This is a genomic window from Chryseobacterium sp., assembly GCF_019236175.1.
GTDB lineage: Bacteria > Bacteroidota > Bacteroidia > Flavobacteriales > Weeksellaceae > Chryseobacterium.
In genome coordinates this window covers 461,371-505,565 of the sequence record NZ_JAFAJM010000019.1, presented here as the reverse complement: position 1 = coordinate 505,565, position 44,195 = coordinate 461,371, and the positions used below count along the sequence as shown (strand labels likewise).

Annotated in this window: 33 protein-coding genes; 14 read left to right on the top strand and 19 right to left on the bottom strand. The window is 37.9% G+C overall.

Annotation, left to right across the window (positions count from 1 at the left end):
• The first annotated feature begins 387 nt into the window (after nt 1-387).
• Complete coding sequence (locus JO178_RS18440; protein WP_291938917.1) at nt 388-3,288, top strand: SusC/RagA family TonB-linked outer membrane protein; 2,901 nt, start codon at nt 388-390, stop codon at nt 3,286-3,288.
• Between the two features lie 15 nt (nt 3,289-3,303).
• A complete protein-coding gene (locus JO178_RS18435; RefSeq protein WP_291938915.1) occupies nt 3,304-5,199 on the top strand; it encodes a SusD/RagB family nutrient-binding outer membrane lipoprotein in 1,896 nt (631 codons plus the stop codon).
• Nucleotides 5,200-5,256: 57 nt separating this feature from the next.
• On the opposite strand, the gene JO178_RS18430 is transcribed toward JO178_RS18435, so the two are convergent.
• The 10 genes from JO178_RS18430 to JO178_RS18385 form a co-directional block, all read right to left on the bottom strand.
• Entirely contained in the window at nt 5,257-5,712 is a 456-nt protein-coding gene (locus tag JO178_RS18430; RefSeq protein ID WP_291938913.1) for a hypothetical protein, read from the bottom strand.
• A gap of 80 nt (nt 5,713-5,792) precedes the next feature.
• Nucleotides 5,793-6,332 (bottom strand): hypothetical protein, encoded by a 540-nt coding sequence (locus tag JO178_RS18425; RefSeq protein ID WP_291938911.1) that lies wholly within the window; start codon nt 6,330-6,332, stop codon nt 5,793-5,795.
• Nucleotides 6,329-9,079 (bottom strand): hypothetical protein, encoded by a 2,751-nt coding sequence (locus JO178_RS18420; protein WP_291938909.1) that lies wholly within the window; start codon nt 9,077-9,079, stop codon nt 6,329-6,331. The genes JO178_RS18425 and JO178_RS18420 overlap by 4 nt, the downstream gene beginning before the upstream one ends.
• Nucleotides 9,072-9,872 (bottom strand): DUF3324 domain-containing protein, encoded by an 801-nt coding sequence (locus JO178_RS18415; RefSeq protein ID WP_291938907.1) that lies wholly within the window; start codon nt 9,870-9,872, stop codon nt 9,072-9,074. Before JO178_RS18415 ends, JO178_RS18420 begins: the two co-directional genes overlap by 8 nt.
• A gap of 97 nt (nt 9,873-9,969) precedes the next feature.
• Nucleotides 9,970-10,548, bottom strand: a complete 579-nt coding sequence (locus JO178_RS18410) for a hypothetical protein (RefSeq protein WP_291938905.1) — start codon at nt 10,546-10,548, stop codon at nt 9,970-9,972.
• Between the two features lie 188 nt (nt 10,549-10,736).
• On the bottom strand, nt 10,737-13,082 hold the full coding sequence (locus tag JO178_RS18405) for a phosphocholine-specific phospholipase C (protein WP_291938903.1): 2,346 nt from the start codon (nt 13,080-13,082) through the stop codon (nt 10,737-10,739).
• 82 nt (nt 13,083-13,164) lie between these two features.
• A complete protein-coding gene (locus JO178_RS18400; protein WP_291938901.1) occupies nt 13,165-14,697 on the bottom strand; it encodes a SusD/RagB family nutrient-binding outer membrane lipoprotein in 1,533 nt (510 codons plus the stop codon).
• Nucleotides 14,698-14,715: 18 nt separating this feature from the next.
• Nucleotides 14,716-17,856, bottom strand: coding sequence for a SusC/RagA family TonB-linked outer membrane protein (locus JO178_RS18395; protein WP_291938899.1), 3,141 nt, complete (start codon nt 17,854-17,856; stop codon nt 14,716-14,718).
• 260 nt (nt 17,857-18,116) lie between these two features.
• A complete protein-coding gene (locus JO178_RS18390) occupies nt 18,117-19,628 on the bottom strand; it encodes a hypothetical protein (protein ID WP_291938897.1) in 1,512 nt (503 codons plus the stop codon).
• A 219-nt stretch (nt 19,629-19,847) separates the two neighbouring features.
• Entirely contained in the window at nt 19,848-20,636 is a 789-nt protein-coding gene (locus JO178_RS18385) for an SDR family oxidoreductase (RefSeq protein ID WP_291938895.1), read from the bottom strand.
• Between the two features lie 394 nt (nt 20,637-21,030).
• Here JO178_RS18385 and JO178_RS18380 point away from each other — a divergent pair, with 394 nt between their 5' ends.
• The 3 genes from JO178_RS18380 to JO178_RS18370 all read left to right on the top strand — a co-directional run bounded on the left by JO178_RS18380 (nt 21,031) and on the right by JO178_RS18370 (nt 27,427).
• Nucleotides 21,031-23,919: a TonB-dependent receptor gene (locus tag JO178_RS18380; RefSeq protein WP_291938893.1), complete on the top strand. Its 2,889-nt coding sequence runs from the start codon at nt 21,031-21,033 to the stop codon at nt 23,917-23,919.
• Nucleotides 23,920-23,945: 26 nt separating this feature from the next.
• The gene (locus tag JO178_RS18375; RefSeq protein WP_291938891.1) at nt 23,946-25,454 is read left to right on the top strand and encodes a RagB/SusD family nutrient uptake outer membrane protein; all 1,509 of its coding nucleotides are present in this window, start codon (nt 23,946-23,948) and stop codon (nt 25,452-25,454) included.
• Between the two features lie 140 nt (nt 25,455-25,594).
• Nucleotides 25,595-27,427 carry an alkaline phosphatase gene (locus tag JO178_RS18370; protein WP_291938889.1) on the top strand — a complete coding sequence of 611 codons (1,833 nt, stop codon included), beginning with the start codon at nt 25,595-25,597 and terminating at the stop codon, nt 27,425-27,427.
• Between the two features lie 82 nt (nt 27,428-27,509).
• Here JO178_RS18370 and JO178_RS18365 read toward each other — a convergent pair whose 3' ends face one another.
• The 6 genes from JO178_RS18365 to JO178_RS18340 form a co-directional block, all read right to left on the bottom strand.
• Nucleotides 27,510-28,505 carry a phosphatidylinositol-specific phospholipase C gene (locus JO178_RS18365; RefSeq protein WP_291938888.1) on the bottom strand — a complete coding sequence of 332 codons (996 nt, stop codon included), beginning with the start codon at nt 28,503-28,505 and terminating at the stop codon, nt 27,510-27,512.
• A gap of 116 nt (nt 28,506-28,621) precedes the next feature.
• Nucleotides 28,622-29,305, bottom strand: coding sequence for a hypothetical protein (locus tag JO178_RS18360; RefSeq protein ID WP_291938886.1), 684 nt, complete (start codon nt 29,303-29,305; stop codon nt 28,622-28,624).
• A gap of 12 nt (nt 29,306-29,317) precedes the next feature.
• Complete coding sequence (locus JO178_RS18355) at nt 29,318-29,806, bottom strand: hypothetical protein (RefSeq protein WP_291938883.1); 489 nt, start codon at nt 29,804-29,806, stop codon at nt 29,318-29,320.
• 74 nt (nt 29,807-29,880) lie between these two features.
• A complete protein-coding gene (locus JO178_RS18350) occupies nt 29,881-31,101 on the bottom strand; it encodes a 3-phosphoshikimate 1-carboxyvinyltransferase (RefSeq protein WP_291938881.1) in 1,221 nt (406 codons plus the stop codon).
• 168 nt (nt 31,102-31,269) lie between these two features.
• Nucleotides 31,270-31,596, bottom strand: coding sequence for a nucleotide pyrophosphohydrolase (locus JO178_RS18345; RefSeq protein WP_291938879.1), 327 nt, complete (start codon nt 31,594-31,596; stop codon nt 31,270-31,272).
• On the bottom strand, nt 31,596-33,002 hold the full coding sequence (locus JO178_RS18340) for a hypothetical protein (RefSeq protein ID WP_291938877.1): 1,407 nt from the start codon (nt 33,000-33,002) through the stop codon (nt 31,596-31,598). Before JO178_RS18340 ends, JO178_RS18345 begins: the two co-directional genes overlap by 1 nt.
• A gap of 184 nt (nt 33,003-33,186) precedes the next feature.
• On the opposite strand from JO178_RS18340, the gene JO178_RS18335 reads away from it, so the two are divergent.
• The 8 genes from JO178_RS18335 (at nt 33,187) to guaB (ending at nt 40,453) form a co-directional block, all read left to right on the top strand.
• Nucleotides 33,187-33,438, top strand: a complete 252-nt coding sequence (locus JO178_RS18335) for a type B 50S ribosomal protein L31 (protein WP_027375398.1) — start codon at nt 33,187-33,189, stop codon at nt 33,436-33,438.
• A 378-nt stretch (nt 33,439-33,816) separates the two neighbouring features.
• A complete protein-coding gene (locus JO178_RS18330) occupies nt 33,817-34,977 on the top strand; it encodes a putative sugar nucleotidyl transferase (protein ID WP_291938871.1) in 1,161 nt (386 codons plus the stop codon).
• A gap of 98 nt (nt 34,978-35,075) precedes the next feature.
• Nucleotides 35,076-35,585: a sigma-70 family RNA polymerase sigma factor gene (locus tag JO178_RS18325; protein WP_291938869.1), complete on the top strand. Its 510-nt coding sequence runs from the start codon at nt 35,076-35,078 to the stop codon at nt 35,583-35,585.
• Nucleotides 35,560-36,225, top strand: a complete 666-nt coding sequence (locus JO178_RS18320) for a hypothetical protein (protein WP_291938867.1) — start codon at nt 35,560-35,562, stop codon at nt 36,223-36,225. Before JO178_RS18325 ends, JO178_RS18320 begins: the two co-directional genes overlap by 26 nt.
• 56 nt (nt 36,226-36,281) lie before the next feature.
• Complete coding sequence (locus JO178_RS18315) at nt 36,282-37,562, top strand: DUF4252 domain-containing protein (protein ID WP_291938865.1); 1,281 nt, start codon at nt 36,282-36,284, stop codon at nt 37,560-37,562.
• A gap of 10 nt (nt 37,563-37,572) precedes the next feature.
• The gene (locus tag JO178_RS18310; protein WP_291938863.1) at nt 37,573-38,070 is read left to right on the top strand and encodes a DUF4252 domain-containing protein; all 498 of its coding nucleotides are present in this window, start codon (nt 37,573-37,575) and stop codon (nt 38,068-38,070) included.
• A 29-nt stretch (nt 38,071-38,099) separates the two neighbouring features.
• Nucleotides 38,100-38,804 carry a hypothetical protein gene (locus tag JO178_RS18305; protein WP_291938861.1) on the top strand — a complete coding sequence of 235 codons (705 nt, stop codon included), beginning with the start codon at nt 38,100-38,102 and terminating at the stop codon, nt 38,802-38,804.
• Between the two features lie 188 nt (nt 38,805-38,992).
• Entirely contained in the window at nt 38,993-40,453 is a 1,461-nt protein-coding gene (gene guaB / locus JO178_RS18300; protein ID WP_291938859.1) for an IMP dehydrogenase, read from the top strand.
• A 90-nt stretch (nt 40,454-40,543) separates the two neighbouring features.
• On the opposite strand, the gene JO178_RS18295 is transcribed toward guaB, so the two are convergent.
• The 3 genes from JO178_RS18295 to JO178_RS18285 form a co-directional block, all read right to left on the bottom strand.
• Nucleotides 40,544-40,738: a KTSC domain-containing protein gene (locus JO178_RS18295; RefSeq protein WP_291938857.1), complete on the bottom strand. Its 195-nt coding sequence runs from the start codon at nt 40,736-40,738 to the stop codon at nt 40,544-40,546.
• 94 nt (nt 40,739-40,832) lie between these two features.
• Nucleotides 40,833-40,925, bottom strand: a complete 93-nt coding sequence (locus JO178_RS18290) for a T9SS type A sorting domain-containing protein (RefSeq protein WP_291938923.1) — start codon at nt 40,923-40,925, stop codon at nt 40,833-40,835.
• A gap of 18 nt (nt 40,926-40,943) precedes the next feature.
• Nucleotides 40,944-42,029, bottom strand: a complete 1,086-nt coding sequence (locus JO178_RS18285; RefSeq protein WP_291938855.1) for a DUF4407 domain-containing protein — start codon at nt 42,027-42,029, stop codon at nt 40,944-40,946.
• Nucleotides 42,030-42,239: 210 nt separating this feature from the next.
• On the opposite strand from JO178_RS18285, the gene JO178_RS18280 reads away from it, so the two are divergent.
• Nucleotides 42,240-44,159, top strand: a complete 1,920-nt coding sequence (locus JO178_RS18280) for a zinc-dependent metalloprotease (protein WP_291938852.1) — start codon at nt 42,240-42,242, stop codon at nt 44,157-44,159.
• Nucleotides 44,160-44,195: the final 36 nt, after the last annotated feature.

Below are 44,195 nucleotides of genomic sequence, written 5' to 3'. Positions count from 1 at the left end.
CGCGGGAGAGTAGGCCGCCGCCAGTTTTTATTTTATTTTTAAAAATCCTTTATCTTTATGATAAAGGATTTTTTTTTGCTTTATACTTGCCGTATGCCGTACGATGCCATCTATGATTTGAAAGGCCTAAAGCCCGTCCCTATTGATGGTAGTATCATTTTCATCTTTATTCTTAACCCAAACTTCGGAACTCATAAATCGTATCCGGATACGTATTTTGACATTCACAGATTTCTATTTTTTGTGATATAAATTTAAATTTATTTGAGTTTTCTTCGTTAACTATCAAGCTATCAATATAATTGTTAATATTTATTTTTAATTTTTACAAGTATATTATTAAATACTGTTAAAATATTATATTTGTGTTAAATCAGAATGTATAATATGAACAGAACAATAATTAAGATTGGATTACTCCCATCTTTATTTTTCTGTCTTAACGGGATGTATGCACAAACTAAGGATTCTCTTAAGACATCGAAAATTGATGAAGTTGTTGTAACAGCTTACGGGGTAAAAAAAGAAAAGAAATCGCTGGGATACTCTTTCCAGGATGTAAAGGGGCAGACACTTGTTGACGCCAAAGAGACAAATGTAACAAATGCTTTGGCAGGTAAAGTGGCCGGGCTCCAGGTTATTAAAGCCGGTTTTGGGCCTGGATCTTCATCAAAGATCAACCTGAGAGGGTTTAATTCTTTTAAAGGCGATAATCAGCCCTTAATTGTTGTGGATGGAGTTCCACTAAGTAATAGCCTTGGGTCTAAACCTAAGCAGAATGACGGTGTCTTTAATAATGATTTCTGGAATCCGGATCTGGATATGGGGAACGGACTAAGTGATCTTAATTCAGAGGATATTGAGTCTGTTTCAGTTCTTAAAGGAGGGGCAGCTTCTGCACTTTACGGATCAAGGGGAGGAAATGGTGTTATCTTGATTACAACGAAGAGCGGAAAGAAAAAAGGAGGAGTAGGAATTTCTTATTCTACGAGTTTAGGCTTTGAGACTATTTTTATGAAACCTGATATGCAGAAAAGTTTCTCTCAGGGAAGTAACGGATTGGTCAATCCGGCGAACAGTGATAATACGACTTCCTGGGGGCCTGCATTTACCGAATCCATGCAAAGGTATGATAACCTTAAAAATTTTTTTAAGACAGGACTTAACTCTCAGCATAACCTGAGCTTTCAGGGAAATCTGGGTGAAGGTACAAGTCTGTATACTTCTGCGGGATATCTCCATGATAACAGCCAGATTCCAAATTCCAAATATGAGCGGTTCAATTTTATGGGAAAAATGAATTCTACTTTTGGGGCAAACAAAAGATGGACGACAGAAATAAAAGCTCAATATATCAGTACAAAAGCTAATAACAGACCTTCCGGAGGTCAGGGAGACGGAAATTACTATCCTGCAATTCTGTTAATGCCACAAAATATAAATATTACAGATTATCGTGAGGGTCAAACTGAAAACAATGTAATATCCCGCTGGATAACTCCTAATGGCATTAACCCTTACTGGTCTGCTTACAATAGTCTTAATGCCGATAAAAAAGACCGTATTATATTAAACGCTTATCTGAAATACCAGTTCAACAACTGGTTAAGTTCAGATGTGAGATTAGGAACAGATTTCTATGCTTTGAATGCAGATGCGAGAGTGTGGACAGGGTCTTCGCGCAGAAATTCATACTCAACCAGTAATGAGAAATTTTATGAAAATAACTATATAGCCAGCATTACAGCCAAAAAGGATAATTTATTCGGGAAATGGGGCGGATCTGTTTCGGTATATGGACAAATGATGGAAACAAGGACCAAGGCCCTTTATTTTACTACTCAGAATCTTATCATTCCCAATGCATTTAACGTAAAGAATACAAGCGATAATGCTTCAGCAGCTAACTTTGAGGTGGATCTCTGGAAGAAGATCAATTCAGTATTTGCAGCAGCAGAAATAAATTATGACGGATATTGGTTTATTAATGCCACTACGAGAAAAGACTGGTCGTCTACATTAAGTATTGAAAACAGATCCTATATTTATAATTCCATCAGTTCTTCTTTGGTATTAACTGATATGCTGAATAAACTCAATGGCTTTAATTCAAAAGTCCTTACGTTTGCCAAATTACGTGCTGCTTATGCAGTAACCGGTAATGGTTTAGAGCCTTATGAACTATATAATAATTATGCATTATCTACTGATCCTAACGGACATATTACACTGAGCAGACAAAAGATTCTATATAATGCCAATCTGCAGGCTGAGAAATTAAAAACATTTGAAGTAGGGGCAGATCTTAAATTTTTTAACAGAGTTTCGCTGGATGTAAGCTATTTCAATAACAATGCAACCAATCAGCTGATTAATTTACCAATGAATCCGCTTTCAGGGTATGAAAACATGAAAATTAGCTCCGGAGGGCTTCATAACAGCGGATTCGAATTTGTATTGAATACAGATATTCTGAAAAAGGAAAATTTTACATGGAATGTGAATGCCAACTTCTCGTTACTAAAAAGTAATATTGATGAAATTAACGATAATGTTTCCAAGTATCCTATCGGAGGTTTTGATAATGTAACATTTTATACGGAAGTAGGAAGACCTTACGGGGCAATTTACGGAACAAAGTTTCTGAGAGTTGAAGACCCGAACAGCCCTTATTTCGGAAAACTTATTGTAGGACAAAACGGCTTGCCTCAGGCTACTCTCGATCAGCAGTATTTAGGCGATCAGACTCCGAGATCCCTATTCGGATTTACAAGTAGTTTTGTGTATAAAAATATTGGACTTTCTTTCCTGATTGACGGTAGAATCGGAGGGAAATTTTTCTCAGCCACCCAACTGGCATTACAAAGAGCAGGACTTGCTGCAGACACAGCTCCGGGAGGAAGACGAGATAATTTTGTTCTTGATGCGGTAGTACAGCAAAACGGAGGATATGCATCCAATACCAAAGAAATCACTCAACAGGATTACTGGGCAGCGGTAACAACCGGAAACCTTGGAATTACTGAGCAGAATGTTTATGATGCCACGAATATCAGATTGAGAAATATCCAGCTATCTTACAGCTTCCCTAAAAGTCTTTTTCAAAAAATGGCTTTACAGAGCGCTAAAGTGTCATTCACAGCAAATAATGTATGGATGATTTACAGCAAGGCAAAAGGTATCGATCCGGAATCTGTATTTGCTATTAATTCGAACGCTGTAGGGTTTGAGAATATGGCATTTCCAACCACGAGATCTTATTTATTCACTATTACATTAGGCTTTTAACACTCAAATAACATCATGAAAAAATATATTTTATCTTGCATTGCCCTGGTTACATTATGTACGGCATGCAAGGATTTTGAAGATATTAATAACAACCCCTATGCTGTTGATATTAATAAATCTGAACCGGAATATTTTCTGAATAATTCTATTCTGGGTGCACAGCAGGATCCGAATATTGCAGAGCGTGTATTTGTTCTTTATTGGAAAACTGCAGGAAGACAGCACTTATCTACGGGGATTGCCGGTGGCTCATATGATGATTCCTGGACTTCTGAATACTGGAAATACATATCAGAATGGCTGAATAATGCTAATGCAGCTATTCAGGTAGCAAATGAAAAAAAATCCCTTGGACAAAACAAGCCTTATTACGATAATCTTATTCAGATGTCCAGAATATGGAGAGCTTATTTAATGAGTGAGTTTTCTGATAATTTCGGACCTCAGCCTATTTATGCATTCCAGGGAAGCAACCCAGCCTTTAACTCTGAAAAGGAGGTTTATTATTTTATTTTAGAAGAATTAAAGGATGCAACAGCCAAGATGAATATCAATCAACCGGCACCAACCAATGCCAATGCCTATGATATGGTCTATGGATTTAACTGGAGCAGCTGGGTTAAATACGCCAATTCCATGAGAATGAGAATTGCCATGAGAATTGCAGAAGTGGATCCGGCAAAAGCAAAAACTGAATTTGAAGCGGCAGCTAACTCAAATATGTATATCAGCAACAGCTCAGAGAATTTTACGGTTGCCGAAAAAGACGGTTGGAGCCCTTTGTCCGGAGTAATGTCCAGAGAATGGAATGCTCAGATCTTATCTGCAACTTTGAATAATATGTATATAGGCCTGGGAGGAATCAATTCTACAGATCAATTACCTTCATCTCAACATACAGCCGTAAAAGCTTCAGATTATATCGGGATAAAATATGATCAGCAGTTTACCACTATGACGAATGACCCAAGTGCCGGATACTGGCTGGATGGACTTCCGAACAAAATAGATCCGAGAGCCTATAAAACGTTCTATATTCCCGGAGATCTGACAAGTCCTGTATATTCACTTTACCCTACGTATACCAATCAGGCAACCACCAATCACGGAGACCTTACATTTGCAGATAATTCTAAAATTACCATCAATACCGTAAACACATGGAATGCATATACAATTGGTAATTGGGGCGTAAAAGGCCAGAGAAACGGATTGAGAAATGTAATCGGATGTATGCCGGCTTTGGGTAAACAATACCGGGAAAGTAAAAACTCAAGAATATTCTTTGCAAGCTGGGAAACGTATTTCCTGATGGCTGAAGCTGCCTTAAAAGGGTGGTCTGTTCCTATGAATGATGAAGCCGCTTATTATAAAGGAATTCAGGATAGCTTTACTTATAACGGCGTATCACAATTCTATGGGCAGTATACGGCTTCCACAGATTATAACCGTGACGGAACTTCTGTTTCTTATAGCCATGTGGCAGAGCCGGGAGCCAGCCATATCATGAAATACAAAGATCCGGCAACCGGAAATCTGGTTTCTGTGGATATTAACTATCCTGTGAACACGATTTATAAGAATGGTTCAGTTAAAAATGATAAATTAACGAAAATTATTACTCAGAAGTATCTGGCCAATACCCCATGGCTTCCGCTGGAAGCATGGAATGATCAGAGAAGACTGGGATTACCATTCTTTGAAAATCCTGCAATAGAAACTCCTTTGGTGAATCTTCCTAATGTAACATCAGGAAATTATATGACCAATTCTATCCAGAACTTTCCTCAGCGTCTGAGATATCCGAGTACATTCAGAAATACTGATCAAACGGGATATGATAAAGCGGTGCAGTTATTAGGCGGTACTGATGCAGTATTAACCCCGCTTTGGTGGGCTAAACATTAATAAGAAAATTTTATAAGAGCAATAATCCCTTTTCAGTCTTTGAAAGGGGATCTTGTTTTATACACCTGACACAGTAAATACAACCCTGCTCTGGTAAGCGGTTGCAGGAATAGTAACAGATACTCCTGTCAGTTCAAGCTGTATATTGATTCCGGTATAGGCAGCAAGGGCTAAAACAGCCTGGATTCTGAAAAGCTCTATGTCAGTCTGGGTAAGGGTAAGATAGGTTAACCCTCCGGTAATTGAACATAAAGCGCAGACAGTAGTTCCGTTATTGGTTCTTTTTGCTGCTAGGCCCAGTGCATTATTCCAGGTGGGATTGGGCTCGTAATGTACAGATACTTTCGCATTTCCTAATAAAAGAGGAACGCTTACTGCGAGGATAATCTGATTGGTAGCGCTTTCATAAGTTCCTGCATAATTAGTGCCTGCTTCTGTAATACTAGGAATACTCACGGTCCAGTTGGTTCCGGAAGTCGTCAGGGTTTGTCCCTGAGAATAATTACTGAACATTATCAAAAGGAAAATGTATAACAACTTTATAAAAGATCTTTTGGAAAAAAATATGGATTTGATTTTCATTTCTTTGCAGTTTATTCAGTAATGGTATAGGTGATGATAACAGGAGTATTGGTTATTGTAGATAAATTTGCATAGTTACTGATGGCAAGACTGATTGTCAACCGGTGTCCGTTAGTATTGCCGTTTCCTGTAAAAGCGCCTCCGATGCCGGTAATAATATTCACGGCAGTAGTAGAAAGTGTAACCTGAGCGGTAGGGGTTCCCAAAGTTCCTCCACCGGCTCCTGAAGCCGCTGCAGCCTGTAATAAAATATTCACTCCGGGAATCGTCTGGTTGACGGATGCCGTGATTCTTCTGGTAAGTCCCGCCGGAGCAATGGCTGAGCTATAATTGATCCATTTTGTTGTATTGGCAGCCGGAGCAGTTAATGGTAATCCGGCTTCAGTGGGAGCTGTAAAATTCATGGAAATCGTTCCGGCAGGTTCTATGTCCATTAAAGTGACCACAGGTAATGTTACCGCTACAGATCTGTTACCGGTAGTCTGTGAAAAGAATAGCGGCGAAATTACGCAGAAAATCATCGTAGATCGTATGGTGGCCATTACTTTCATTTTTTCTTTTTTATTTCGTTATATCCTACTTGCAGGGCTTCCTGCTGATATTTTATTTCACTTTGCTGCTTTACAATGTGAATGTTTATGGAATGGGTTTCTCCCGGTTTTAATGTAAACTGAAAACTGTCAATGGCTACTTTATAGTGTTTATCCAGTCCATTTCTATAGAGTTTCACTTTCCAGTCTCCGGGGCGTAAATAAGTAAAATCAAAAGGCTCACCGATAACGGCTATTTTTCTGTATGTCTGATCCGTTCCTGATGCTTCAATAATTACGCTTTGCTTCCCCTTTTTTTCTATTTTAGGTTGAAAATGAACAAAACCATACTGGTTTTTTTCTTCATTTTCAGAAAGTTCTATTGTCCCGCGGATTGAAGCAGCAGTAGTTAACCCAAAATTATACGTATTTTCTTTATTGACAAGCTGTAAGGGTACAGGAAGTGCAATGTTTGTGATATCATTAATATCCGTTGTGGAGCGATCCATTTCAAGAAAATAACTGCCCGGACTAATGTTTTTAAAGATATAATTCCCGTCTTTGTCTGTCACTGATAAATAATTACCCAGCATTAAGCGTACTCCATCTGTTTTTTTTACCCCCAGATTACGAATATTTCCGCGTAAAGAAGTATATTCTGCAATTTTCTGTACAGGAACGTTGGGACGCCAGGTGTAACGCAATGAAAATATAAAATCTTTATCCCCAAGTTCTCCCCTTTGAAGAGAATATCTTCCGGAAAGATCGAGGTCATTTCCTGGAAATAACCGTTGATGAAACAAAATTTCAAATAAATTACGATCTTTAAAATACTCTTCAGGCATATAATTATTCTGGTAAAAAATATTCAGGCTTGTTTTATCTGAAATTCTACTGAAGATCCTTGCACCGTAATAGATCTGCTGTTGATTCTGCAATTGATATCTGGAGGTAACTGCATAGCTCCCAAAGATATTAAAAGAAGTTCTGAACTTTTCAAATGACAGATTCGCGGAATAAAAGTTTGAATGTCCGTTGAATCCTGTAAGGTAATTATCTGTTTTTCCGAACTGACCTTCAATATTAACCTGAAACATTCCAAACTGTTGGTCAATACTTACTTTGAAGTAACGCTCATAGTAGTCGAACTGTTTCGGTTCAAGACGATCCTGATATTTCTGATATCCGTTATTGAATATAATGGAACCATTGGGTAAATACCTGTATTGTATCCCGTATTGCAGATAGTTTCTATATGGAGCTGCCAGTAATAAAGTGTCTCTCTGGAAATTTTTGGCATCATGCATATAATAGGCAAAGACATTTAGTTTTTTAGAAATTCTGTACTGGATATTCCCGTTAAAGGTACTGGTATTGGTAAAATATCCTGCAAACTGAGGACTGGCTCTCATATACATTACATTTCCGTTGAATCTTTCAAAGCTGGCCTGTGCCTGTGCCATATAAGCCGTCCCTTCTAATTTTTCCGTTTTGCTGTAGGCCAGTTCTCCGGAAACACTGATATTTTTTGAAAGCTGGAATTTTCCTGCAGCATAAGGAAGCTGAGTATCAGAATCCAGTTTTAAATTGCCATAGTTGTGATCTCCAGGTCTTGGTACTTTATAAAGGTATCCGGCAGTGATTTCGGATTCTTTACGAATTTTAAAGATGGAAGAAATATTGAACTCATCTTTAATATCCCTGAAAAATCTCGGATGATTATAGAAACCGCCCAGACTGAACTTTCCAAAATCATACCTGATTTCTGCGCCACGCCCGTATCGGGCAAATTCTGTTAAATAAGAGGCAGAATATGTTTTATCACCAAGATGAACAAACAGCCTGTCCCGTCTGTAGTTGATAAAATATTCTTCATATTGGGTAAATGAATTGAACTCAATAGGGTTTTTAGTGACGGCATGGAATTCAATATTGTTTTTATTTTCTTTATCTAATGTTCCTTTTCCATACAATTCTCCCTGAAAACCATCATTATATTTCCCCATATTCTGCATGCCGATAAATGACAAAGATGCGGCAATAGGAAGCCGGTGATAAATATCATTATCTGTAGGCTTTACAGAGATGACCTGAACACTGGCATAAGCCATCTGATTCTCTTTGGGATTTTCTCTGGAATATACCGAAAGATTAAGGTTCTGAAATTCATTCTGGGCCAGCTGTGGGTTAGTCGCTTTGAGAATGCTGATTACTTTGGCTTCATTAGGAGCTAATATAAGAGATGCATCATGATCTACCACAGCATTTTTACTTTCCAGAACAAGATGCTCCGTTACGTTTCCATTATTTTTTAAAAGGAAAGAAGCCTGAATTGTTTCTCCTGCTCTGGCAAATTCCGGAGAGTCCAGCGTAGTAATACTGAGTTTTCGGCTCCCTACAATACCAATTCGTGATGTTTGGGTAAAGCTGATGCCTTCAGCATCTGTTCCTTTTAATGTTACGAAATAAGAGCCCTGAAGAGCTTCCGCGGAAATACGCAACGGAACTAAATACAATGTTTTTTCATGGGCAGCAATCTGCAGCTGTCCTTTTGCTAGAATAGGGATAATATGCGGGCTTGAAGCCGAAGCTGAAATGTCGTAGGTTTTATTTTTATCAGAATTATTTTCTAATGCGAAAGAGATAGAAGTAGACATTCCCGGCATTAAACTATCTTTTTTGCTAGCCGGTCTGTTAGGCTGCTGTTGAGAAAAAATTAATGTCGGGAATAATAGGAGGGTAATATATAAAGTCCAAGTTTTAATCATTCTTTACTTCTAGTTCCACATTGAGTGCAAAAGCATTTTCATCTTCATCCGTGGCGATGATGACAGCCTTGTATTTGTCCGGCGGTACTTTGCTGAGATCAATATGGAATGTTTTGGAATTGTTCGGCAGCAGACCCATCGCCAGACTTGAATAATTACCAATCTTTTCACCGGTTTTACGGCTATAGATTTCGATAGATGCTGTCGGTTTGCAATAAAGGTTTCCGTTATTGGCAATCGCAATTTTGGCAACTTGTCTTCCTTCTTCTTTTTCTATTTTTACACTTTCAAATTTAAGGTCCGGCTTGGCTTTTTCGGTTTCATAATCTGTAATGACCTGAATAGCATACCGGATGACAGAAGTAATATTTACACCCGCTTTAGTGTCGGAAGGTTTGATATCATCTACAGGTTCAACGATGATAATACTCCAGTAGCTGCCGGGATCTATCGCTTTGTTAGGAACTGTAATTTCATAGAATACTTCGGTTTTCTCCTTACCTTTCAGTGTAATCAGATTCGTATTGAGCTTAATCCAGTCTCCATTAGACCGGCTATTGGTATGTAATGCCGTATAATTGATGGAGCCATTCGAATGGTAGCTGAAATCCTGTAAGAATAATTTTACATTTTGTGGTGCAGAGCCCGTGTTTTCAATCGCAATTTTTCCTTTATAGACTTTTCCGTTTTCTACTTTGTAGGAATGCGTAAGACCATTGAGTACCACAATACCGGCATGTAAAAAACTGAATTGCAAAATGATGGTGATCAAAAGAAGAATACGCTTTATCATGATTATGTAAAGTTGGGCATTAATTTATTGATAATACGAAATCGGGAAGAAGCTGAAAACAACTTCTCCTTATCATGAATTCTGGTTTAGAATTTATCTAGTTGTCTGAAAGAGTGTAAGTAACAGTTGCTACAGTAGTTGCCGTAGCCTGTAAATCAGCATAAGCCGCTACACCTCCAGGGCCGCTTCCGGCAGCAAGTGCATAGGTAAGATTGTGTCCGTTATTGGCACCGTTTCCTGTATAAGCACTTCCAATACCTGAAATAATCGTTTGATCAGCTGCACTTAAAGTAATCTGGGCTGCAGGAGTACCCAGTGTTCCCGCTCCTGAACCTGATGCTGCAGCAGCAGTTACATGAAGGTCTACACCAGGAATAAGAGCATTTAGTTTTACAGTTACATTACGGGTCGGATCTGCTACAGATTTAATAGAAGAATAATTCATCCAAAGTGTATTATTGGCAGCACTGGCCGTAAGTGGATTACCTGCTTCTGTAGGCGCTGTAAAGCCTAAAGTAATGTTTTTTGTAGCAGAAGGCTCAATGTCAACCAGGGCAACTTCAGGAATTGAAATCGTTACTGTATGATTATCCGTATTGGTATCTTGTGCACTAAGATTCGTGGATACGGCAGCCACGAAGATAGACATTGCAACGGTTAAGTTTAATTTTTTCATGATATAAATAATTAGTTAAGTGAAGTTAATAAAATTCAACATATTATGAAATAAATATGACTTAAATTTTATATTATTAAATACCATATTTAGATATTTAAATATGATTGAAAAATAACAAAAAAAACATAACAAAAAAATCCTGCACAGGATTGTACAGGATTTTTTGATTATTTATTGGAGAGTTATTAGGCCCAATGGGGGTCAGAAATCGAAATTTTTCCGGTTTCCATTCTTCCTGCAAAATGCCATATATTATTTTCCGATACTACTTTTAGATCATACCAGCCTTTGTTTTTACTAAGATCTATTAGTATTTTTTCTTCCGGCTTTTGTGTAGTAATTATTTTCTTATTCTTTGCATATAAATCTTCCAAATCAATGGTGATATTTTTCTTTTTATCATTTTTAATACTAAGTTCCACCTGATTTTTTACCGGATTATTAACTAAGGAAACTCCCATTTCAGGGGCCGAGCTCCCTTTAAACTTTCTGAAAAATCCATTAGGTCCGAAAATTTCAAAATCATACTCCCCGGAATGTACGGTATGTGACAATTCCTGTTTTGCGTACAAAGCATAAGAAAAATGATAATTATTGCTGTTGAATTGAGTTCTGTCATACAACAGTAGCGGAACACCATTATCTTTTAAATTCGTCATTCTGATTCCTCCTTCTTCCAGATTGACATGGAAATGATAAGGGAGGGGAAGGGATGGTTTAATTCCTCTTTCCTGAATTTCAAGAAGATGAGGATTCAGTTCATTTTCAGCGTACCATTTCAGATTGGGAACAGGTTTATTTCTGGCAGCATTAATGGTTTTTGCAAAATCTTTCTGATTCAGATAATCCATCTGTGGTGCCTTCACATTCGAAGTATTGAAAGCTGAAGTAAGATCTCCGCATACCGCTCTTCTCCAGTCACTGATATTGTCGGTATGTACATTCTTACTGAACTTTTTCATAATAAATTTCTCCAGAAACTGCAGAACGGAAGTATGGTCTGAAACTTCGGAATTAACAAAACCTCCCTTTGTCCATGGAGAAGCAATAATCATGGGAACTCTGTATCCTAAGCCAACTGTTCCTTCGATTCTTTCATGATCCTGTAATGAAGGCTGCTTCATATATTCCTGGGATTTATCCACATATTCCACACCTTCTTTTCCGTTCATATCCACAGGCTGACTGGGGTTTACGGGAGGAGCAAAAGGAAGTACATGATCGAAATATCCGTCGTTTTCATCATAATTGATGATAAAGATGGTTTTTTTCCAGATCTCCGGATCCTGAGTCAGAATATTTAAAACTTCTGAAATATACCATGCCCCATACCACGGTGATCCCGGATGATCTGAGAAATGTTCCGGAGCTACAAGCCAGGAAACCAGTGGAAGTTTTTTTTCTTCCACATCTTTTCTGAACTGGAACAAAACATCACTTTTAGGAACAACCAGACGTTCTCCGGTTTCATCTTTCCCGATTTCAAGATTCCAGTAATCAGGATCGTTGGAGTTGGTGGTAAATGCTTTTTCGTGAAGATTTTTCTCCTTTTGTGAAAGTTTTGAATAATTATCAGGATGATATTTTACCTGATCCTCCTGTAATTCTGTGATGATGGCTTCCAGTCTGGATTTCTGGTTGGGATTTTTTTCAATTTCCTTTTTCAGATGGCTGATCAGAGTAGGAATATGCTGATAATATCCTTTTGAAAATTTCACATTAAAATTAGAAAACCATTCAATGGGATTATCCGTAAAATTGCTCAGCCATGCTTCCTGTTCACCGGACATTCCTTTCGGAAGGCTGATTTCATTCTGGTAAATTTTCCAGGAGACGTTTTGTTCTTCTAAAATTTCCGGAAAGCTTTTCCATTTTGCCTGTCTGGCTTTATCATAATCAATATTGTCATTGTAGACATTGGCTTTTACTTTACCGTTTTGCTGCTCTCTGAGAGTTCCTGACCAATGGAACAGGCGGTTGGGAGTTGTCCCTGTGAGTGAAGAACAGAAATACTGATCGAAAATGGTAAATGCATCTGCAAGCTGATAATAAAACGGAAGGTCTTCACGGTTATAATAGCCTAAGGTAAGGGGGATATTTTTATAATCTTTATTTCCTGAAGCTTTTGCCTGAAGCCACTGATCGTATTTTCTTTTATTTAAAGCTTTTTGCTGATCAGACCATGAATGAGGAAGGGAGCTCATCCATGTGGATTTTGTATTTTTCAGATCCAGTCTGGCGGGGGAAGCATATTTTCCGTTATCGCTTTTCTGGAAGAAAACAGACTGACCGTCCTGTTTTATAAATGCTCTTTGATCTAAAAAACCTCTTACTCCTTTAAGAGCACCAAAAGCATGATCGAAAGAGCGGTTTTCCTGCATCAGGATAACGATATGTTCTGCATCATAAAAAGTAGATAGTGCAGCCGGTTCAATAGCTAAGGCTTTTAAAATAGAAGGATGGAGAACACTTGAAGTTCCCAGTCCTGCCAATAAAAGACTTGATTTTTCTAAAAATTCTCTTCTGTTCATATTCAGTCGTAATAATAAAGAAACCGCAGGTTCATCTGATTTTCCTGCGATTTCTTTGATGGATATAAAAATACTTAAATTCTTACTGAAGCCACCATGGCTTTGAATTAATATTGTCGTTTCCTCCGTATTGAGCCGTAAGAGCGGATTTTAAGTTGGTACTGTTATAATTGTACTCAGATTGCGGATATCTGAATCTGAAAGGGGCGGGAACTCCGGCTTTCAAAGGATAATTGGGATATCCGGTTCTCAGATAATCATAATAAGAAGTCCATTGTGCCTGATGAAACATAGTCATATATTTCTGAGTAATGATTCTTTCCAGCTGATCCTGTAGCGGTGCTGCATCATTGTATACTACCAATGGTGTGGTCAGGTACTGATTGACATCAAATCCGGCAAAATACTGACCCGGATTTTTCACATAGGTCTGGTAAAAGCTAAAGCTTGCTTTGATGGCATTGTCGTAATGTGTTTTTGCAGACCCGGAGATCCATCCTCTTGCCGCAGCTTCTGCCAGAATAAACTCCAATTCCGAATAGCTGAGAACAGAAGAAGGTTCATTCGTAGGATCCTTATAAAAACGGTCGTTGACTTTAGAGATATTCTTTGCGGTGATTAAAGCGGCGTTATCAGAATACGGAGAAGTAGGATTTCCGCCGTTGTAGGCTGTGAAGTCTGTTAGGGCTTTTCCGGCTTCTTTAGCTCCGGTTGTTTGTGCTGCAAAGGTAAATAAGCGAGGATCCTTTCTGTCTTTAAACATATTGATAAAATAATCTGCCATGTATAAACTTGATCCGTATCCACTGTTGTTGAACATGGAATATCTGCTGTCTGCGGCATCTGCAAATTTAAGTTCTCCGTTATCGGCAATAGAAGTCATTAAGGGCTGGCTTGCTGCAATAGTGGCAAATTCCGTTGCGATATTGTATCCCCCTAAACTGGTCTTTTTAGACATGGTGATCAGGATTTTCAGACGGAAAGAGTTGATCAGTTTTTTCCATTTGTTAGTATCTCCATTGTAGATGATATCTCCTTCAATTTTATCATTGGAATTAATCAGGCTGCTTGCGTCTTTCAGTTCAGATAAAATTCCGGCCATTACAGCTTCCTGAGTATCGTATTTAGGCTGGGTAATTCCGGATTCTCCTTTTACGGCCTCAGTGTAAGGAATACTTCCTACTTTTAAACTTAGATTAAAGAAATAATAGGCTCTGTAGAATTTACCGATAGCCATATAGTTTTTATTATTCCTTTTTTCAGCCTCCTGCATCATCTTTCCTGTATTCATAAGTCCTTTGGTGAACACTTCAAAAGAAGCATCGTTCCATTTCATATACTGATATGCATTTTCACCATCTGTACCGATCATCATGCGGGAAGCATACATATTGTCACCTCTATTATCATTATCGATCTGAAAAGCATCTTTTGAAACATAGGTCAGAAGAAACTTAGGATCAATACTTGCCTGGTCATTGGGGTTTTCATTGATCTTATCGAGGTTGGATTCGCATGAGCTCAGGGTCATTATTCCGACCATCAGAAGAGAGGTTACCGTTAGCCGTTTTGTTGTTTTACCATATAGCGGTTTAGTGATGATATTATTTTTCATTGTCATGTCAACTTTAAATTAAAACTTAAGATTAAATCCGATTCCGAACCATCTGCTTGAAGGATCCTGAATATCATTATCCGTTTTTCTCTGGAAATCAGGATCAGAATAAAGATTTTTAGATTTTTTCCACATGGCCAGATTATAGGCAGAAATATTGGCTGTGAAACCTTTGATCATACCTCTCGGATTCAGGAGTGATGAAAAGTCGTATTCCAGGACTACAGATCTTAGCTTGATGAAGGTTCTGTCAAAAACATTGGCAAATTCTTCACTTTCAGCCTGTGTTACCCTTGCCTGATACGGATAGTTCTGCGCCCAGTCCTGGAAGCTGATGGCTTTGGTATGGGGGGTGTAAAGGCCTGTTGTCGGGTTATAGTTCACTCCATCCGGTACAAAATAATAGGTTCCCGGATTGGCATATTCAAGATCTCTGTAGGCTACGGAGTTCGGATGCTTACCTCCCCACCACATTTTTTCAACGACCTGCGATCTCATAACGCCACCGATGCTTCCATCAATTCCGATATTCAGGGAAATCTTTTTGTATTTGAAATTGTTATTGAAACCAAACGTCCAGTCCGGATTGAAATGGCCTAAATTACTAGGGGTATTGGCTCTTGTGGGCATTCCTGATTTGGCATCCAGAATTACTTTACCGTCCGGAGACTTTTGCCAGGTATAGTCATAATAGCTGTCCATTCTTTCTCCCAGCTGAATATTTTTGTAGTTAGGCATGTTGTTATAGATGGAAGTCAGCTTTTGTTCATAGGTACTCCAGTTGATTAGAGATTTCCAGGTAAAATCGGCAGTTTTTACAGGAACCAGCCCTAATGATATCTCCACACCTTTGGTCGTGTACTCATTTCCGTTGACGTACTGGGATGTAAATCCTGAAGATTGAGCACTTGGGAATTCAAGGATGTTGTTGTAATCCAGGGTTCTGAAATAGGTAACATCCAGGGTTAGTCTGTTTTTAAATAATCCTGCACTTAATCCTAATTCGTATGATCTGGTTTGTTCAGGTTTCAGTGAGTTTTCAACATTAAGAATAGTTGGGTAGTAATAGGTAGGGTTTCCGTTAAACGTTATTCCCTTGTTATTCAGATAATAGTTTCTGATGGAATAGGGCTTAAAGTCGTAAGCTACCTGTGCCCATGATGCAGAAAGCTTTAAAAGACTGATCGCTTCCGGCATTTTCACAAGATTGGAAATCACGGCACTTATGGAAGCAGACGGATAGAAATAAGACCTGTTGGCTTTAGGAAGAGTGGAGGACCAGTCGTTACGTCCTGAAATGTTAATAAAGAATGCGTTGTACAACCCGATATCAATGGTGGAGTAAGCACTGTAAATTAATTTTTCCTGCAGGTAATTATAATACTTTATAGCGCCTATCGAGTTGTCAAGACGGTAGACTTCAGGAACTTTAAGCCCGTCGGTAGAGGCATTGTTGATATTGTTTTTATAGTAGAATGCAGAACCTCCGGCATTGATCGTAAAATCGAAATTTTCAGAGATTTTTTTCTTGTAGGTAGCCAGTACGTCATAGTTGAGGTTCCAGGTTTTGGAATCATTCAGGATATATCCGCCGCTTCTCGGAGCGCTGTAGTTGAAATAAGAATAAGGGCTGAATATTTCCTGTTTATTGTGGTTTTCAACTATCGAGATCTTTCCTTTTACTGAGAAATCTTTTGTGGCTTTGTATTCTAAACCGGTCTGGGCATTGATGATATCCGTCCGGTTCTGGTTTTTATAATACTCGGCTCCGAACCACGGATTGTTGTACCATGCATAATTCCAGTTGGCTTGCTGCCTTCCTTCTTGTCCCGGAACCCACATGTGATTTTTAAGATCTTTTCCATTCACATCACCCCCCATCCAGATCAGGATGGTATACATGTGCCCGCTTGGGTTGTAGTCGTAATTCGGAATATTGGGAGTAAAGGTCTGATTGAAATTAAACTTGGTATCAAAAATAAATTTTTCACCCAGATGATTCTCGGAAGAGAAGTTAACTCCATAACGCTGCATATAAGAATTCGGAACCCTGTCATCGTAATTCATAAAGTTTCCGGATAGCCTGTAAACATCTTTATTGTTTTTATAACTGATGGAAAAATTATTATTGTTGATAACCGCCGGTTTTAAGAACGTACTTAAATTATCATGGTATTTCCAGTCGATAGGTACCCTTTCATATCTTGATTTATCGTTGTATGGTGTTCCGGTTACAGCTCCATACCACGGAACAACCTGTCCGGTTACCTTATCTCTGATCGGGCTGTTCCATTGGGCAATCTGTAAGCCGGGCGTGAACTTCGGCCCCCAGATCATGTCTCCGTCATTTACCCCTCCGTCGGCGCCGTCCCAGAATTCATATTTTCCGTGCGAGCCGTTTCCGTATTCGGTCTGGGTCTTCGGAAGATTGGTAAAACCTCCGGTGATCATTGTATTTTGTGAAAACTCTACGGAAAATCCTTTTTTCTTAGCTGTTTTTGTAGTGATTAAAACAGCGCCGTATCTTCCTCTGGAACCATATAATGCAGAAGCGGTTGCTCCTTTCAGAACGTTGATGTTTTCAATATTATTAGGATCAAGATTCTGGAAAACTTCCTTTTCCACAATCACTCCGTCAATAACAAAAACCAGATTGGAGTTTCCTCTTAAAGTAAACTCCGGAGCCTGCTGCATTCCGGTAGGATTGGAAACATTCAGACCGGCTACCTGTCCGGAAAATAAATTTCCGATGCTGGGTGTAGTAATCGTTTCAAATTGTTTGGTTCCCACTTCCTGAGTAGAGTACCCGATTTTTTCCTTCTTTTTTGCGATTCCTAAAGCGGTAATGACGACTCCTTCAAGCTGTTTTTCATTTACTTTTTTCAAAGTAACGGTATACTGCTTTTTTGAAGAGACTTCTACTGTGTACAAAGAAAAATCAGGAGCATAAAATTCCAGAATGTCTTTGGGATTTGCCGAAATGGTGAAATTCCCATTCTGGTCGGTTGTGGCGGTCTTACCGGTATTTTTGTCGGTAATACTTACTCCGGAAACACTTGTTCCGTTTTCGGATTTTACATTTCCGGAAATGTTAATTTCTTGAGCTGTAAAGTAAAGAGGAAGCAGAGAAATTGCAAAAGTAGCTAAAGTCTTCTTCATTTTTTTTTGCAGGCAAATATACCCTGACACTGTTACCGGAGTTTTAAAATCATGTTAAAATAAAAATATCATTTTAATAGTTTTTAACATGAATAATTAATAGAATGGTAAAATAAAAAACAGGAATTGTATGAAGTCTTTTGCTTTTTTATACTATGTTTATAAAAATATGAAGTGACTGTTTTTGAAAGGATACAAAAGTATATTTTGTTGATCATCAGGTGTTTTTATTCTCTAAAGAGCTTCTTCGGCCCCTCTTCTTAGAACCTGCTCAGGATTCCCCAGTGGATTTTGATATCATTGAATTTAAAAGGATTTCCGAATTCGTTACCATTGGAAATCTGGAAACTCATCAGCCCGATGGGGATGAAGAAATTAAATCCGAGCCCGACACTGTAGAGTTTGGGTTTGACGCCGAGAGATTTATTATTGAGTTGCCCGTATTGTCCGAAGAGGTCAAAAAATGCCTGGCTTCCGATTAAGTACCGGTATTCAAGTCCTCCATAATAAAAATAGTCTGCTGCGAGAGAGTTTTCATTAAAACCCCGCATGGAATTCCAGCCTCCGAACCGGAACAATTCATTGATTGAGAACTCCATTTTGGAATCCATCATCCGGCCTTCTCCTTTGATGTTTAGAAAATGATTCCCTCCGATATGATAATTATGTTCCCCATAGAAGTAAAACTGGTTTTGGGTCGCTTTAATATCATCTTTAGTATAGGTTGTTGTCAAAAAGTCATATCCTGCACTGATCTTCGTTTTATAAAGGAAGAGATCGATATCAGTGGGTTCCGTCATTTCATACCAGATTCCGATTCCCCGTTTGTTGTAGTCTTTTCCCTGGGTATACAGGGTATCAATAATACTCGAAGTTTCCAAAGTAGCGCGAATACCTATTTTATTCCTGTTGTTCACATGATAGTAAAAGGCAGGAAGGAATTTAACATTGGCAAATGTAGAATCCTGTCTGTAAATATTTACTTTGGTATTCATTCCGATGTTGGATTTAAACAGATAAGGAATGTCCACCTGTAAATCAAAAGTCTGGCCTTTGTCAGGGTTTCTTTGCCAATATAAGCTGATCGCCTCAAATCCGTTGAACATATTCCTGAAATTAACATTCATTGTCCCGTTTAAAGTAAACTTATTGGTTTTATCATTTCCAAAACCTATTACCCCATCGAATGTATTGGTCTTTTTCTTTTCAAGGAAAAGGTAAATATGGGTAGAATCTTTGGTGAAAAGAGTCTGAGGCTGACGTTCCAGCGTGACAAAAGGATGGCTCTGAAAACTCTTGTTGATCGAGACCAGATTTTTATCGTCATAAGTCTTTCCTTTAAAATCCTTTTCTAGATTTTTAATAAACCTTTTAGGAACTCTCTCGTAGCCTTTTACCACAAAACCGTCAATCGTTCTTTTATCATTCTTATTAATGTCCAGCTCGATAATGGGAAAACCTTCCTTTTGTCCTTTATATCTGGATTTAATTCGGCTGAAAGAATAGCCGTCATCAATATATTTTTTATTGATACTTTTTTTTGTGGAGTCTAAATTTTTCGTGAAAAAATCTTTCTGAATTTTTAATTTTTCAACAATAGCATCTGAAAGGTCTACATAAGTTTCATTATAATTTTTTCCTTTATCGTAGAAAATCTCAGTACTGTCGCCTTTTACTTTTACCTCTTTCAGCTGTGTGAAAAAATAATTATTCTGAGCCAGAGAATCCAGGAACTTTACAGCAGAAGCTGAATCTTTTACCTTTTTCTTCACTTTTGTTTCCGTATCAATAAGCCAATAGTGTTTCTTTTGCGCCTGGGTGAAAACGCAAAAAAATACAAAAAATATTTTCAGAAACAGCTTCAATGGTACGTTGACTAAATCATTAAGAAGTATGTTGAGGTTTTATAACCTGGACTGAATAAGCAGGACGTTCTTCATTTTCATACTTTTAATGCGCTACAAAATAAATAATTTTTAAAATAACTGAAACTAGTCCAGTTTATTATATCTCTTCATTAAATTCTCATAAACTCCCTGAGGAAGAATCCACTTCAGAGGAACTCCGATTTTCTGCCCGAATTTACCAAAATAATAATGAGCCTTCCACTTATTCTTTGTCAAAAGCTTCTCAATATATTCTGCTACTTCTGCCGGCTCGGTTCCTTCATTCACATGAGCATTCATCAACGCATACACTTTGTTGAAAATGGCTTTATAAGGTTCTGAAACAGGGGCTATCACTCTGTTGTCGGCAATATTGGTCTTAATGTCACCTAAATGAAGAGAGCATACTTCAATATTCCATGGATAGACTTCATACCTCATCGCTTCGGTTACTTTATCCAGCGCAGATTTTGAGGCGGAATAAAAACCACGGAAAGGAAGTCCCATTTCACTTCCGATACTGGAAACATTAATGATTTTTCCAAATTGATGCTGTCGCATAACAGGAAGAACGGCCGTCATCATCTGAACAGGTCCTGCGAGATTCAGGCTGAAAAGTTTAAGGATATCTTCTTTCGTAGAATCTTCTACAGCTCCTACCATTCCCATTCCTGCATTATTGATCAGGACATCGATCCTGGTTTCGGTTTTTAAAACTTCTGCAATGGCATTCTGAACTGCCGTATTATCGGTAACATCTGTGGGAATAGATTGAAAATACTGACTTTCTGTATGTTTTCTGCTCAGGCCATATACTTTATGCCCTTTTTTACCGAAATATTCGGCTAAAGCAAAACCAATTCCCGAAGATGTTCCTGTAATGATAATAGTCATTGAGTCTGATGATTTTATTGTTCTTTTATTTCTTTTAAACAGTCTGATGCGTTTTTTATTCAGTTTATTTAAAGAAAACTCTATTTTCAGCAAATGTAAAAAAAGAAAAGGGAAGTCTGTTATTTATTATTTCTGAATTGCAGCCCCTGCTTTTTATGCCGTCATTATTGTCCCGGATGGGATAAACTTAAAATAAACTTAATCTCAATGAGGTATTGGATATGAATAAAATTCATAATTTATTTGTTTATTGTATTGAAAAACAGTTGATTGTGTTTTGTTTGTAGTATTTTTTTTTGATTTTAGCCAAAATTTCTTAATAAAAACATAAGAAAATCTTAATGTCGTTCAGGTTGGGGCTGTTCTAATTTTGCATCTAATTAAAAAGGATGTCATGAATGTATTTAAAGTCCCTGTTTCAGTTTCTTATTTAACGGGAAGGGTGCTGCTTATCGGTGCAATATCGGTTTCGCCGATGTTCCTGTCACAAAAAAAAGACAGCTTAAAAGAAAAAACCATTGACGAGGTTGTCGTTGTTGGGTACGGAACACAGAAAAAAAGTAAAGTGTCCGGTGCTGTTACTGAAGCTTCATTGGATAAACTTACTTCCAGATCTTTGTCAGGAATAGGAGAGGTTCTTCAGGGAAAAGCTCCCGGAGTGACGGTAGTGAACGAAGGCGGAGATCCTAACGGTACTCCCAAGGTTAATATCCGCGGACTTGGAGGAATCAATGGAGAGACACCTCTCTATGTGGTAGATGGGGTTGTTTTTAATGGTACACCATCCATTAACCCTAATGATATTCAGGATATCTCTGTTCTTAAAGATGCATCAGCAGCAATTTACGGAGCAAGATCTTCGGGAGGAGTTATTCTTATTACGACTAAAAAAGGGAAAAAAGGAAACCTTACCGTAGACTTTGATACTAAATACGGAATCAATCAGGCATGGAGACTGAAAGAGTCTTTAAATGCAGCAGAATTTCAGGATGTAATGTATCAGGCTTATGCCAACGCCGGAAATCTGAAGGATTTACCCCTGGCTTTCAATGCTGAAAAATATCCGGACGGAAGAGTAACCAGAACAGACTGGATGAAAGACATCTTTCGTACAGGAACTATTCAGGAATATAACCTTAATTTAAGCGGTGGCGGAGAAAAATCCAAATTCTATGTGGGAATGAACCACAGGGTTCTGGAAGGAATTTTATTAAATACACAGTCTAAACGATATAATTTCAGAGTTAATTCAGAGCATAAAGTAAAAGACTGGCTGACCATCGGAGAAAATATGTATTATAATTATTCTGACGGAAATACGGCAGATACTAAAAATGGATATACCGGAGCCTTAGTTGCTGCCATGTACTATCCGCCCAATGTACCGGTATATACTCCATCAGGAGCTTTTTCAGGATTGCCGATTGATGTGGCCGGAGGTTATGGAGATATGATTAATCCGGTAGCCTACCTTAAAAGAATCAATATCAGAAATCCTACCCATGAAATTTTGATCAATCCTTATGCGGAGATTACACTGGCAAAAGATTTAAAATTCCGTTCTAACTTTTCACAGACATTTAAAATAGGAGACAGCAAAAATTTTACCTCAAGAGTACTGGAAGTAGGAAAAATTTTTGATACGAATAATTTAGAATACCAGTCTAACAATTCTTCAACAGCACTTGCAGAACAACTCCTTACCTATAAATTTTCAGCGGCAAAACATAACTTTGATTTCTTAGCTGGTTTTACTTTCCAGAAAAGTATTGATGAAGGCTTTATTGCAAAAGCATTTGATTTCAGAAGTGAGGCACAGGTTTTCCAATACCTTCAGAACGCAGCCGATACCAATAAAGAAGTTTCCAGCTACAGGTTCAAACAGGCTTTGGTCTCTTATCTGGCAAGGGTCAACTATGATTATGCAGGTAAATATATTGTAAGTTTATTAGGCAGGCGTGATGGCTCTTCACTGGTTGCAAAACAGAACCGTTTCGCCAACTACTATGCCGTTTCAGGTGCATGGGTAGTTTCAAAGGAAAACTTTATGAGAGATATTTCCTGGCTTTCAGGTTTAAAGCTTAGAGGAAGCTATGGTATTCTTGGGAATCTCGGAGGTATTTCTCCTCAGGCGGTTAATCCGTTGATGACCAGAGATAATAATGTGATTTTTGGACAGGATCCTTCGCAAAATATTGCGTATTATGCTACAACACGTCCGAATCCGGACCTAAAGTGGGGAAAATCTGAACAAACCAATTTTGGGGTGGATGCTTCTTTCCTGCATAACAGCCTTTCCCTGCAATTTGATTATTTCGTTAAAAATTCAAAAGATCAGATCTTTAATGTAAGCTTACCAAGTACAGCAACCTATAATAATCAGTATGTAAATGCCGGATTATTCCAGGATAAAGGATATGAACTTGGACTTAATTATAACGGTAAAGGTTCGGGTGATTTTACTTATTCTGTGGGAGTTTCGCTTAGTCAACTAAAAAATACGGTGAAGAAGCTTGCCGATATTGATGAAATTTTTATCAATGATAATGGCGTGAGAGGGGTATTGAAACCTACCCGTGTGAAAATAGGTGATCCGTTGTATTCTTTTTACGGGTACAAAACCGGAGGAATTTTCCAGTCACAGGATGAAATTAATAATTATAAAGACGCCAACGGAAATCTTATCCAGCCGAATGCTAAACCGGGAGACATTAAATTCCTGAAAAAAGACGGAAATACCGGAATTCTTAATAATAATGATTTTGTAAATCTGGGAAGTCCGTATCCTAAGTTTTCTTATGGATTCTCTTATAACATGACATGGAAGAATTTTGATCTGAATCTCTTTATTCAGGGTGTATACGGAAATAAAATCTTTAACGGGATGAAGTTTATTTCACTAAATCCGGGTGGAACAGGACAGAACTATAATATGGACAGGGATATTCTGAATGCATGGACCCCTCAGAATACGAATACAGATATTCCAAGACTGGTACATGGAGATCCGGCCGGAAACTATTCCAAAGTCTCTGACTTCTATGTGGAAGACGGATCTTATGTAAGACTGAAAAACCTTACCATCGGGTATTCTTTACCAAGAGAGCTGTATAAAAAACTTGATGTCAATAAGGTCAGAATTTATGTGACTACCAATAATCTGTTTACCATTACTAAATATACAGGCTTTGACCCTGAGGTCGGAATGAACTCTTACGGAGTGGATACCGGAAGATATCCGCAGGCACGCGCATTCATTTTCGGACTGGAAGTCGGGTTATAATTTTTAACAATAAAAAAGTAAAAAAAATGAAAATTTTTAATAAAATATTTTTAGCATCAGGAATAGCGGTAATGCTTTTATCCTGTACGGGAGAACTTGATGTTCAGCCGGAAGGAACCCCTACCGAAGCAAGTTTCTGGAAAACGGAAAATGATCTTATCACAGGGGCCAATGCCATGTACAAGCCATTGTCCGACAGTGAGTTTTATGGAAGAGGGTTTTTCTGGTTTATCAATGCCAGTGATGATATGGTGACCGGAAGAACCAAAAATGAAGCCGATAACGCTAAAAACTTCAGCAGCAATTATATTGCCTCAGGAGATCTGGAAACTCAGTGGAACAAAAGATATAATGTGATCGGGGTGGCCAATCGCGTCATCCGTAATATTGATAATATTCAGGCTTCAGCAGCAGTTAAAAATAAATACCTGGGAGAAGCATTATTTATGAGCAGCAGAATGTATTTTGAACTTGCTTATAACTATGGAAACGAAAAAGCAGGGATTCCTATCATTGATCGTACAAAAGAACCGGACCCGAACCCGATTCCAAGAGCTGCCAATGTCACCGTGAATTATAATTATATCGTTACTGACCTGAAAAGAGCCGCAGACCTATTGCCAAGCCAGGCAGAACTTCCTGCAAAAGATTATGGAAGACCACACAAAGCTGCCGCATGGGCACTTCTGGCTAAAGTATATCTTTTTATGAAAGATTATCAGCAGGCTGCTTTCTGGGCTAATGAAGTAATGACTAAAGGAAACAGGCAACTTCTGAATAACTATGCAGATGTTTTCAAAGCCGAAAATAACTATTCTTCAGAGTACATCTGGTCAATACCAAGTACTCCCAAGTTTAATGCGGTGGGAAGTATTCTTCCGGGGGTAATGCTGGAAAATAAAGGATGGGGAGAATACAACGGCTGGGGATATTTCCAACCCACTAAAGAACTGTTTGATGAATATGAGACAGGAGATAAGAGAAAAGAGGTTACTATTCTGCAAATAGGGGATAAGTTTACTTTTAACGGAACCGAAAGAACTTATGCTTCTGTAAATACCAGAACAGGGTACCAGTTCAATAAATATATGGATGCTTTTAAATATCCGTTAAACAGCGGGCACGTAAGTGCTAACGGAGATTATCCGTGTACAGATCTTGCCGTTCCGATTATGCGTTACGCTGAGGTGATTCTTATCAGAGCAGAAGCCTTACTGATGTCTGGCGGAAATGCGGATGTGGAAATCAATATGATCAGAAAGCGTGCAGGTCTGGCTCCGAAATTTGGATGTACACTGGCTGATCTTAAACATGAAAGACGTTGCGAACTGGCAGGTGAATGGGCAGACAGACACAGGGATCTTGTACGTTGGGGAGATGCTAAAAATGTGTATTCGAAACCTCTTCACGGCAGAGACAACCAGGAAGTCTGGGCAGCAAGGAACTTTAATCCGGCAATACATAATGTTTGGGCCGTTCCACAGGTTGAGATTGTAAACAGCCATGGCATTATCAAGCAAAATGAAGGTTGGTAAAAAATGTTAATCTAATATATGATTCACTATATCATCACAGAATTACTGTGGTGATATAGTTTTTTGAAACGCTTATAATACTTTTTGACATGCAGAAAGATGCATATATGTCGTTTCATTTCACCTATAAACAATACAATATGAGAATGAAACTATCAAAAATTTTAGCTGTATTGGCTTTAGCCGTTTTTTCTGAAAACCAGGCACAGAATTATTTAAACTATAGTGTTGGGAACGCCCATTCACATAATGATTATATGCAGGAAGTTCCTTTCTGGGAGGCTTATTATGCTCAGTTTGGTTCTATTGAAGCAGACGTCTTCCTGGTAAAAGGCAAATTATGGGTGGCTCATACAGAAAAAGAATTGTCTGCTGACCGAACTTTGGAAAATCTGTATCTGGACAATATTTCGAAACAGATAAAGCTAAATAAAGGACATATTTATGCAGATGCCCATAAAAAACTGCAATTACTGATCGATATTAAGCAGGATTATAAAACCAGTTTAAATGCATTAGTCAGTACATTGAAAAAATATCCTGAAATAACAGGAAATGCAGGAATTAAAATAGTGATCACCGGAGGAAGGCCACAACCGAATGATTTTAAAAATTATCCTAATTATCTTTATTTCGACGGAGATCTTGAAAAAAATTACACCCCGGATCAGCTGAGCAGAATCGGAATGTTCAGTACGGATTTACCGGGACTGGTAAAATGGAACGGGAAAGGAATTCCAAGGGATGAAGAAACCGATAAGATTAAGAAAGCAGTGGACAAAGCTCATGCTCAACAGAAGCCGGTGCGTTTTTATGGAGCCCCCGATTTTCCCAATGCATGGGTAAATCTTATGGATATGGGAGTCGACTATATTAACACCGATCATATTCCGGATCTTAAAAAATTTATGAATACGATCCCCAGGAATTTTTATAAAAATACGAAAGAGTATGCTACCTATACGCCTACCTATAAAACAGACGGGACGGCTAAAAAAGTAAAAAATGTTATCCTGCTGATTCCGGACGGAACTTCCTTACCGCAATATTATGCTGCGTTTACAGCCAATAAAGGAACACTGAATGTTTTCAACATGAAGTCTACCGGGCTATCAAAGACCAATTCATCCAATGCCTATATTACGGATTCTGCTCCGGGTTCAACAGCTTTTGCAACAGGAGTAAAAACCAAAAATACATTTGTGGGAGTTGATGCTATGGGAAAAGCAATTGCTCAGATTCCGGATATTATCGCTGAAAAAGGAATGGTTTCTGGTCTGATTTCTACGGGAGATGTTACCGACGCTACACCTGCAGACTTTTATGCCCATTCGGATAACAGAAACAGTTCAGAGCCTATTCTGAAAGATTTTGCCGCTTCTAAAACAAAGATTTTAATCGGAGGACCTACTGCAGGATTGTCTCAGGAAAATCTACAGAAGTTTAAAGAAGCAAAAGTAGAGGTATTCAATGATTTAAAGTCAGTAGGGAAAATAAATAACCGAACGCTGGTGATTGATCCGCTGGCTTCACAGAGAATAACAAATGGCAGAGGAAACTGGCTTGCTGATGCCTTTGATCTGACATTAAATGATCTGAAAAATAATAAAAAAGGTTTTTTTATGATGATAGAAGCCTCACAGACAGATGGTGGCGGTCACAGCAATAATATGGAACAGCTGGTAACCGAGCTGCTGGATTTTGATTATGTTGTCGGAAAAGCAATGAAGTTTGCCGATGAAAATAAGGAAACGCTGGTCATCGTGGTAGGGGATCATGAAACCGGTGGTCTAACCCTTCTGGACGGCAGTCTGAAAGATGGCTGGGTGTTCGGAAACTTCAGTACAAATGATCATACTTCAATTCCGTCCAGTGTATTTGCTTACGGTCCCAATTCCAAAGAATTTACAGGATTGTTTGAAAACACGGAAATTTTTAATAAAATATTATCCGCATACGGAATCCAAAAGTAATATCCCGGGTTTATATGTTAAAAATAAAGAAGGCAGCCTCATCAGTGAGGCTGCCTTTTTGAATATCTAACAATTAATTAATTTAGAAATTTGTCTTCACAATCAACTCAGATAATTCTGCATTCACAAAGTCAATAGGCATTACCCCGTAAGAACCTTTTGTATTGGCCTGGAAAAATGTTTTCAACTTAGGGTTAATAGCATTGGATACGGTAGGAATGCTTGGAATACCAAATATTCCGGGTTTGTAACCGCTGGTGAAATTAACAAAAAACCTGTTATTACCATCATTTTTAGCTTCATTGAGAAGTGTAGAAATACCATTCCATTTATCATCATTGTTGGTTACCTTATAATAATCCTGAACTTTCATAGGAGCCCCGTTATTATTGATTTCAAATGTCGTATTATCTGCCCACGAAGTAGCATTGATCCCTTTAGCCGTTTCAGCAGAGAATCTCCTTAATAACTGGATTTTTCCCCTTATATTTCCTAATGTAGGAATATTGGTTCCAAGGTTCCATCTTGAAGGTTTTTTCTGAACATAAGAGTCAAAGGTTTTCTCAAAGCTTCTGGTGGTATTGGATGCATCATATTCTTCTTTTACAGACATGATAATCGTTTCAGAGGGGTGGCTTTCAAGAAATGAATAACAGGCATTAAGAACGTCATCAAAATTTAAATTCTGATAAATAGCACCGTGATGGATGGTAAATGAATTGTCAATATGTCTGCAACGAATATCCAGAAAACGGACTCCTGCATTCAGTTGTTCTGCAATGCTGAGGTCTTGTGTTTTCGCTGTACCTGATACAACAGGGGCATCTACACGTGCTCCCGAATCATGAGTTCCCGGAATAGAAATCCTGGCAATCGAAATATTATCCTGAAGACCAGACATCCAGCTGTTCATCTCAATAGGAAGCGCGGCAGCTCTGTAACTGTTTTTTTGCAGGGAATTTATTCCCGTATCATTTAAGTCCCTTTCAGTCATACTTTCCGAGCAGGAGAAAACTAAGCTTGCGGCAGCAATACCTAGGGTAATGGTTGTGAAACGTCTCACGTGATTCTTGAACATAGTTTTATTATATTTTTATGTATTCTAAAAATAAGAATATGTCAAGATATGAGGAGTTAATTTAACTTTAAGAGATAATTAACTTGTATTAAATAAAGAAAAATCGAAATTATTGATTAAAAAATAAAGTTGTCATGAGAACCCGGAATCTTAAACTTCTGAGCTCCGATTTTGAAAGTATTCATTTTGATAAGAGTCTTCGGCTTATAGATAAATTCTTTATGCGTATTTTCCGGAATCTTTGAATTTTCATCACAGGAAGAATATGCTTTATCAATAATAACTTTCCCTGTTGAAAAATTGATTTCACTTAAAAAATTAAAATCACAGGTATCTTCAAACTGATCATGAGAACCTATTAAATAAAAATCTCCGTTCTGAAACCTGAATGTATGTTTATAAACCTGTGTATGCCGCGAATTCGTATTGAAAGTCTGGGTAAACGTCAGAGAATTATTTTTGATGGAGATTTCCGGCGGACCATTGTCTTCAGGGTAAAAGCCGGTGCCGCTTGAAAAAAGCAGAATCCTGTTTTCTTTCCAGATGCTAAGACCCCCTGTGTGAGCTTTTAAAATATAAAAAACTCTTTGATAATCTTTACCTTCGGGCAGGCTTTCGTCTGCTGAAACGGATTGGTCTGTGTCAAATATCATAACCACTTCATCCTTTCCGTCTCTGTCCAGATCTCCACGTGCTTCGGCAATTTTTTGATACCCTTTCGGTACTGAAAAGATTTGCAGGTTCTGGGCATGGGAAAATATGACGAACAGAACACCAGCAAATGAAAGGCAGCTTTTCATCTTGATCTGAAATTATAATCCCGTATCCTCCTTTTCTATCAGGTCTGATTCTTGCAGATGACACATGCAGCCTTTGATGCTTTTATAGATACCGTTAATATTCGTTTCCTTACCATTGGCTCCGGTAACCGTAATGCCTGTGGCGTACGAAGAGTCCTCTGCATAATAAGTCCTGAATAACTGATACTGATAGCCATTATTGCTAAAGGTCAGGTAATTCAGCTCCATTCCGGCGTTTTGTTTCCCGCCTCCTCTCATATAAGATCTGTATTTGAATTTTTTCCAGCTGTCTTTGTTTTTTTCGGCAGGATAGGCCATCTCCACATGATCTTTATTTCCGAACCGGTATTGGATATAACCGTCATTTTTATCTTTTACCAATGCCATTTTCTTCCCGGTTTTAGTTTCAAAAGAATATAAGATTTCTTCATTAGGGAGAAGGTATTGCGCCCAAACGGATAACGGAAGCACTAGGGCCAGTAAGGCTAAGTATTTTTTCATAGAATGTGATGGTATTGAATTAGGCCATCCGAAAATATACTTTTATTTCAAATGGCCTCATTTAAATTATTAAATTATTGGATGGTCACGCTGGCAAGATCTTCCCAGAACATAGGGTAAGATTTTTCCACAACGTCTTCGTCTTCAATATTGAGTTCTTTGATCAGGCAAAACGGAGCAAAGCTCATAGCCATTCTGTGATCCTGATAAGTTGTAATGGAAATAGATTCCTCCGGATCTCCAAAACGGATGGAGCTAATGGTCAGATCGGTTATTTCCGTTTCCGTTCCCAGTTTTTTCAGTTCATTATATAAAGCCAGCAGCCGGTCGGTCTCTTTTACTCTTAAAGTTCCCAGTCCTGAAATATCAAAAGGAATTTTTAAAGCTGCAGCTGTTACACACAGCGTTTGTGCAATATCCGGGCAGTTGTTCATATCCAGTACAATCTTTTCCGGAAAACTAAAATCCGGCTGAGGTTGTAAAGTGATTGTATGCTCCTCTTCAGAGAAGATAGTTGTAATCCCGAAGAACTTTTCATAAATAGTTGCAATCGCGGCATCTCCTTGGGTAGACGCTTTGTAAAAACTTTTCAGGTGAATGGTTTTTCTCCCCAATGCACAGATCGAGTAGAAATAAGAAGCCGAGCTCCAGTCACTTTCCACTTCATAGCTTATAGTACCCTGCTTAGGGTGAAAAGGTTCTACCTGAATGGTATTGCCTTCAAAGCTGCTTGTAATTCCAAACTTAGTTAAAATATCCAGGGTCATCTCAATATATGATCTCGACGTTACTTCTCCGACAAGATTCACCTTCAGACCATTTTCAAGCTTCCCTGCAATAAGAAGAAGCGAGGTAATAAACTGGCTGGAAATATTGGAAGGAACACTGACCTCAGATTGAGTGATTTTTCTTCCCGTAATCTTTAAAGGCGGAAAACCTTCATTTTGTAAATATTCAATCTCAACACCCAGATCACGTAATGCATTGACCAGATTTTTGATTGGTCTTTCCGTCATTCTCTTGGATCCCGTAAGAACTGTAGTTTTCCCTTCCATGATCGAATAATAGGAAGTAAGAAAACGCATCGCAGTTCCCGCATGATGAATATCTACTACATCAGCATCTTTTTCAGACAATGCTTTTTTCAGCAGTTGCGTATCCTGGGAATTAGAAAGATTCCCGATTTTTATATTCTTAAATAGACTTTCCAAAATCAATAAACGATTCGAAATACTTTTCGAACCGCTGATCTGAACCGTTTTGTTTCCTGTTAATGTAGATTTTTCTAGCTTCATTGTTTTAAGATTTCAGATTTCAGGCATCAGATTTCAGACGGTTACGGTCTGCAAGCTTCGGCCTTTTTTCTGCTTCAGTTTTTATTTTTCATATGAGTTTGAGATTCCGAAATCAGGTTAGGAATCAATAAACCCTGATTTCCGGAATCCGGAATCTGAGGTCTTACATTACTTCAGTTTCTCATTATTCTGATGGCGATCTTTATCGCGGTCAGTTTTGATTTTCATTTTTTTATCAAAAGCTTCCTGCAGATTCACTCCGGTCTGATTGGCCAGACATAAGGTTACAAATAATACGTCGGCCAGTTCTTCGCCAAGATCTTTGCTTCTATCGCTTTCTTTCTCACTCTGTTCACCATATCTTCTGGCGATAATTCTGGCGACTTCGCCTACTTCTTCCGTAAGCATCGCCATATTGGTCAGTTCATTAAAATAACGTACACCGATGGTTTTGATCCATTCATCGACCTGTTGTTGCAGATGAGTAATTTCCATTATTGATAAGCCCCAAGTGTTGGATTAGTCGTTCTTGATACATTCACGATATCAAAAGGAACGGTGCCTGCTACAGTCACATTCCCTTTTCCTCTTGCCGGCGATGTGGTTTTTACCCTTAAATTCATTTTAGCCATAAAGTAATTGACAAACTGAGGATCTTCATTCCTGATACTTTGTACAACATTGATATGATTAAAAGGGAACCCTGCCTCCGATGTAGTAGAATATTTTATCAGACAGTTCTGAATTAAGAATTCAAACTGCTGTCCCGGTGTCTGTTCAAAGTGAACCGAGTTGTCTCTGTCCGAATATACAATACTGTTTTTAAGGCTAAGCTGCTGTAAAGCTCCCTGCTCAGTCTGTCCCGAGTCATTTTTCCATTCATTGGTAGCAAAAATCCCATTTCTGTCCAATGATCCCATTGTTTTAGAGTAATTGGCAATCGTTGCGTGTGTATAGCTGTGATTTCCGCCTCTGAAAATTCCGATGCACGATAAACCGCAGTTATTCATAACCAGATTGCTGGCATTCACTGTGGATCCCACTGCATAAATTCCATATTCAAAGAACGTATGGATAAATGAATTTTTAATCGTAGCATTGGTTTGCTTCATCTCAAGACCTCTGGTTCCTCCAAAAAGCCTTGTATTATTCATATTAAGAGTTGAATTGGCTGCCATTCTGATGGAGTTCCAGTTTTTAGGAAGCGTATCATGATCAAGATCATTTCTGTCTCCACGAAGAATCACCTGTTCATCCTGAGTTCCGTTGATGTTTAACGCAGCGCCGGAAGACACTTTCATTCCGCTGTTTTTATGGAAATAAACCTTAGTCCCCTTTTCAATATTTAAGGCGATATTAGGATTGATGGTAAGATCGCCATAAATAATCTTTGCCTTCGTATTATTCCATGTCGTATTGGTGGTAATCAAATTAGGATTAGTAGGAGTCTGAATAAAAAACTCAGCATCCTGAACGACAGAAAATAACGTGACGTGCTGTTGTCCTGCACCACTGGTGAAAACAATCTTGTCTTCAGCAATCGCTTCAGGTCCGCTGGCTTCAGGAGCAATTTCTACAAAAATATAAAGACTGTCTTTCTTTCTTAAAGGAACATCCTTAAAATCATATCCCGGTTTTCCGTCTACATTGATTCTATATAATGAAGCTGCACCACTCTCAAGATTCACTCTGGGAATCAAAATATCCTTATCTTCATTATTATATACTTTTACAACATAGGTTTCGGAACGTACCTGATGATAAACCGTATCACAAAATACCGTATCCGCTGAGAAACGCAGTGCCTGTGAAGGAGCATCAAAGGTAATATCATCCTTATTACATGATACTGCAGCAAGCAGCGCCCAAAAAGAAAAAGCCAGTAATAATTTGAATTTCATCGAAATTAAAGTTTAAGTAGGTTCCAAATTTAACGAAAATACTTTGAATTTCTTATCATTAAAAAAATATTGAATCCGGTATTTGGATATTCGAAAAAATGTTGTACTTTTGCAACCTAAAATTAGCAGAGAAATATCCATTACTATTTCGAAAGCAAACTTTAATTTTTTTAAAAATAGTATTATGAAAAACGGAATTCACCCAGAAAATTATAGACTTGTTGTTTTCAAAGATATGAGTAACGACGAAGTGTTTCTTTGCAAGTCTACTGCAGAAACAAAAGACACTATTGAATTTGAAGGACAAGAGTATCCATTGATCAAAATGGAAATCTCTTCAACTTCTCACCCTTTCTACACTGGTAAAGTAAAACTAGTTGACACTGCAGGTAGAGTTGATAAATTCATGAACAAATACAAAAAATTCGCTAAGTAATTTTTTGAAAATTAAAATACTAAAGTCTTCCAATCTTTTGGAAGACTTTTTTTATTGCCGTCCATCTTCTTTAGTTTCTTTTTAGAGCTTTATCCCGCTATCCACTCATACTCCTCACGCCCGTGCTTTCCGACGCCTGTTGCGGGGTAACCGTTTCTATCGGGGCTAGGCCTGTAATCATTAATAAGAACTTGAGAGCGGTTAAAAAAAGATAAAAATTCCACAGCTTTAGCCAAAACCTGATACAGCCTGTCTCACCTTCTCCTATCTTTTTGTATTTTTGTTTTAGATTGAAATTAGAAACAGAAATTTTTTGTTCAGCAAAACTTCCGGTCTCTAATTTCTGACCTCTGACCTCTAACCCCTAACTTCTAAAAAATGCAATTAGTATTTTCAGACGCACAATATTGGGAAGATTTTCTTCCGCTTACATTTACCCGCCCTGTTGCAGCAATGCGATGCGGAATCCTCACCTTCTCCGAAAGATGGCAAAAGATCCTTGACAATGCAGAGGTGTCTTATTTTACAGAAAATTATCTTCAGGATAAATTCAAAAGCCCGGAAGATAAAGAAAGTCTTTTTTTAGTGACCAATTTTTTACCCACGGAAACAGTTATTCAGCAAATTAAAGACCTGAAGCAGGGAGAAGCTTTAGTCTATGAAGACGAACTGGTGGCGGCCAGAATAAATATGAAAGGGTTTTCCCTGCATCAGATTGAAAAAATGACGGATATTAAAGAACATCTTATTTTCTTTAAAAAACCAGCGGATTTGTTTACCTACAACCATCACGCAATTGATTTTGATTTTGAATTGCTTACAAAAGGAAGAACCTCACAGGAATTATCTTCTACCAACGGATTCTTAGGAGATAAAAAAGATCTGTTTATCGAAGAAGGAGCACAAATTGAATTCTCTACCTTAAACACAAAAACCGGGAAGATCTATATCGGAAAAAATGCCGAAATCATGGAAGGGTGCCATCTGCGTGGCCCGATTACATTGGGTGAAGACTCCAAGTTTAACCTGGGCTCTAAAATTTACGGGGCAACGACCATCGGCCCGCACTCTAAGGTAGGAGGTGAAGTCAATAATATTATCATCTTCGGGTATACCAGCAAAGGCCATGAAGGATTTATAGGAAATTCCGTAATTGGAGAATGGTGTAATTTTGGTGCGGATACCAATTCTTCCAACCTTAAAAACAATTACAGTCACGTAAAACTCTGGAATTACAGAACCAAAGCTTTTGAAGATACAGGCTTGCAGTTTGCCGGTTTAATTGTGGGAGATCATTCTAAAACAGCAATCAATACCCAATTGAATACCGGAACCGTAATCGGGGTGGCTTCCAATATCTTTAAACCAGGATTTCCACCCAATCTTGTGGAAAACTTTTCATGGGGTGGTCTTAAAGATGATGAAAGATTTAAATTAGATAAAGTCTACGAAGTAGCAGAAAGAGCAATGGCCAGAAGAAAAGTCTCCTTAACAGAGAAAGATAAGGCTATTCTGAAACATATTTTTGATACTTATTAACCGGATCATAAAAAAAACTTCAAATTTTTGAAGTTTTTTTTATTTTAGATGTAATAGATTTGAAACGGCAGTTGTCTTACCTATAAGAAACAAAACTCATGACCCAAGAAACTTTCAAGAATACGGTGTTTATTCTCAAAGACGAGATGTATCGTTTTGCGAAAAGATTCGTCATGAGCAGTGATGAAGCTGAAGATGTTGTGCAGGATCTGATGATGAAGTTCTGGCAAAAACGGGAAGAGCTGGCACAGTTTGGAAATTTTAAATCCTATGCACTGAAGTCTGTCCGGAACGAATGCCTGAATCGTCTGAAACACCACGATGTGAAGATAGGATTTGCAGACATGCAGCTTCACAGATCGGAACTTTACAGTATGGAGGTTGATAATCTTAAAGAGCATATTATCGGATTTATCAATCAGCTGCCGGAAAAACAAAAAATGGTCATCCATTTGAAAGATGTAGAAGAGTACGAAGTTTCCGAAATTTCCGAAATGCTGGAAATGGAGGAAAATGCAGTAAGGGTAAACCTTATGCGGGCAAGACAAAAAGTAAAAGAACAAATCTCACAACTGATGAGCTATGAAAAAAGATCAATTACAAGATAAATACGACGAAATCTTCCGGGATATAAAAGAAGAGAAGATGGAATGGAGCTTTGATGATTTTCTTCAGCAAACCGAAGAAAAAAATACCAATGACGATGCTCCGGTGATTCCTCTGGAAAAGAATAAGCCTTCTTTCCCGAAATGGTTCTGGATGGCTGCTGCTATTCTATTGCTGTTCAGTCTCGGGTTTGTTTTCAATACCTATATGAATACCAATATTCAGGATAAAGGAAAACTGGTAAAAGATGAAGTATTAAAACAAAAATCAGGCTTTATAGAAGAAAATAACGATCATCAGGGGCAGGTAGCCGTGAATCATACGGATTCTATAGCAGGTGCCAAAAAAGATTCTATTTTCCAGGAAGGGCCTGTTGCTGAAAAAGATGTAATGGATGAAATTCTTCCCAAAAGAGGCAGACTGAAAAAAGAAAGAAGACCGAGGTATGTAGACAACTCCTCTTTTAAAAATAAAGCTTCAAATGATTCAACCGGATATAAGAACTCTTATGTTATTGTAAACGGAAAAAGAATCGATAATGTAGATGAAGCGATCAATGTAACTAAGTATTCATTCCAGATATTTGCAAATAACGTTAGTGAAAAATTGGTACAACCTAAAGTAGTAGATGACGATTATTAACTGAAAAAGAACCTAGGTCTTATCAGTACTAATCATTAACTTAAAAAAATTGACTCATGAAAAAATTACTCATAATATTCGCACTTGCTTTTTCCCATTTCTTTAATGTATATGGCCAAAGAGACAAATTTGATCAGCTTTTTGAAAAATATCAGGAGGTAGAAGGGGTGACTTCCATCAAAATTGCCAAGCCCATGTTCGGGATGTTAAGCAGCCTGAATATAGACGATTCACAGCTGGATAAAATTAAACCGCTTTTGTCAAAGATTAACGGGCTGAAGATTCTGATTACGGAAAATCCTGAAAAGGCAAATACAGCGGACGGACGAAGAGTTCAAAATAACCTGTCCCAATTGAGCAGGGATATTTCTTCCTATCTGAAGAATCTGAACTACAGTGAAATTATGTCAGTTAATAATTCCGGAGCGAAGATAAAATTTCTTTCTTCAGAAGCAAAAAACGGTATTTTAGACGATCTGTTGCTGAGTATAGACGGTGGAAGCGGAGAAAGTATTTTCGTGATGCTGGACGGAAAATTATCCATGGATGATGTCAGTAAGATTATCAACTCCAGTGAAACCAATTTGAATCCGAACACCAATAAAAGAAATAATCTGACTTCCGGGACTACTAATGAATCTTATCTGAACGGGGAAGCAAGAAATGTAGGTGACTTTTCAGGAATCCAGGTAAGTACGGGAGTCAATGTGATTTTCAAACAAGAAAAACCTACCAGTGTAAAGGTTATCGCAGATTCAGATAAATTACAATATATTGTTACAAAAGTTGAAGGAGGAATATTGAAGATATACATCGATAATAAAGGAACAAAAAGCCTGAGATTCCGAAATTTAAGTGTAAACGTTTCTTCTCCGAAAATGTCTTCTATTGATGTGTCTTCAGGCTCTAACTTTACGGTAGTTAATTCTATTCAGGAAAATAATATGGCTATCGATGCGTCCTCAGGAGCCAATATAACCGGTGATTTTAAAATCTCAACATCCGTGGATGTATCTGCTTCTTCGGGAGCTAATATCAGAGCAGGAATTACGGCGGCTAATATTGATATTAAAAGTTCAAGCGGCTCCAGTATCAGTCTGAATGGTAATGCAGATACCGGAATTGTAGATATAAGCAGCGGAGCAGTATGTAAAGCAGATGATCTTAAATTTGCGCGTCTAGAAGCCGAGGCAACTTCCGGTGGAAGCCTTACCGTGAGTGTTTCAGATAAACTGAAAGTAAGAGCCTCTTCGGGAGGATCGGTAAGATACAAAGGAAGACCCGAGATTGAGTCTAACATCAGTAAAAGCTCAGGAGCATTAAAACCTATTGACTAAAAAAATAATCATGAAAACTTTAAAAATTATTCTTCTGTTTTTGACGATAGGAATGTTCCAGTCTTGTATTGTCTCAGGAAAGCCAAATATAGACTTCTTTTCAGATGCCCGGCATGATTTTAAAGAAGCCCGGTTTATGAGTGTCAATGTGCCTGTTGCACTGGCTAAACCCTATATCAAAAGAGCTTTGCGGCAAGATGGAGAAAGTGAAGAGGTGATCAGCCTGATTAAGAAGATTTCCAAAATAAAAGTACTTACCGTAGAAAACGGGAGCCAGGAAATGCTTCGAAGATATGGACAGTATCTGAATGATCATCAGTACGAAGACTGGGCTACAGTAAAACATGACGGAGACAATGTAAATCTCAGAGTAAAACAAACAGGCGATGCCATTAAGAATATGCTGATTACCGTAAAATCAGACAGAGAACTGGTCTTCGTTGATATAAAAGGAAGCTTTACACCCGATGATATTTCAAGAATGATTAATTCTATTTCGGATAACTAATTTATCTTTAGCAGAAAAGTTGTTTTAATATGGAAAAATTAATCAAAGAAGTACGTTTTCTTAAAATTTATGCATTTTCATTAACTGTATTATGTGTATTATTTTTTATTCTTGCATTCAAAACACAGGCTTCCAATGAACGTTTCAAGGAGATAGATGTTGAAAGGATTAATATTGTTGAAAAAGATGGAACCCTGAAAATGGTGATCAGTAATAAGGAACGGCAACACCCCGGAATGCTCAATCATAAAGAAATGAGCCCGAGACAACGGGAAGCAGGACTTATTTTTTTTAATTCATTAGGAGACGAATGTGGCGGGCTTGTTTATGATGGTAATGAAAAAGAATCAGGAATGGTCTATTCCATAGATCAGAGACATACGGATCAGATTATGCAGCTTCAGTATTTTGAAGAAAACGGAAAAGATAAAAACCGGGTGTATGGATTGAAACTTTGGGATCGTCCTGATAACTTTCCGCTGGAAGCAGTCATTAAATTTGAAGACTCACTTAAAAAACTGAATGATCCTGCAGCAAGTAAAAGAGCATATGCCAAGCTGAGAGCGGAAGGAAAATTAACTAATGAACGTTTTTTTGCAGGCAAAACCTCCAATGGAGACGTAGGAGTTTTTATCCGCGACACTAAAGGAAAGGTAAGATTAAAATTATATGTAGATAAAAATAATCAGACACATATTGAGAATTTAGATGAAAACGGAAACGTAGTTAAATAAGATTATTTTTATTTAAAATTGAATTGTAACAAGTAGTTTTCAACATACTTATTTATTTTGTGATGAGACCATTCTTTAAAAAAGAATGGTTTTTTGATTTAAGTTATTGATTATTAAATTTTATGTAAACTATTAAAAAGGATTTTCATATGTCATCGAAATAACCTAATTTTGCAAAGAAAGTAAAGATGTCTATTCATAACAAAATTGTAGAGACAGCCATCACTTTCGATGACGTTCTTCTAGTCCCTTCTTATTCAGAAGTTTTACCTAACCAGGTTTCATTAAAATCAAGACTTACCGACAAAATCACGCTGAATGTTCCGATAGTTTCCGCTGCGATGGACACCGTTACTGAAGCTGATCTGGCCATTGCTTTAGCAAGAGTCGGAGGTTTAGGCTTTATTCACAAAAACATGACGATTGCTGAGCAGGCTGCTCAGGTAAACAGAGTAAAACGTTCCGAAAACGGAATGATTTCCGATCCTGTTACCCTTTCAAAAGATCATACTTTAGGTGAAGCTAAAGAATTGATGGCGAAATTTAAAATTTCAGGATTACCCGTAGTAGATGCTGATAATGTTTTAATCGGAATCATTACCAACAGAGATGTGAAATATCAGGAAAATCTTGATATGAAAGTAGAAGAGATCATGACCAAAGAAAATCTGATCACTTCTGATAAAGATACTAACCTTGAAAAAGCAAAGGAAATTCTTCTCAGAAACAGAGTAGAAAAACTTCCAATCGTAGATAAAGATAATAAACTTGTCGGGTTAATTACCATCAAAGATATCGATAATCAGCTGGAATACCCTAATGCCAATAAAGATCAGAACGGACGCCTTATCGTAGGAGCCGGAGTCGGAGTTGGTGAAGATACTCTTGACAGAATCGAAGCTTTAGTACATGCAGGGGTGGATATCGTTGCTATTGACTCAGCACACGGACACTCTAAAGGAGTACTGGATAAAATTTCAGAAATCAGAAAAGCATATCCTACCTTGGATATCGTTGGAGGAAATATCGTAACAGCAGATGCTGCGAAAGATCTTATTGTTGCAGGTGCTAATGTACTTAAAGTGGGTGTTGGGCCAGGATCTATCTGTACTACGAGAGTAGTAGCAGGGGTAGGGGTTCCTCAGTTATCTGCCATTTATAATGTATACGAATATGCTCAGTCTCAGAATGTAACAGTTATTGCAGATGGTGGGATCAAACTTTCCGGAGATATCGTAAAAGCTATTGCAAGCGGAGCAGGAGCAGTAATGTTAGGATCTCTTTTAGCAGGAACTGATGAAGCACCAGGTGAGGAAATTATTTTCCAGGGAAGAAAATTCAAGTCTTATCAGGGAATGGGAAGTCTTTCTGCTATGAAGAGAGGAGGAAAAGAAAGATATTTCCAGAGTGAAGCTAAGAAATTTGTTCCGGAAGGAATTGAAGGAAGAGTACCACACAAAGGAAAACTGGAAGACGTTATTTTCCAGTTGACAGGAGGTTTAAGAGCAGGTATGGGGTATTGTGGGGCTAAAGATATTGAAGCTTTACAACAGGATTCCAAACTGGTAATGATTACAGGAAGCGGATTGAAAGAATCTCACCCGCACGATGTAATTATTACACAGGAAGCTCCGAATTATTCTTTATAAGAAATAAAAGGAATTTAACTATAGCTGAGGCTGTTTCAAAAGTGAAACAGCCTCATTTTTTTAATGATATTGTCGTAAAAATAATCTTTATTAAACTCTCCTGAATCTGAATTTCGGTTTGATGACCCTGTTCAGAAACTGGCCCTTCGAGGATGCTTTTCCAAACTTCTCCGCAATATTCAGGGGGACTTTAAAATAATCGTAAACAGCTCCTGACTGATATATGATTCTCAATATTTCAGTTTCCGGAAAATAAATAAAGTTATGAACTACACTTGACGGCATCATCAAGCAAAGCAAAAAACATTCCCTAAAATTCTAAAAAAAACTTCCGGATTTCCGGAAGCTTAAATAGTCTATAGTCTTAATAGTTTGTCGTTTATTTTTTTACAAATTTAAATTCACGGTGCTGAAAATCTTTTGTGTTAATTCTGAGTATATAGGTTCCCGAACTAAGCTTTGAAACATCAATTTTGGATTCAAATAGGTACTAATCGTTGGTCTCTTCTTTGTACAGGTTCTCCTTAAAATCATCAATCCGGAAATCTGTCACCGCATTTCCTTTTTCAATTTTTTCTTTAGAGTAGAGCCTGAAATCATTTTCCGTTTTTTCTAGCAGATAGTCATAGGGCCCGACATGGGAAATGAGTTTTACCAGTACAGGAGAAATCTCAAGACAAATAAAAAGCCCCATAATAAAAGTAGCAGCCAGCCCTATAATGGCAGAATTTTTCCCAAGTTCATCCAGCGCCTGTAATCTTGCCGCAAATCCGTTGAATTTATCCTCAAAGGTTTCAGAGGATTTTCTTTCCGTTTCCAGATTGGTATATACTTTGGAAATTTCTTTATCCAGATATTCCAGTCTTGGGGCGGTTTGTTTCTGATAGTTTTCCAGATCCTTTCTTCGCTGTTCTTTTAATTCCTGTTTACGTTTCGCGTTCGGTCCAAAACCCTCTTTTCCACTGGTCAGGCCGGATTGTTTTCCAAGGATTTCTTTTTCAAGTTCTACCGATGCCGAATCATAGGATTTCTGATATTGTGCTGTTTTTTCTGAAATTTGTTTTTTCTCCGTTTCAAAAGGCCCGCTTTGTTGCAGAATTCTTCCGCTCATTTCGCCCTGAAGCTGTTTTTTGTTTCTTTGGATAATTGTATTCAGCTGCTTGTTAACTTCTTTTTCGAAAATTTTAAGTTCTAAAGGTTTTGAAATAATAATTCCTAAAAAGGTTGCTAAAATTAAACGGGGAATGGCCATGAGGATCTGATTCCACCATGTACCTGTCTTTTTAATAGAGGATACAATATAGCGGTCAAGATTGAAAATCATTAATCCCCACAGAACTCCAAAACCTGTGGCAGCCCAGATATTATCAAATACAGTGTACATGGCATATCCTGCTGAAAGAGTAGCAAAAATAGCCGTGAAAAGAACAATTCCTCCAATTCCTGAAAATTTATTCCATTCACTCGGAGTCTTCCTTAAAATATGGATGTTGCCACCGGAGCATATCATAAGAAACTTCTGGAACCAGTTTATTTTGTGATTCGATTGATTTATAGTTTGTTGGTTTGTTTTCATAACTGAAAATTTATACAAATGTACTACTAAAAATCATACCAATGTAAAAGATAGTATTATGTTTTGCCAAGTAATCGTATATATAGATTTAATCTATTATCAGACAAACATATATATTAGAGTGAATAATGATAAAAAAACACTTCAATTTTAATGATTTAATTAAAAAAATGATATTTTTGTTTTAATATAAATAAAAAAAATGTAAAAATGAACAAAATTACTATTGTTTCGATGCTTTTGTTGTTTGTTAATGTTTTTTCTCAAAGCCAGGAGCATTATTGTGGCTTTGATGAAGAACTAAAAAAAATGGATGCGAGGTTTCCTGAATTGAAAAAAAGGCGGGAAGACGGAGAGCAGAAATTAAGAAGTATTAACAAACAGGCTTTTCTTAATAAAGTGGGAGGAACAACCTCCTGGAATGGCTTGTATACCGGACAGGTTTATGAAATTCCGGTTGTGGTGCACGTGATTGAATCGCAGGCAGCAGCTAATGCAAACCTGGCAGTCACCGATCAGGAAATCATCAACTGGATTGAAAGAGCCAACAAAATGTATGCAACTACTTATGGTAACGGATTTTATCCGGAAGGGCCAGGAATTGACGGCGGAAATGTAATGCCTTTCAGACTGGTATTGGCAAAAAGATCTCCCCAATGTACCCCCACCACAGGGATTGTGAGATATAACGGGAGTTCAATTCCCCTGTATGATACAAGAGGAATGAAGTCTGCTGCATCGGGGAACGGAGCGACTGATAGCCAGATTAAGACTCTGGCCCCGCACTGGCCGGAAACGTCCTATTTCAATATTTATGTGATTATTGGCTTTAACGGGCAGCAACAGTCTGCAGGAGGATTAATGGGGTATGCCCGTTTTCCTGAAGTCTATGACTATTTCTATGAAAGTTTTATGAAAGTAGCCACCATTAAAAATCAAAATGACACGACACTGACACATGAGCTGGGCCATTCATTTGGACTTTACCATACATTTGAAGGTGGAAATTATCAGGCGACAAGCGGAAGTGCAAACTATTGTCCTCCCGCACAGACAGATTGTACCGTAGATAATGACCAGGTTTGTGATACAGAGGTATCGGGAGCTGCATATTATCAGAATCCTGCACCTTCGAATACCGCAATCAATCCGTGTACAGGAGTGAATTATCAGGGAGTACAGTATAATATTATGAATTATTCCAATACAAACCGGAAGTTTACCGAAGGACAGAGAGAAAGGGCAATTATGTTATTAATGGAGTACAGAAAGAATCTGCTTAATTCCACAGCAGCAAAAGATCCGTCAGTTGTGATTCCGTCTCCAGTGTCTGTGATTGCAGCACAGTGTAGTCCTACAGGAATTTTGCACCCTACCAACAACAACTATGCAGTAGGCCCTACAAGGGTGGAGTTTGGTTCAATCAGCAGTATGACTAATGGATATGATTCGGATGAGGTTTCTCCTAAATTCTATGACGATTACGCTACCGCAAACTGTATCAGACCTGCATATTATACGGATATTCCGTTAACATCAGGTACTGCTCTGAATGTATATTATGAAAACGGTTTCGGACAGGCAGAGAAATTCATTACCAAGGTATGGATAGATTATAATAATAACGGATCATTTGAGGCTTCCGAGCTTGTTGTTAACAATACATCGGCTACGGTACCTTCAGGAAACGGAATGACCATTACCAATACAATTACACCTCCTTCCAATGCCGTTACCGGTACATATTTAAGAATGAGAATAGCCGTAGATGCTGCAACATTCGGAGGAACAACACTTCCTGACCTGACTGCGTGTTCACAGTTACAATACGGACAAATGGAGGATTATGCCATAAGAATTACCAGTTCTGAATTAGGAACATCTGAAATAAAAGGGACGTCAGAATCAAAAATGACCTATATCAAATCTGAAAATAAATTAAAACTATCAGGAAACAAAAATGATATTTTTGGTGATTATCAGATTTATGATATGAGTGGTAAGCTGATTCAGAAAGGAAATTCCCCTACTAATGAAATTCAGATGAGCAGAGAACTTCCTAAAGGGGTATTCATCATCAACTATACAAGCAAAGCCCAAAAAGAATCCAAGAAATTTTTAAATAACTAAATAAAAAAGACCTTGTAAAATAGATAGCCCCCAAAA

What these genes read in the sequence shown, in the direction of transcription:
- JO178_RS18440 (WP_291938917.1), top strand. Translation starts at nt 388, where the DNA reads ATGAACAGAACAATAATTAAGATTGGATTACTCCCATCTTTATTTTTC.
- JO178_RS18435 (WP_291938915.1), top strand. Translation starts at nt 3,304, where the DNA reads ATGAAAAAATATATTTTATCTTGCATTGCCCTGGTTACATTATGTACG.
- JO178_RS18430 (WP_291938913.1), bottom strand. Translation starts at nt 5,712, where the DNA reads ATGTTCAGTAATTATTCTCAGGGACAAACCCTGACGACTTCCGGAACC.
- JO178_RS18425 (WP_291938911.1), bottom strand. Translation starts at nt 6,332, where the DNA reads ATGAAAGTAATGGCCACCATACGATCTACGATGATTTTCTGCGTAATT.
- JO178_RS18420 (WP_291938909.1), bottom strand. Translation starts at nt 9,079, where the DNA reads ATGATTAAAACTTGGACTTTATATATTACCCTCCTATTATTCCCGACA.
- JO178_RS18415 (WP_291938907.1), bottom strand. Translation starts at nt 9,872, where the DNA reads ATGATAAAGCGTATTCTTCTTTTGATCACCATCATTTTGCAATTCAGT.
- JO178_RS18410 (WP_291938905.1), bottom strand. Translation starts at nt 10,548, where the DNA reads ATGAAAAAATTAAACTTAACCGTTGCAATGTCTATCTTCGTGGCTGCC.
- JO178_RS18405 (WP_291938903.1), bottom strand. Translation starts at nt 13,082, where the DNA reads ATGAACAGAAGAGAATTTTTAGAAAAATCAAGTCTTTTATTGGCAGGA.
- JO178_RS18400 (WP_291938901.1), bottom strand. Translation starts at nt 14,697, where the DNA reads ATGAAAAATAATATCATCACTAAACCGCTATATGGTAAAACAACAAAA.
- JO178_RS18395 (WP_291938899.1), bottom strand. Translation starts at nt 17,856, where the DNA reads ATGAAGAAGACTTTAGCTACTTTTGCAATTTCTCTGCTTCCTCTTTAC.
- JO178_RS18385 (WP_291938895.1), bottom strand. Translation starts at nt 20,636, where the DNA reads ATGACTATTATCATTACAGGAACATCTTCGGGAATTGGTTTTGCTTTA.
- JO178_RS18380 (WP_291938893.1), top strand. Translation starts at nt 21,031, where the DNA reads ATGAATGTATTTAAAGTCCCTGTTTCAGTTTCTTATTTAACGGGAAGG.
- JO178_RS18375 (WP_291938891.1), top strand. Translation starts at nt 23,946, where the DNA reads ATGAAAATTTTTAATAAAATATTTTTAGCATCAGGAATAGCGGTAATG.
- JO178_RS18370 (WP_291938889.1), top strand. Translation starts at nt 25,595, where the DNA reads ATGAGAATGAAACTATCAAAAATTTTAGCTGTATTGGCTTTAGCCGTT.
- JO178_RS18365 (WP_291938888.1), bottom strand. Translation starts at nt 28,505, where the DNA reads ATGTTCAAGAATCACGTGAGACGTTTCACAACCATTACCCTAGGTATT.
- JO178_RS18360 (WP_291938886.1), bottom strand. Translation starts at nt 29,305, where the DNA reads ATGAAAAGCTGCCTTTCATTTGCTGGTGTTCTGTTCGTCATATTTTCC.
- JO178_RS18355 (WP_291938883.1), bottom strand. Translation starts at nt 29,806, where the DNA reads ATGAAAAAATACTTAGCCTTACTGGCCCTAGTGCTTCCGTTATCCGTT.
- JO178_RS18350 (WP_291938881.1), bottom strand. Translation starts at nt 31,101, where the DNA reads ATGAAGCTAGAAAAATCTACATTAACAGGAAACAAAACGGTTCAGATC.
- JO178_RS18345 (WP_291938879.1), bottom strand. Translation starts at nt 31,596, where the DNA reads ATGGAAATTACTCATCTGCAACAACAGGTCGATGAATGGATCAAAACC.
- JO178_RS18340 (WP_291938877.1), bottom strand. Translation starts at nt 33,002, where the DNA reads ATGAAATTCAAATTATTACTGGCTTTTTCTTTTTGGGCGCTGCTTGCT.
- JO178_RS18335 (WP_027375398.1), top strand. Translation starts at nt 33,187, where the DNA reads ATGAAAAACGGAATTCACCCAGAAAATTATAGACTTGTTGTTTTCAAA.
- JO178_RS18330 (WP_291938871.1), top strand. Translation starts at nt 33,817, where the DNA reads ATGCAATTAGTATTTTCAGACGCACAATATTGGGAAGATTTTCTTCCG.
- JO178_RS18325 (WP_291938869.1), top strand. Translation starts at nt 35,076, where the DNA reads ATGACCCAAGAAACTTTCAAGAATACGGTGTTTATTCTCAAAGACGAG.
- JO178_RS18320 (WP_291938867.1), top strand. Translation starts at nt 35,560, where the DNA reads ATGAAAAAAGATCAATTACAAGATAAATACGACGAAATCTTCCGGGAT.
- JO178_RS18315 (WP_291938865.1), top strand. Translation starts at nt 36,282, where the DNA reads ATGAAAAAATTACTCATAATATTCGCACTTGCTTTTTCCCATTTCTTT.
- JO178_RS18310 (WP_291938863.1), top strand. Translation starts at nt 37,573, where the DNA reads ATGAAAACTTTAAAAATTATTCTTCTGTTTTTGACGATAGGAATGTTC.
- JO178_RS18305 (WP_291938861.1), top strand. Translation starts at nt 38,100, where the DNA reads ATGGAAAAATTAATCAAAGAAGTACGTTTTCTTAAAATTTATGCATTT.
- guaB (WP_291938859.1), top strand. Translation starts at nt 38,993, where the DNA reads ATGTCTATTCATAACAAAATTGTAGAGACAGCCATCACTTTCGATGAC.
- JO178_RS18295 (WP_291938857.1), bottom strand. Translation starts at nt 40,738, where the DNA reads ATGCCGTCAAGTGTAGTTCATAACTTTATTTATTTTCCGGAAACTGAA.
- JO178_RS18285 (WP_291938855.1), bottom strand. Translation starts at nt 42,029, where the DNA reads ATGAAAACAAACCAACAAACTATAAATCAATCGAATCACAAAATAAAC.
- JO178_RS18280 (WP_291938852.1), top strand. Translation starts at nt 42,240, where the DNA reads ATGAACAAAATTACTATTGTTTCGATGCTTTTGTTGTTTGTTAATGTT.